At 71.5% G+C, this 56,871-nt stretch carries 48 protein-coding genes (1 of these 48 only partly in view); 19 read left to right on the forward strand and 29 right to left on the reverse strand.

The window, feature by feature from the left end; genetic code table 11:
• The first annotated feature begins 228 nt into the window (after positions 1–228).
• Both ACFVAJ_RS06915 and ACFVAJ_RS06920 read left to right on the forward strand, forming a co-directional pair.
• Complete coding sequence (locus ACFVAJ_RS06915; RefSeq protein ID WP_376942506.1) at positions 229–612, forward strand: hypothetical protein; 384 nt, start codon at positions 229–231, stop codon at positions 610–612.
• Positions 613–729: 117 nt separating this feature from the next.
• The gene (locus ACFVAJ_RS06920) at positions 730–2,880 is read left to right on the forward strand and encodes a S9 family peptidase (protein ID WP_376942508.1); all 2,151 of its coding nucleotides are present in this window, start codon (positions 730–732) and stop codon (positions 2,878–2,880) included.
• A gap of 27 nt (positions 2,881–2,907) precedes the next feature.
• Here the strand turns inward: ACFVAJ_RS06920 and ACFVAJ_RS06925 are convergent, their stop codons facing one another.
• Positions 2,908–3,516, reverse strand: coding sequence for a dihydrofolate reductase family protein (locus tag ACFVAJ_RS06925; RefSeq protein WP_376942510.1), 609 nt, complete (start codon positions 3,514–3,516; stop codon positions 2,908–2,910).
• Between the two features lie 123 nt (positions 3,517–3,639).
• Between ACFVAJ_RS06925 and ACFVAJ_RS06930 the strand changes: the two genes are divergently transcribed.
• From ACFVAJ_RS06930 to iolD, 5 genes are all read left to right on the forward strand, one after another.
• Complete coding sequence (locus ACFVAJ_RS06930) at positions 3,640–4,959, forward strand: FAD-binding oxidoreductase (RefSeq protein WP_376942512.1); 1,320 nt, start codon at positions 3,640–3,642, stop codon at positions 4,957–4,959.
• Between the two features lie 230 nt (positions 4,960–5,189).
• Positions 5,190–6,191 carry a 5-dehydro-2-deoxygluconokinase gene (iolC, locus tag ACFVAJ_RS06935; RefSeq protein WP_376942514.1) on the forward strand — a complete coding sequence of 334 codons (1,002 nt, stop codon included), beginning with the start codon at positions 5,190–5,192 and terminating at the stop codon, positions 6,189–6,191.
• A complete protein-coding gene (locus tag ACFVAJ_RS06940) occupies positions 6,178–7,077 on the forward strand; it encodes a deoxyribose-phosphate aldolase (RefSeq protein ID WP_376942516.1) in 900 nt (299 codons plus the stop codon). The genes iolC and ACFVAJ_RS06940 overlap by 14 nt, the downstream gene beginning before the upstream one ends.
• A 21-nt stretch (positions 7,078–7,098) precedes the next feature.
• Positions 7,099–8,055, forward strand: a complete 957-nt coding sequence (iolB, locus tag ACFVAJ_RS06945; protein WP_376942518.1) for a 5-deoxy-glucuronate isomerase — start codon at positions 7,099–7,101, stop codon at positions 8,053–8,055.
• A gap of 11 nt (positions 8,056–8,066) precedes the next feature.
• Positions 8,067–9,950: a 3D-(3,5/4)-trihydroxycyclohexane-1,2-dione acylhydrolase (decyclizing) gene (iolD, locus tag ACFVAJ_RS06950; RefSeq protein ID WP_376944585.1), complete on the forward strand. Its 1,884-nt coding sequence runs from the start codon at positions 8,067–8,069 to the stop codon at positions 9,948–9,950.
• 64 nt (positions 9,951–10,014) lie between these two features.
• On the opposite strand, the gene ACFVAJ_RS06955 is transcribed toward iolD, so the two are convergent.
• The 14 genes from ACFVAJ_RS06955 to ACFVAJ_RS07020 all read right to left on the reverse strand — a co-directional run bounded on the left by ACFVAJ_RS06955 (position 10,015) and on the right by ACFVAJ_RS07020 (position 29,059).
• Positions 10,015–10,779, reverse strand: coding sequence for a GntR family transcriptional regulator (locus ACFVAJ_RS06955; RefSeq protein WP_376942520.1), 765 nt, complete (start codon positions 10,777–10,779; stop codon positions 10,015–10,017).
• Between the two features lie 72 nt (positions 10,780–10,851).
• Complete coding sequence (locus ACFVAJ_RS06960) at positions 10,852–13,638, reverse strand: hypothetical protein (RefSeq protein ID WP_376942522.1); 2,787 nt, start codon at positions 13,636–13,638, stop codon at positions 10,852–10,854.
• Between the two features lie 56 nt (positions 13,639–13,694).
• The gene (locus ACFVAJ_RS06965) at positions 13,695–14,951 is read right to left on the reverse strand and encodes a CehA/McbA family metallohydrolase (protein ID WP_376942524.1); all 1,257 of its coding nucleotides are present in this window, start codon (positions 14,949–14,951) and stop codon (positions 13,695–13,697) included.
• A gap of 3 nt (positions 14,952–14,954) precedes the next feature.
• A complete protein-coding gene (locus ACFVAJ_RS06970; RefSeq protein WP_376942526.1) occupies positions 14,955–16,031 on the reverse strand; it encodes an ABC transporter ATP-binding protein in 1,077 nt (358 codons plus the stop codon).
• A complete protein-coding gene (locus ACFVAJ_RS06975) occupies positions 16,031–16,894 on the reverse strand; it encodes a carbohydrate ABC transporter permease (RefSeq protein ID WP_157423851.1) in 864 nt (287 codons plus the stop codon). Before ACFVAJ_RS06975 ends, ACFVAJ_RS06970 begins: the two co-directional genes overlap by 1 nt.
• Complete coding sequence (locus ACFVAJ_RS06980) at positions 16,891–17,826, reverse strand: carbohydrate ABC transporter permease (RefSeq protein ID WP_376942528.1); 936 nt, start codon at positions 17,824–17,826, stop codon at positions 16,891–16,893. Before ACFVAJ_RS06980 ends, ACFVAJ_RS06975 begins: the two co-directional genes overlap by 4 nt.
• Positions 17,826–19,229: an extracellular solute-binding protein gene (locus ACFVAJ_RS06985; RefSeq protein WP_376942530.1), complete on the reverse strand. Its 1,404-nt coding sequence runs from the start codon at positions 19,227–19,229 to the stop codon at positions 17,826–17,828. Before ACFVAJ_RS06985 ends, ACFVAJ_RS06980 begins: the two co-directional genes overlap by 1 nt.
• Positions 19,230–19,319: 90 nt before the next feature.
• A complete protein-coding gene (locus ACFVAJ_RS06990) occupies positions 19,320–20,540 on the reverse strand; it encodes a Gfo/Idh/MocA family protein (RefSeq protein WP_376942532.1) in 1,221 nt (406 codons plus the stop codon).
• Positions 20,537–21,451, reverse strand: coding sequence for a TIM barrel protein (locus ACFVAJ_RS06995; protein ID WP_376942534.1), 915 nt, complete (start codon positions 21,449–21,451; stop codon positions 20,537–20,539). Before ACFVAJ_RS06995 ends, ACFVAJ_RS06990 begins: the two co-directional genes overlap by 4 nt.
• Positions 21,452–21,607: 156 nt before the next feature.
• Positions 21,608–24,694: an NEW3 domain-containing protein gene (locus ACFVAJ_RS07000; protein WP_376942536.1), complete on the reverse strand. Its 3,087-nt coding sequence runs from the start codon at positions 24,692–24,694 to the stop codon at positions 21,608–21,610.
• A gap of 205 nt (positions 24,695–24,899) precedes the next feature.
• Entirely contained in the window at positions 24,900–25,718 is an 819-nt protein-coding gene (locus tag ACFVAJ_RS07005; RefSeq protein ID WP_376942538.1) for a carbohydrate ABC transporter permease, read from the reverse strand.
• On the reverse strand, positions 25,715–26,620 hold the full coding sequence (locus ACFVAJ_RS07010; RefSeq protein WP_376942540.1) for a carbohydrate ABC transporter permease: 906 nt from the start codon (positions 26,618–26,620) through the stop codon (positions 25,715–25,717). Before ACFVAJ_RS07010 ends, ACFVAJ_RS07005 begins: the two co-directional genes overlap by 4 nt.
• A complete protein-coding gene (locus ACFVAJ_RS07015; RefSeq protein WP_376942542.1) occupies positions 26,613–27,971 on the reverse strand; it encodes an ABC transporter substrate-binding protein in 1,359 nt (452 codons plus the stop codon). Before ACFVAJ_RS07015 ends, ACFVAJ_RS07010 begins: the two co-directional genes overlap by 8 nt.
• Complete coding sequence (locus tag ACFVAJ_RS07020; protein ID WP_376942544.1) at positions 27,968–29,059, reverse strand: carbohydrate kinase family protein; 1,092 nt, start codon at positions 29,057–29,059, stop codon at positions 27,968–27,970. The genes ACFVAJ_RS07015 and ACFVAJ_RS07020 overlap by 4 nt, the downstream gene beginning before the upstream one ends.
• A 139-nt stretch (positions 29,060–29,198) precedes the next feature.
• Between ACFVAJ_RS07020 and ACFVAJ_RS07025 the strand changes: the two genes are divergently transcribed.
• Positions 29,199–29,948 carry a DeoR/GlpR family DNA-binding transcription regulator gene (locus ACFVAJ_RS07025; protein WP_376942546.1) on the forward strand — a complete coding sequence of 250 codons (750 nt, stop codon included), beginning with the start codon at positions 29,199–29,201 and terminating at the stop codon, positions 29,946–29,948.
• Positions 29,945–31,279 (forward strand): 6-phospho-beta-glucosidase, encoded by a 1,335-nt coding sequence (locus ACFVAJ_RS07030; RefSeq protein WP_376942548.1) that lies wholly within the window; start codon positions 29,945–29,947, stop codon positions 31,277–31,279. Before ACFVAJ_RS07025 ends, ACFVAJ_RS07030 begins: the two co-directional genes overlap by 4 nt.
• 36 nt (positions 31,280–31,315) lie before the next feature.
• Here the strand turns inward: ACFVAJ_RS07030 and ACFVAJ_RS07035 are convergent, their stop codons facing one another.
• The 3 genes from ACFVAJ_RS07035 to ACFVAJ_RS07045 all read right to left on the reverse strand — a co-directional run bounded on the left by ACFVAJ_RS07035 (position 31,316) and on the right by ACFVAJ_RS07045 (position 33,511).
• Positions 31,316–31,927: a DUF1349 domain-containing protein gene (locus tag ACFVAJ_RS07035; RefSeq protein ID WP_376942550.1), complete on the reverse strand. Its 612-nt coding sequence runs from the start codon at positions 31,925–31,927 to the stop codon at positions 31,316–31,318.
• Between the two features lie 5 nt (positions 31,928–31,932).
• Positions 31,933–32,742 carry a CPBP family intramembrane glutamic endopeptidase gene (locus ACFVAJ_RS07040; protein WP_376942552.1) on the reverse strand — a complete coding sequence of 270 codons (810 nt, stop codon included), beginning with the start codon at positions 32,740–32,742 and terminating at the stop codon, positions 31,933–31,935.
• Positions 32,743–32,842: 100 nt separating this feature from the next.
• Complete coding sequence (locus ACFVAJ_RS07045; RefSeq protein ID WP_376942554.1) at positions 32,843–33,511, reverse strand: hypothetical protein; 669 nt, start codon at positions 33,509–33,511, stop codon at positions 32,843–32,845.
• Positions 33,512–33,637: 126 nt separating this feature from the next.
• On the opposite strand from ACFVAJ_RS07045, the gene ACFVAJ_RS07050 reads away from it, so the two are divergent.
• The 3 genes from ACFVAJ_RS07050 to ACFVAJ_RS07060 all read left to right on the forward strand — a co-directional run bounded on the left by ACFVAJ_RS07050 (position 33,638) and on the right by ACFVAJ_RS07060 (position 35,561).
• Positions 33,638–34,258 carry a GIY-YIG nuclease family protein gene (locus ACFVAJ_RS07050; RefSeq protein WP_376942556.1) on the forward strand — a complete coding sequence of 207 codons (621 nt, stop codon included), beginning with the start codon at positions 33,638–33,640 and terminating at the stop codon, positions 34,256–34,258.
• A gap of 124 nt (positions 34,259–34,382) precedes the next feature.
• Positions 34,383–34,970 carry a DedA family protein gene (locus tag ACFVAJ_RS07055; protein ID WP_376944587.1) on the forward strand — a complete coding sequence of 196 codons (588 nt, stop codon included), beginning with the start codon at positions 34,383–34,385 and terminating at the stop codon, positions 34,968–34,970.
• 90 nt (positions 34,971–35,060) lie between these two features.
• Positions 35,061–35,561: a MarR family winged helix-turn-helix transcriptional regulator gene (locus ACFVAJ_RS07060; RefSeq protein WP_376942558.1), complete on the forward strand. Its 501-nt coding sequence runs from the start codon at positions 35,061–35,063 to the stop codon at positions 35,559–35,561.
• A gap of 6 nt (positions 35,562–35,567) precedes the next feature.
• On the opposite strand, the gene ACFVAJ_RS07065 is transcribed toward ACFVAJ_RS07060, so the two are convergent.
• Positions 35,568–36,488, reverse strand: coding sequence for an NAD(P)-dependent oxidoreductase (locus tag ACFVAJ_RS07065; protein ID WP_376942560.1), 921 nt, complete (start codon positions 36,486–36,488; stop codon positions 35,568–35,570).
• A gap of 46 nt (positions 36,489–36,534) precedes the next feature.
• Positions 36,535–37,365, reverse strand: coding sequence for a DNA/RNA non-specific endonuclease (locus ACFVAJ_RS07070; RefSeq protein ID WP_376942562.1), 831 nt, complete (start codon positions 37,363–37,365; stop codon positions 36,535–36,537).
• A gap of 68 nt (positions 37,366–37,433) precedes the next feature.
• Between ACFVAJ_RS07070 and ACFVAJ_RS07075 the strand changes: the two genes are divergently transcribed.
• The 3 genes from ACFVAJ_RS07075 to ACFVAJ_RS07085 all read left to right on the forward strand — a co-directional run bounded on the left by ACFVAJ_RS07075 (position 37,434) and on the right by ACFVAJ_RS07085 (position 41,385).
• Complete coding sequence (locus ACFVAJ_RS07075; RefSeq protein ID WP_376942564.1) at positions 37,434–39,212, forward strand: cation:proton antiporter; 1,779 nt, start codon at positions 37,434–37,436, stop codon at positions 39,210–39,212.
• A 179-nt stretch (positions 39,213–39,391) separates the two neighbouring features.
• On the forward strand, positions 39,392–39,646 hold the full coding sequence (locus tag ACFVAJ_RS07080; protein WP_376942566.1) for a hypothetical protein: 255 nt from the start codon (positions 39,392–39,394) through the stop codon (positions 39,644–39,646).
• Positions 39,647–39,873: 227 nt separating this feature from the next.
• A complete protein-coding gene (locus ACFVAJ_RS07085; protein ID WP_376944588.1) occupies positions 39,874–41,385 on the forward strand; it encodes an amino acid permease in 1,512 nt (503 codons plus the stop codon).
• A gap of 8 nt (positions 41,386–41,393) precedes the next feature.
• Here the strand turns inward: ACFVAJ_RS07085 and ACFVAJ_RS07090 are convergent, their stop codons facing one another.
• From ACFVAJ_RS07090 to ACFVAJ_RS07115, 6 genes are all read right to left on the reverse strand, one after another.
• Positions 41,394–41,726: a DMT family transporter gene (locus ACFVAJ_RS07090; RefSeq protein WP_376942568.1), complete on the reverse strand. Its 333-nt coding sequence runs from the start codon at positions 41,724–41,726 to the stop codon at positions 41,394–41,396.
• Between the two features lie 41 nt (positions 41,727–41,767).
• Positions 41,768–42,343, reverse strand: coding sequence for a TetR/AcrR family transcriptional regulator (locus ACFVAJ_RS07095; protein WP_376942570.1), 576 nt, complete (start codon positions 42,341–42,343; stop codon positions 41,768–41,770).
• A gap of 14 nt (positions 42,344–42,357) precedes the next feature.
• Positions 42,358–44,697 (reverse strand): YhgE/Pip family protein, encoded by a 2,340-nt coding sequence (locus ACFVAJ_RS07100; protein WP_376942572.1) that lies wholly within the window; start codon positions 44,695–44,697, stop codon positions 42,358–42,360.
• Complete coding sequence (locus ACFVAJ_RS07105) at positions 44,697–45,437, reverse strand: ATP-binding cassette domain-containing protein (RefSeq protein WP_376942574.1); 741 nt, start codon at positions 45,435–45,437, stop codon at positions 44,697–44,699. The genes ACFVAJ_RS07100 and ACFVAJ_RS07105 overlap by 1 nt, the downstream gene beginning before the upstream one ends.
• A 132-nt stretch (positions 45,438–45,569) precedes the next feature.
• Positions 45,570–46,829, reverse strand: coding sequence for a M20 family metallopeptidase (locus ACFVAJ_RS07110; RefSeq protein WP_376942576.1), 1,260 nt, complete (start codon positions 46,827–46,829; stop codon positions 45,570–45,572).
• Positions 46,826–48,298: an MFS transporter gene (locus ACFVAJ_RS07115; RefSeq protein ID WP_376942578.1), complete on the reverse strand. Its 1,473-nt coding sequence runs from the start codon at positions 48,296–48,298 to the stop codon at positions 46,826–46,828. Before ACFVAJ_RS07115 ends, ACFVAJ_RS07110 begins: the two co-directional genes overlap by 4 nt.
• A 110-nt stretch (positions 48,299–48,408) precedes the next feature.
• On the opposite strand from ACFVAJ_RS07115, the gene ACFVAJ_RS07120 reads away from it, so the two are divergent.
• From ACFVAJ_RS07120 to ACFVAJ_RS07130, 3 genes are all read left to right on the forward strand, one after another.
• Positions 48,409–49,419 (forward strand): Lrp/AsnC family transcriptional regulator, encoded by a 1,011-nt coding sequence (locus ACFVAJ_RS07120; RefSeq protein ID WP_376942580.1) that lies wholly within the window; start codon positions 48,409–48,411, stop codon positions 49,417–49,419.
• Between the two features lie 232 nt (positions 49,420–49,651).
• Entirely contained in the window at positions 49,652–51,010 is a 1,359-nt protein-coding gene (locus tag ACFVAJ_RS07125; protein ID WP_376944590.1) for a pyridoxal phosphate-dependent decarboxylase family protein, read from the forward strand.
• 59 nt (positions 51,011–51,069) lie between these two features.
• Complete coding sequence (locus ACFVAJ_RS07130; protein WP_376942582.1) at positions 51,070–51,513, forward strand: hypothetical protein; 444 nt, start codon at positions 51,070–51,072, stop codon at positions 51,511–51,513.
• Positions 51,514–51,559: 46 nt separating this feature from the next.
• Here the strand turns inward: ACFVAJ_RS07130 and ACFVAJ_RS07135 are convergent, their stop codons facing one another.
• The gene (locus tag ACFVAJ_RS07135) at positions 51,560–53,974 is read right to left on the reverse strand and encodes an HAD-IC family P-type ATPase (protein WP_376942583.1); all 2,415 of its coding nucleotides are present in this window, start codon (positions 53,972–53,974) and stop codon (positions 51,560–51,562) included.
• 56 nt (positions 53,975–54,030) lie between these two features.
• Positions 54,031–54,981, reverse strand: coding sequence for an RNA polymerase sigma factor SigJ (gene sigJ / locus ACFVAJ_RS07140; protein ID WP_376942585.1), 951 nt, complete (start codon positions 54,979–54,981; stop codon positions 54,031–54,033).
• An 87-nt stretch (positions 54,982–55,068) separates the two neighbouring features.
• On the opposite strand from sigJ, the gene ACFVAJ_RS07145 reads away from it, so the two are divergent.
• Positions 55,069–56,007, forward strand: a complete 939-nt coding sequence (locus ACFVAJ_RS07145) for an NAD-dependent epimerase/dehydratase family protein (RefSeq protein ID WP_376942587.1) — start codon at positions 55,069–55,071, stop codon at positions 56,005–56,007.
• Between the two features lie 65 nt (positions 56,008–56,072).
• Here ACFVAJ_RS07145 and ACFVAJ_RS07150 read toward each other — a convergent pair whose 3' ends face one another.
• Positions 56,073–56,871, reverse strand: the 3' portion of a protein-coding gene (locus ACFVAJ_RS07150) for a phosphatidylserine/phosphatidylglycerophosphate/cardiolipin synthase family protein (RefSeq protein WP_376942589.1). The gene runs 308 nt beyond the window's last position; 799 of the gene's 1,107 nt are visible here — the last part of the coding sequence; the start codon falls outside the window, past its right edge; the stop codon is at positions 56,073–56,075.

The following is a 56,871-nucleotide window of genomic DNA, read 5'->3' on the forward strand; positions in this document are numbered from 1 at the left end:
CGAGTCGAGACGACCGGCCATCGACTCCATCTCACCGTACGACGCCTTGAAATCAGCCATCATCAACCCCATCCATCAGAATCCTCCGCCACCCGGACGGGCGACCTCCATGAGACTAGCCGCAGCCCGAAATCCGGAGAATGGGGAGCACTCCCCATCCGGCGCGCGGCGCCGGTATCGTCGGAGCAACCCCGGCGTTCGGGGCAGGAGCGCGGCGAGGAGGCCGGGATGCCCGAGGTCGTCACCATCGCACCGTGGAACCCCTGGCCGCTGGTGTTCCCGCTGCTCGTGCTGGTCGCCGGCGCCGTCGTGATCGTCCTCGGCCTCCGCCGCAAGCGGTCCCGCGTGATCGAGCTCGGCGTGTTCGTCGCCGTCGGCGGCGTCATCGCGGGCGGGCTCCTGGCCTGGGGGCTCTCGCACGCGTGGGACGCCGAGGCGCAGCGCAGCGCACTCGGCGGGTTCGGCTACACCGAGACCGAGATCTCGACGGGCGGCGAGCGGTCGGGCGACCGGCCCGTGCTCGAGTTCGTCGGCGTGCTCGACGGGCAGCGCGGCGAACTCGGTCAGCTCCGTCACGTCTCGGGCGACCAGTGGGAGCTCGTCGAGTTCTGAACGACGCGGGTCTCGAACAGCCCCGGCCGACGAACTCGCACTCGACGAGTCGAGCGAGGTCTGCACGTCGACGCCGAACCGTTCCCGAAACGCGGGCGAGCACGTAGCGTTGAGAAGGTGCTGACTCCTCCCGTGCCGAAGAAGCGACCGATCGAACGCGAGCACCACGGCGACGTCGTGGTCGACGACTACGAATGGCTGCGCGACAAGGACGACCCGGAGGTGCTCGCCCACCTCCACGAGGAGAACGCCTTCACCAAGGCCCGCACCGAGCACCTCGCGATCCTGCAGGAGCAGATCTTCGACGAGATCAAGCACCGCACGAAGGAGACCGACCTCTCGGTGCCCGCCCGCGAGGGCGACTGGTGGTACTACAGCCGCACCGTCGAGGGGCAGCAGTACGGCATCCACTGCCGGGTGCCCGCGAACGGCCCCGACGACTGGGAGCCGCCCGTCACCGACGACTCGGGCGCCCCGCTGCCCGGCGAGCAGATCCTCCTCGACGACAACATCGAGGCCGAGGGCCACGAGTTCTACGCGCTCGGCAGCTTCGACCTCACGGCCGACGGGCGCACGCTCCTCTACGCCGTCGACGTCGAGGGCGACGAGCGGTACACGATCCGGCTTCGATCGCTGGATGACTCGGGCCGCGAGTACTCCGATGTGATCGAGGGCACCGCGGCGGGCGCCGTCTTCGACCCGAGCGGCCGTTACCTCTTCTACGCGACGGTCGACGAGGCGTGGCGCCCCGACACCATCTGGCGGCACGAGGTCGGCACCGAGGCATCCGCCGACGTCGCGATCTTCAGCGAGCCCGACGAGCGCTTCTGGCTCGGCGTCGGGCTCACCCGCAGCCGCAAGTACCTCGTCATCGAGGCGGGCTCGAACATCACGAGCGAGACCCGGCTGCTGGACGCCTCGGATCCGACCGGTTCGTTCGAGGTGGTCTGGCCGCGCAAGGACGGCGTCGAGTACGACGTCGAGCACGTCGTCGCGGGCGGCAAGGACCGGCTGCTCATCACCCACAACGACGGGGCCGTGAACTTCGAGCTCGTCTCGGTCGCGGCCGACGACCCGCAGGGGCCGAGGCGCATGCTGCTGCCGCACAACCCCGCGGTGCGCATCGAGGGGGTCGACGGGTTCCGCGACTTCGTGGCGCTCGAGTACCGCCGAGACGGGCTGCCGCGGGTCGCCGTCGCGAAGGTGCCCGCGAACGGGCTGCCGGCCGGCGCCACCGTCGACGACACCCTGCACGAGCTCGCCTTCGACGAGGAGCTCTTCTCGGTCGGCCTCGGCGGCAACCCCGACTGGACGCAGCCCACGCTGCGTCTCGGCTACACGAGCTTCGTGACCCCCTCGACCGTGCTCGACCTCGTCGTCGCGACGGGCGAGCGCAAGCTGCGCAAGCGCCAGGCCGTGCTCGGCGACTACGACCCCACCCGCTACGCGCAGCGGCGCGAATGGGCGACCGCCGACGACGGCACACGCATCCCGATCTCGCTCGTCTACCGGCACGACCTCGTCGACCTCGGCGTGCCCGCGCCGACCCTGCTCTACGGGTACGGCGCCTACGAGCACTCCATCGACCCGGGCTTCGGCATCCCCCGGCTGTCGCTGCTCGACCGCGGCATGGTGTTCGCCGTCGCCCACGTGCGCGGCGGCGGCGAGATGGGGCGGCTCTGGTACGAGCACGGCAAGAAGCTCGAGAAGCGCAACACCTTCACCGACTTCGCGGCGGCCGCGCGCCACCTGATCGACGAGGACGTCACGGCGCCCGACCGGCTCGTCGCGCAGGGCGGCAGCGCCGGCGGACTGCTCATCGGCGCGGTGGCGAACCTCGCGCCGAAGTACTTCTCGGGCTTCCTCGCCGAGGTGCCGTTCGTCGACCCGCTGACCTCGATCCTCGACCCGTCGCTGCCGCTCACGGTCATCGAGTGGGACGAGTGGGGCAACCCGCTCGACGACGAGGAGGTCTACTCGTACATGAAGTCGTACTCGCCCCTCGAGAATGTGCACGACGGCGCGCACGGCGGTCGCCACTACCCGCCGATCCTCGCCGTGACGTCGCTCAACGACACGCGCGTGCTCTACGTCGAGCCCGCCAAGTGGGTGGCCCGGCTCCGCGAGGTCGGCGCCGACGCGCTGCTCAAGATCGAGATGGCGGCCGGCCACGGCGGTGTCTCGGGGCGGTACGCGGCCTGGCGCGAGCGGGCGTTCTCGTACGCGTGGGTCATCGACGCGGCGGGGGCGCACCCGAGCGGGGAGTAGCGCCGGCCGGGCCGCTCGAACGGCGACTCAGCGCGGCACGTCGTAGGTGATGTGCGTCACGAGGTCGGTCTGCAGCACGTCGATGGGCGTGAGCTGGAGGTCGAGTCCCTCGAACAGGCGCTCGCCCGAGCCGAGCGTGATCGGCGAGACGCTCACGATGATGCGGTCGATGAGGCCGGCGGCGAGGTACTGCCGCACGGTGCTCGCGCCGCCCGCGACCGAGATGCGGCCCGTCTCGCCGACGGCGGCGCGCGCCTGCGCCAGGGCGTCGTGGATGCCGGTCGTCACGAAGTGGAACGTCGTGCCGCCCTCCATCTCGATGGGCTCGCGGGCATGGTGCGTGAGCACGAAGACGGGCCCGTGGTACGGCGGCTCGTCACCCCACCAGCCCTTCCACGAGTCATCGGGCCATTCGCCCCTGACCGGCCCGAACATGTTGCGGCCCATGATGTAGGCGCGCGGCGCGAGGATCTGCTCGACGATCGGCTGCGCCTGGTCGGGCTGCTCGAACATCCACCGGTGCACCGCCATGCCGCCCTCGCCGAGCGGGTCGTCGAGCGTCTGGTTCGGGCCCGCGACGAAGCCGTCGAGCGAGAGGGAGAGGTTGGCCGTGACGAGGCCGTCGTCGAACGTCATGCGGTGCACCCTACGCTGCGGCGCCGACACTCGCCACGGTCCGCGGTGCCCCATACGCGCGCATCGATTCCGCGCTGAGCGAGCACTGTTCCGGATGTCACGGGCCGCTGCGAGACTGACGAAATGTCTCTTCTCACCGAACTGAGCGAGCAACTCCCAGGCCGGGCCTTCGGTCCCGGCGCATCCGAATACGACACCGGCCGCACCGTCTTCGCGGGCGCGGGCGAGCCCGAAGCCGTGGTGCGGCCGCACACCGTCGACGAGGTCGCGACCGCGGTGGCGCGGGCCGCAGCCGACGGCCTCTCCATCGCGGTCCGCAGCGGCGGTCACGGCCTCCTCCCCGTCGACGACGGGCTCGTCATCGACCTGGCCGAGTTCGACACGATCGAGGTCGACGACGCCGGCCTCGTCACCCTCGGCCCCGCCGCCCACTGGGGCGACGTCGCGGCCGCACTCGCGCCGCGCGGTCTCGGCATCAGCTCCGGCGACACCCGCCAGGTGGGGGTCGGCGGGCTGCTGCTCGGCGGCGGCATCGGCTGGCTCGTGCGCACCCACGGCCTCACCATCGACGCACTGCGCGAGGTCGAGCTCGTCATCGCGACGGGCGAGGTGCTCACCGTGAACGCCGAGTCGCACCCCGAGCTGTTCTGGGCGCTCCGCGGCGGCGGCGGAAACTTCGGCGTCGTCACCCGCTTCACCGTGCAGGCGAGCCCCGTCGACGGGCTCGCGGGCGGGTCGATCCACTTCGACCGCAGCGACGTGGCGACCGTGCTGCGCGCGTGGCGCGAGGTCATGCGCTCGGGCGGCGACGAGCTGAACTCGTCGATCATGCTCATGCCCCCGATGGGGCCCGAGATGCCCGGCGGCCCCCAGGTCGGCATCGCCCTCCACGGCACCGAGGGCGAACTGCGCGAGTTGCTCGCGCCCCTGCTCGCCCTCCCGTCGGTCACGAAGGTCGACCTCGCGCCGATCGCCTACGGCGACCTGCTCGAGGACGCCCCGCCCGGCCGGCCGCCGTTCCAGTTCGTCGGCGGCAACGGCTTCGCCCCCGAGGTCACCGACGAGCTGCTCGAGGCGGTCGCGGCCGCGTACGCGCGCGATGTGCCGACCATGGTGCTGCTGCGTGCACTCGGCGGCGCGTACTCGCGGGTCGAGGCCGATGCGACCGCGATCGCCCACCGCGATGCCGAAACCCTGGTCGTCGTCAACGGCGTGCTGCCGGCCGACGCCGAGCCCGAGCTCGTCGCGGCCGTGAAGGCCGGCAGCGACGTGGCGCTCGCGTTCACGACCGGCCCCTACGGCGGCTTCGAGGTGAACCGCAGCCCTGAGATCACGGCGTCGATGTACCCGCCGGCGACGCTCGAACGGCTGCGTCGCGTGAAGGCCGAGGTCGATCCCGGCAACTCGTTCCGGCGCAACCACAACATCACGCCCGCCGACTGAGCCCCGCGAAGGCACCGGCCGACGCGGCCGGCCCCGCTCGATCGCGCCTCGATCCCGTTGCATCGCTCGCACCGGTGCGACGGGATCGTCGCGTTCCCGGCTTCCGCGCAGCGCGTCGCCTCCCTGCGATGCCGACCACGAGACTTTGTTAGGACATTCTGTGTAGACTGATCGCACCGCGAGCGCCGGGGAAGCGCTCGCGGCCCCGAGAGAAAGTTGTACGGCGCAGTATGACCAGCACCACCGCAGCGACCCCGTTCGAGATCATCACGATGGGCCGGGTCGGCGTCGACCTCTACCCGCTGCAGGACGAGGTGCACCTCGAAGACGTCGACACGTTCTCGAGGTCGGTCGGCGGCAGCGCGACGAACGTCGCCATCGCCGCGGCCCGCCACGGGCGCTCGAGCGCCGTCATCACGCGCACGGGCGACGACGCGTTCGGCCGGTACATCCGTCGTGAGCTCGGAGGCTTCGGCATCGACACCGCCTTCGTCGGCACCGTCGCCACGCTGCAGACGCCGATCACGTTCTGCGAGATCTTCCCGCCCGACCACTTCCCGCTGACGTTCTACCGCAGCCCGAAGGCGCCCGACCTCGAGATCACCGCCGAGAGCCTGCCGCTCGACGCGATCCGAGACGCCGGGGTCTTCTGGACCACGGTGACGGGGCTGAGCGCCGAACCCAGTCTCACGGCGCACCACGCCGCCTGGGCCACGCGCGGACGCCGGCCGCTCACGATCCTCGATCTCGACTACCGCCCGATGTTCTGGTCGTCGCCCGACGACGCCCGTCACGAGGTCGGCCGCGCGCTCGACCACGTCACGGTCGCCGTGGGCAACCAGGAGGAATGCGAGATCGCCGTCGGCGAGCGCGACCCACACCGCGCCGCCGACGCCCTGCTCGCTCGCGGCGTCGAACTCGCGATCGTCAAGCGCGGACCCCACGGCGTGCTCGCGAAGACGCGCGACGAGACGGTCGAGGCACCGAGCTTCCCGGTCGACGTCGTCAACGGGCTCGGCGCGGGCGACGGCTTCGGTGGCGCCCTCTGCCACGGGCTGCTCGCGGGGTGGCCGCTCGAGCGCGCGATCGCGTTCGCCAACGTCGCCGGAGCGATCGTCGCCTCGCGCCGGGAGTGCTCGACGGCGATGCCCACCACCGCCGAGGTTGAGGCGCGCCGCGCCGCCGGGCCGGCGACCCGTCCGACGGAGGGAGCGTCCGTTGACGCAGAGTGACCGTTACCTCGACCCCGAGAAGTTCAAGCGCCTGCGCGAGTTGCGCGCCGCCGGACCGGCGGCGATCGCCGAAGCCCACGCGTCGCGCACCCGGCGCCCGCTTCTCGGCGATGACGGCCGGTTGTTCATCATCGCCGCCGACCATCCTGCGCGCGGCGCCCTCGGGATCGGCGACGAGCCGATGGCGATGGCCGACCGCTACGCACTGCTCGACCGACTCGCCCTCACGCTCTCGCGCCCGGGTGTCGACGGTGTGCTCGGCACGCCTGACGTCATCGACGACCTCGCGCTGCTCGGCCTGCTCGACGACAAGGTCGTCGTCGGCTCCATGAACCGTGGAGGCCTGCGCGGTGCGAGCTTCGAGCTCGACGACCGGTTCACGGCCTACGACGTCGACGGGATGGTGCGCGACCGGCTCGACTTCGCGAAGACGCTGCTGCGCATCGACCTCGACGATGCGGCGACGGCCACGACGATCGAAGCGACGGCCAGAGCGGTGACGGATGCCTCGGCCGCGAGCCTGCCCATCATGATCGAGCCGTTCATGAGCACGCGCAGAGACGGCCACGTCGTCAACGATCTCAGCACCGAGTCGGTGATCACCTCGGTGGCGATCGCATCGGGCCTCGGTTCGAGTTCGGCCTGTACCTGGATGAAGCTGCCGGTCGTCACCGAGATGGAGCGGGTCATGGCCTCGACGACGCTGCCGACGCTGCTGCTCGGCGGCGAGCGCACCGCCCACCCCGACGTCGCCTACGCGAGCTGGAACGACGCGCTCGCGCTGCCCGGCGTGCGCGGCCTCGTCGTCGGACGTACGCTGCTCTATCCGCCCGACCACGACGTGCAGCGCGCCGTCGACACCGCCGCCGCGCTCGTGCACGCCTGACCGCGAAACGGAAGACGAGAGATGAGCAACGACGCCCGTTGGTTCCACCCGCACGGCTCGCTCGCTCGCGACGGCTGGAGCGTCGTCGTCGACGACACGCTCCCCGGCTGGCGGCACACGGGTCTCCGGGTCGCCGAGCTCGGCGAGCGCGACGCCGCGGGCCTCGAACTTGCCGCGGGCAGCGTCGAGCGCCAACTCGTGCCGCTCTCGGGCGGCGGCGTGCACGTCGAGGTCGTCGACGCCGACGGCTCGGCGCACGCGTTCGATCTCGGGGGCCGCGACTCGGTGTTCGATGGCCCGACGGACACGCTCTACCTGCCGGTCGGAGCGAGCGCGCTCGTTACCGGCTCCGGGCGGATCGCCGTCGCCGAGGCGGCGGCGACCGCGAGGCATCCGCTGCGTCTCATCGGTCGCGACGAGGCGCCCGTCGAGCTCCGCGGCCGCGGGCAGGCGAGCCGGCAGGTGCACGACCTCGGCACGCCCGCGGTGATGGCCGCCCAGCGACTCATCGTGTGCGAGGTCATCACCCCCGCCGGCAACTGGTCGTCGTACCCGCCGCACAAGCACGACGAAGAGGTGCCGGGCGTCGAGTCGCAGCTCGAGGAGATCTACTACTTCGAAGCGGTGCCGACGCGCACGGATTCCTCTGCACCGACCCCGAGCGACGGCGCGGCGCCGTTCGCGCTGTTCTCCGCGTCATCCTCGTCGGTGACCGAGATCGCGATCGACGAGCGTGTGACGACCGGGGATGTCGCGCTGCTGCCCGGCGGCTACCACGGGCCGGCCGCCGCGGCGCCGGGCTACGACCTCTACTACCTCAACGTCATGGCCGGCCCCGGCGAGCGCGCGTGGCGCATCACCGATGAGCCCGCCCACGCCTGGGTGCGCGGCACGTGGGACGATGAGGCCGTCGACCCACGGCTGCCGTACCCGAGCGCTTCGCACCCGACCGCACCGATCGAAGGAACCCCGCAGTGACCACCAAGCGCATGACCGTCGGCCAGGCCCTCATCGAGTTCCTCGCCCACCAGTGGACCGTCGACGGCGACATCCGGGAGCGCACGATCCCCGGGGTGTTCGGCATCTTCGGGCACGGCAACGTCGCGGGTGTCGGGCAGGCGCTCATGGAGTCGAACGCCGCCGACCCCGACCTCATGCCGTACTACCAGGCGCGCAACGAGCAGGCGATGGTGCACCAATCGGTCGGTTACGCGCGCATGCGCCGCCGCCGGGCGACGTTCGCCAGCACGGCCTCGGTCGGGCCGGGCGCCGCGAACATGCTGACGGGCGCGGCCCTCGCCACGAGCAACCGGCTGCCCGCGCTGCTGCTGCCCAGCGACACCTTCGCGACACGGGTGGCCGACCCCGTGCTGCAGCAGCTCGAGCTGCCGCACGACACGAGCGTGCAGGTGACCGACGCGTTCCGCCCACTCTCGCGGTTCTTCGACCGGGTCGAGCGGCCAGAACAGCTGTTCTCGATCGCCCTCGCCGCGATGCGCGTGCTGACCGATCCCGTCGAGACCGGCGCCGTGACGATCGCCCTGCCCGAGGACGTGCAGGCCGAGGCGCTCGACGTGCCGCTCGCGTTCCTCGCCGACCGCGAATGGCATGTGCGCCGGCCCGTGCCCGAGCCGGGCCCATTCGAGCGGGCGGTCGCGGCGATCCGTGCCGCGAAGCGCCCATTCATCGTCGCGGGCGGCGGCGTCCTCTACTCGGGCGCCGAGGAGGTGCTCCGCCGTTTCGTCGAGGCGACCGGCATCCCCGTCGGTACGACCCAGGCCGGCGGCGGCTCGTTGCCGTGGGACCACCCGGCCTACCTCGGCGGCGTCGGCGCGACGGGCACGACCGCTGCGAACCGGCTCGCCGCAGAGGCCGACCTCGTCATCGGCGTCGGCACCCGCTACAGCGACTTCACGACCGCGAGCCGCACGGCGTTCCAGCACCCCGAGGTGCAGTTCGTGAACCTCAACGTCGCGAGCTTCGACGCGTACAAGCACGGCACGCAGCTGCCGCTGATCGCCGACGCCCGCGAGGGGCTCAAGGCACTGGCGCGTGCGCTCGAGGGCTACCGCGTCGGCGACGGCCAACGCGAGCGCATGGCCCGCGAGAAGGCCGAGTGGGATGCCGCGGTCGACGCGGTGTTCGTGCCGTCGCGCCGCGACCGCCCGAGCCAGGCCGAGATCATCGGCGCGGTGCAGGCGGCGAGCGACCCGCGCGACGTCGTCGTGCAGGCGGCGGGCTCGCTGCCTGGCGACCTGCACCGCATGTGGCGCGTGCGCGACCCGCTCGGGTACCACGTCGAGTACGCGTTCTCGTGCATGGGCTACGAGATCGCGGGCGGACTCGGGGTGCGGCGAGCGGCGCCCGATCGCGACGTCATCGTCATGGTCGGCGACGGCTCGTACCTCATGCTGCACACCGAGCTCGCGACCGCGGTCGCCGAGGGGCAGAAGCTCATCGTCGTACTCGTGCAGAACCAGGGCTTCGCCTCGATCGGCAACCTCTCTGAGTCGGTCGGCTCGCAGCGCTTCGGCACGCGCTACCGGCAGTACGACGAGGCGGCGCGCAACTTCCAGGGCGGTGCCGTGCTGCCCGTCGACCTGGCTGCGAACGCCCGCAGCTACGGCGTCGACGTGATCGAGGTCGCACCCGGCCCCGACGCGATCGCCGAGCTCGGGCGGGCTATGGCGACCGCGAAGGCAACGGAGACGACGACCCTCATCCACGTCGAGAGCGATCCGCTGCTCGGCGGGCTCGACGGCGGCGGCTGGTGGGACGTGCCCGTCTCGGAGGTCTCGACGACCCCGAGCATCCAGGCGGCCCGCGCAGACTACGACGCGGCACGGAAGGCGCAGCGGCCGCTGCTCGGCTAAGGCAGGTGCTGCTGCGTCATTCCGAGCGATGAGCGGCGAGCGGCGCGGCGCGAGCCGCTGCCGCTCACCGATCGACGAGCGTGACCTCGAACGAGTACCGGTCGGGCCGGTAGCAGTGCTGGCCGAACTCGACCGCGACGCCCGCGTTGTCGAACGCCGTGCGCGACATCGTGAGCACGGGCGCACCGCGCGAGAGGTCGAGCAGCTCGGCCTCGCCGGCGGTCGCGGCGCGGGCGCCGATCCGCTGCTTCGCGACGCGCATCGTGACTCCGCGCGCCCGCAACAGCTGGTAGAGCCCGTGCTTCTCGAGATCGTCGCGGTCGAGATCGATGAACGGCTCGGGCAGCACGTTGTCGAGGATCGCGAGCGGCACCCCGTCGGCGCTGCGGAGGCGGCGGATATGGAGCACCGGGCTGCCGAGCTCGACGCCGAGCGCCTCGGCGACCCGCTCGTCGGCGGCGCCCTGCTCGACCGCGAGCACCGTCGTCTCGGGCTTCTGGCCCGAGCGCTCGAGGTCCTCGTAGAGACTCGTCAGCTCGACGTTGCGAGTGACCTTGCCGTGCACGACCTGCGTGCCGATGCCGCGGCGGCGCACGAGCAGGCCCTGGTCGACGAGCTCCTGGATGGCGCGGCGGATCGTCGGTCGCGAGAGCCCGAGGCGCGCCGCGAGCGCGACCTCGTTCTCGAGGCGCGACCCGGCCGGCAGGGTCTCGTCGCGGATCGCCTGTTCGAGCCGGCTCGAGATCTGGTAGTACAGCGGCACGGGCCCCGAGCGGTCGAGATCGAGGAACAGCTCGACGGGAAGTCGCTGCTCGGGGAGCTGGGCCATCGTTTCTCCAGTTGTTCGGTTGTTCTGACAGTAGACGGTCGACGGATGTCGCGGCTCACCCGTGACCGAGGGTCACGCGGTTCGCCGACGGAACGTCTCGATGCGCGCCGCGCCGATCTCGAACGACGCGAGGTCGACGCCGTGCTCGAGCACGGCACCCGAGAGATCGGTGCGGTCCCAGACGCCCGCGGCGCGGGCGGCGAGCGGCTGCGCCTGGCTCCGGTAGTTCACGAATCGCGCCTCGAGCACGGCCTCGCCCGAGGCATCGGTCACCGTGCGGAGCGATTCGAGCACGACGTCGCCGCCGATCTCGAGCACCGGACCGTCGGGCAGGTCGTCGGCTGCGCCGGCGGCACCGCCCGCGCCGGCGACTCCGCCGACGACCGCCGGGCCGCCGCGCGTACCGCGCACCACCTCGGGCTCGGTGCGGAGGAGCTCGGCCCAGCGGGCGGCGCCCGACGCAGCCCAGCCGGCCGCCGACGGCAGTACCGCGAACGAGGTGCGCACGCGCATGCCGAGGTACTGGGCGCCCGGCACCTCGAACTGGCCGCCGGCCGGCTCGTCGCGCAGCGGGTGCACGTTGACGCTCATCATCCCGACCGCGCGCACGAGGGTGAGCGCGATCGCGTCGTCGCCCGAGCGATCGTCGGTGACGACCTCGTACTCCGAGTGCTTCGTCACGAGCAGACTCGTGCGGCCGGCGTACACGAAGCGCGCGACCGGGTAGGTCGGCAAGGGGAACTCGCCCCAGCCGCCCTCGCCCTCGCGGCCCCGCTCGGTGACGACGTACTGGCCGGCGGCCGACGACCCGGGCAGCCTCCGCTCGGCGGTGGGCACGAGCACGCGCAGTCGATGGTCGGCGGCGGGGTTCACGAACTCGACCTCGACCCGCAGCATCGGCTCGCCCTCGCGCAGTTCGAGCACGGTGTCGACGACGAGCGGCACGGATGCCTCGGAGCGGGCGTCGGGATCGCGGGCGTCGAGCCGCGCGGGCACGGCGTAGCGGCGTCGCACGCGCAGACGGCCGCGCAGCGGCCCCGCCTCGAGCACCGAGACCTCGACCTCGTCGGGGTCGGTCACGGGCGTCGCGGATGCCACGGGGCCGAAGTTGTAGGAGTCGCCGCGGTCGCCCTCGTCGACGAGCCGCAACGCGTCGCGCAGCACGGTGCCGTCGGCCGCCTGGATCGTGACCTCGCCCCGCTCGCCGACCGTCGCAGTGAGCCACCGGTTGGCGAGCGTGCGGTCGCCGACCGTCACGGGGTCGTCGGTCGCGGTCGCCGTGGTCGGGTCGAGCTCGGCGAGCGCGACGCCGCCGACGTCGACACCGACGAGCGCGACGCGGCGCGGGTCGGCGACGATCTCGACCCGCCAGCTGCGCTCGCCCGACAGGTCGGAGGCGATGCGCCGCTCGAGCTCCTCGGTGAAGGCGGCGAGGTCGAACTCGCCGACCGGCGCCTCGGCGACCTGGAAGCGCACCCCCTGATCGGTGAAGGCCCAGTCGTTGATGAGCTGGCCGAACAGCTCGCGACCATGGATGCGGGCGAGCAGCTTGCGCAGCTCGCCGGTCGCCATGGTCTCGTCGCCGAGCACCTCGGGCAGGGCGTCGAGCAGCTGCACGCCGCTGCCGAGCTCGAGCCGGGCGGGGTCGTGCAGGCGGATCTCGACGTGCGCGCGGCGCGCGAAGCCCGTCGGGTTCGCGACGACGTGCCGGTCGGGCGTCGCCGACGCGGCGATGCGCTCCATGGTGCGCAGCACGACTCCGCGGGCCACGTGGGCGGCGGTCGCGAGCCGACCTTCGACCTCGATCGCGGTGGCGTCGACGCCGCAACCGGTGACCGAGTCGTGGGCGGTCGACTCGACGAGCCTGTACCAGGCGGCGTCGAAGAAGGTGCGGTGGTCGTCGGAGCCGAAGGCGGCGTCGAGTCGCTCGGCGATGCTCAGCCGACGCTCGGCGTCGGCCATCGCCTGCTTGAGGTTGGTGCGGATCGAGAAGACGCCCGGCAGCAGGTTCCCCCGGGCGTGCGAGCGCAGCTCGCCCTCGACGACCGGCAGGCCGGCGAGTGCGCCGTCGTCGCCTGCGGCCCACTCGGGCGCGACCCGCCGCACGTAGCCCTCGGCTGTGTCGACGGTGATGGAGACCTCGCCGCCCGACGCGTTCGCCGCGTCGACGACCTGCATGAGGTCGGCCGGCGGCGCGCTGTGGTCGGTGCCGAGCATGCCGAGGATCGGCTCGGCGCCGTACCGGCCCGCGACACCGTCGCGGTACTCGGCGACGAGCTGCTCGAGCTGGCCCGGCAGGGCGAACAGGTCGAGGGCGTTGCCGTAGCCGTCCATCAGGTACTCGGCGCGCACGGTCGAACCGTCGGGCGCCGTCCAGGCGAAGGCGTGCGAGTCGACCCGGGCGGGCACGCCGCGCCACATCATCGCGTCGCGCAGGCCGAACCCACGCAGCAGCTGCGGCATCTGCGCCGAGTGGCCGAACATGTCGGGCAGGTAGCCGAGTCGCATCTCGTGGCCGAGACGGCGGCTCGACCGCAGGCCGAGCTCGAGGTTGCGCACGATCGTCTCGCCGTCGCACAGGAACTCGTCGAGGAGGATCAGGAACGGCCCCACCGCGAGCTGCCCGCGCTCGACGGCCGCCGCGACCCGCGCCCGCTGCTCGGGCCGCATCTCGAGGTAGTCGTCGACCGCGGCGGCCTGCCCGTCGAGCGTGAAGCGGTACCCCGGGTTCTGCTCGAGCGTGTCGAGCAGGTGGTCGACCATGTGCACGAGCCGCAGCCGGAAGACGTCGTGCGGCTCGTACCACTCGCGGTCCCAGTGCGTGTGCGGCACGATCACGAGTTCGTCGGGGGTGTCCATGGATCTCCAGAGCTGGTGGTTCGGTGTGGTGGAAGACGTGATGGGGAAGGGCGTGCTCAGGCGCAGAGCGCCACGATGCGCCGGTCGGCGAGCACGAGGTGGTGAGGGCCGTCGCCCGGGTCCGCCGCGAACGACTCGCGCGACGAGCGCACCGAGCGTCGCCGGCCGAAGCCGTCCACGAGCACGAGGCCCTCGGCGTCGACCGCCACGACCTCGTCGCCGAGCCGTACGAGTGCGGGCGCCCGCATCAGCTCTGGCATGAGCGCGGCACCGTCGAGGTGGGCGCTGCCCGTGATGGCGGTACGACCTGCGCGCACGCCCTCGAGGATGGCCTCGGCCGAGGCGTCCTCGGCGGCGACCCACGTGGTCGGGGTGCCCGGCCGTTGCGGCTCCTCGAGCATGTGCACGTCGCTTCCGCCGAGCAGGGTCGCGCCGGCAGGCCACGTGCGGAACCATGCGAACGGCGCCGTCGAGATCAGCTCCCGGAACCAGGTCGAGTGCCAGAGCTCGACCGCAGCCGGGCGGCGCTCCAGCCGGTGCAGCCACGAGCAGTCGCCCGAGATCGGGTGGTTGATGCTCAGCGTGCCGCCGCGCCGTTCGACCTCGTCGACCCAGTGCTGCGCCGGCTCTCGGAAGTCGATCCAGCCGAGGTCGCCGAACGCGTTCGCGTGGCCGCGATGCGTCGTGACCTCCTGCCCGGGCAGCAGCGTGATGCCGTGCTTCGCGCCCTCGCCGGGCAGGTGGGCGTGATGGCTCACCGTGTTGTGGTCGGTCACGGCCATGAAATCGAGGCCGGATGCCACGCCGAGCGCCGCGAGCCCGCCGATCGGGAGGCGCCCGTCGGAGTGGATTGTGTGGCCGTGGAAGTCACCCGCGAACCACGTCAGCCCGGGCTCGGCCGGGAGCCCGCGATCGCTGCCGCGCACCGCGCGGGCGATTGGGGCCGCGTCGGGGACGGGCGGCACCGGCCGCGAGGCCGGCATCGTGATCTCGACCTCGACCTCGACGCCCGCGAGCGGCACCCGGTGCAGGCCGAGCACGACGTTCCACTCCCCCGGCTCGAGGGGTCCGGGCAGGTACCCGGGCGTGGCATCCACCGCCGTGATGACGTACTCGGTGCGCGCGCCGCCCGACCAGCCGCGCCACCCGCCCGCGCCCGCGCAACCGAGGTCGATGCCCGACTCGCTCGGGTCGAAGCGGATGACGACCTCGAGCGAGTCGGTGCCCGACGGCACCTCGAACGGCACGTTCAGGTAGCGCTGCTCGTTCTGCAGCTCGACCGTCACGGGAACGGTGCGGCGGATCGTGCTCACGCGTCAGCCGATGCGCTCGGTCGACCCGGCGTCGAAGAGCAGGGTCTTCGAGCCCGTCGGCACGACGAATCCGCGGTCGCCCGGCGCCGGCTCGTGGTCTTCGGGCACGACGACCTGCAGCTTGTGGCCGTCGACGTTGACCGCGATGAGCACGCTCGCGCCGAGGTTCTCCACGACGCTCACCTCTGCGGCGATCGCGCCCGGCTCCTCGACCGTCGTCCAGCGCAGGTACTCGGGACGCACCCCCCAGACGACGGCCTGGCCCTCGCGCACGTGGTCCTCGGTGCCCGGCGGCAGAGCCGTCGCGACCTGCTCGCCGATCGCGATCGCACCGTTCGACACAGTCGCCGGGACGAGGTTCATCGGGTTCGACCCGATGAACCCGGCGACGAAGGTGTTGTTGGGGCGCTGGAAGACCTCGCGCGGCGACCCGATCTGCTGGAGCTTGCCGGCCTTCATGACGGCGATGCGGTCGGCGAGCGCGAGCGCCTCGGCCTGGTCGTGCGTGACGAACACGGTCGTGACGCCGAGGTCGCGCTGCAGTTCCTTGAGGAAGGTGCGCGCCTCGAGCCGCAGGCGGGCATCGAGGTTCGAGAGCGGTTCGTCGAGGAGCAGCACGTCGGGGCGGGTCGCGACCGCGCGGGCGAGTGCGACACGCTGCTGCTGGCCGCCCGAGAGCTGACCGGGCCGGCGCTCGATGAGCCCCTGCAGGCTGAGCCCGTCGCCGACCTTCTCGGCCGTCGCCCGGCGCTCGTCGCGCTTCACGCGCTTGATGCGCAGCGGGTAGGCGATGTTGTCGGCGACGTCCATGTGCGGGAACAGCGCGTAGTCCTGGAAGACCATCGCGACCCCGCGGGCACCGGGCTCGGCGTCCGTGACATCCCGGTCGCCGATGACGAGCTGCCCCGAAGAGATCGCCTCGAGGCCCGCGATCGAGCGCAGCAGGGTGGTCTTGCCGCAGCCGGAGGGGCCGAGCAGGGCGAAGAACTCGCCGTCGATGATCTCGACGTCGACCTCGTCGACGCCGCGCACCCCACCGGGGTACTCCTTGACGAGTCGGGTGGCGTTGATACCGGCCATCAGGACTTGATACCTCCATGGAAGCGGAACCCGTAGCGACGGTTCACGACGAAGTAGATGATGAGGACGGGAGCGGAGAACAGCAGGGCGAAGGCCGAGATGAGCCGGAGATCGGCCTGTCCGCTCTCGGTGTAGAAGGTGTACATGAGCACGGCCGCCGGCTGCAGGTCGGGGCTGCGCAGCAGGATGAACGGCACCAGGAAGTTGCCCCACACCTGCACGATCGTCCAGATCGCGATGAATGCGAGGCCCGGGCGGGCGATCGGCACGACGACGTCCCGGAGGATCCGGAACGGGCCCGCGCCGTACAGTCGCGCCGACTCCTCGTAGGACTTCGGGATGGAGTCCATGAAGTCCTTGAGGATGAAGATGACCGTCGGCAGGATTCCGCCGGCGAGCACGAGCAGCACTCCGGTGTAGGTGTTGATGAGCCCGAGCGACGTGATGATCTGGAACGTGGGCACCATCGCGGCGGTGCCGGTCACGATCGACGAGAGCAGCAGCAGCCCGTAGAGGATGCCGTCGCGCCCCGGGATGCGGATGCGGCTCATCGCGTAGGCGGCGAGCGCGCCGAGCACGACGACGATGATCATCGTGCCGATGCCGAGGAGCAGCGAGTTGCCGATCGAGCGCATGGCGTACGGGTTCTGGAAGAGGCGCGCGAAGTTGTCGAGCGTCCAGTCGGGCCACTGGAGCGAGAGCGACGGCGTCGCGTCGAAGGGCGCGAGCACGAGCCACACGAGCGGCAGCGCGAACAGCAGCCCGACGATCGTGAGCACGAGGCCGAACGCGACGCGGGCGAGGTAGTGCCGAACTGAGGTGTTCGCCGCGACCTTGCGCACGGTTGCGGTGGTGGCGGTCATGCCTTCTTCCTTCCTCTCGACACGCGGATGTAGGCGAGCGCGATGACGAGGTTGATGAGCAGCATGATGAGCGAGATCGCCGCGCCGAGGCCGAGCTGACCGCCGGGGATCGCCGTCTCGTAGATGTACACCGAGAGGATCTCGGTCTTGCCGTTCGGGCCGCCCGCCGTGACGAGGTAGGGCGTGAAGGTGTTGAACGTCCACAGCGTGATGAGCAGGGTGTTCGTGAGGATGTGGCCCTTGATGTTCGGGATGATCACGTCTCGCAGTTGCTGCCAGCCCGACGCGCCGACCATCTTCGCGCTCTCGATCTGCGAGGGCGGCACGGCGCTGAGCGCCGAGGAGAACAGCTGCATCGAGAAGGCGGTGCCCACCCAGATGTTGAAGAGGATGATCGCCTCCATCGGGTGCTCGATCAGCCACGCGTAGCCGTCGGTGCCGAGGAGGCCGTTGAGCGTTCCCGAGCGCCGGTCCATGAGCACGAGCCAGAGGAACGAGGCGACCGAGGCGGGGATCACCCAGGCAGCGAGCACGAGGCCCTCGATGAGCGCCTTCACCCAGCCGTGGATGTTGCGCACCGACCAGGCGAGCGCGAAGCCGATGAGCGTCTGGCCGATGATGCCCGAGGCGACCACGAAGACGAGGGTCAGCCAGAGCGAGTTCCAGAACGACGGGTCCGTGAGCGCCTCGACGTAGTTGTCGAGGCCGACGAACTCGGGCGACGCGGCCTGCAGGCCAGTCAGCCGGTAGTCGGTCATGCCGAGCCAGATCGTCCAGATCGCCGGGAACAGGAGGAACAGGCCGATGAGGATCAGGGCGGGGGCGACGAAGATTCCGGCGCGGGCCGTGCCGAGGCCCGCGACGTCGTCGGCCCGCCGCCGGCGGGGAGCGATTGCGCTCCCCGCCGGCGTCGTGGTGGTGCTAGCCGACATCAGTCACCCGAGACCGCGTCGTCGCCGACGATGTCCTTGAGCGAGTCGACGTACGTCGCGAGCGCGTCGTCGACGCTCGTGCCCGAGACGACGTCGAGGCTGGCCTGCTGCATGGCCGTCGACACCTGCGGGTACGCCGCGAGCGGCGGACGGTAGGCCGTGATCGGCAGGACCTCTTCGCTGACGTAGGTCAGCATCGGGTCCTCGGCGAGGATCTCGTCGTTGACGTCGGTGCGCGGGGTGATCGAGATCGTGCCCTCGTTGCGGGCCTCGTAGGCCTCCTTCGAGTTCATGAACGCGAGCAGCTCCCAGGCGAGCTCGGGGTGGTCGCTGTTCGGGTTGAGCACGCGGCCGGTGCCGCCCGACATCGACACGAAGTCCTGGCCGTTGATCCCGTCGCCGGGCTCGATCGCGGGGATCTTGGTGTACCCGACGACCTCGTCGCGGTTCGCCATCGGCGCGGTTCCGACGCCCTCCTCGGGGTTGATGACGCTGCGCCAGAAGTAGTCGCCCTCGAGCAGGATGCCGATCTGGTTCGCGGCGAACATCTGGAACGAGGTGTCGCGGCCGGCGGCCTCCTGCTGGAGCACGGCGTCGCCGAGCTTCTCGTCGACGTAGATCGTCTTGTACAGGTCGAGCACGTCGCGCATGCCGTCGGTGGCGCCGACCCACTTGTCGTCCTCGTAGACCTGCTCACCGGTGCCGACGAGCGCGGGCAGCATGCCCTGCATGGTTGTCGCCTCACCCATCGCGGTGCCCGCGTTGAGCTGGATCGGGGTCACGCCGTCGAGCTTCTTGAGCGCCTCGGCGGCCTCGAGCACGTCGTCCCAGCTCTCGGGCTGCCAGTCGGCCGGGAGCCCGGCCTGCTCGAACAGGTCCTTGTTGTAGTAGAGCACGCGACCGTCGGCGCCCTGGGGCACGCCGTAACGGTCGCCGTCGAACGAGACCGCGTTCTGGACGGCCTCGGGGATCTGCTCCCAGCCCTCCCAGCCGTCGACCGCGTCGCCGCCGACGTCGCTGAGGGGCTTGATGTAGCCGGCCTCGGCGAACTCGCCGACCCAGATGCCGTCCATGCCGATGATGTCGGCGCCCTCACCCGACTGCAGGTCGAGCGCGATCTTCGTCTTGTAGTTCTCGTCGTCGACGCCCTGCGGCTCGAACTCGACGGTGACGTCCTTGCCCTCCTCCTCCATCGCGGCTTCGAACTCCGGAATCACCCAGTCGGTGACCCAGTCGGCCTCGGCCGCGTTCTTGCCGCCGGTGATGGCGTTCGCCGTGATGGTGAGGGTGACGGGCCCGTTCTCGTCCTCGCCCGAGTCACCGGAGCATCCGGTGAACACGAGTGCGCCGGCGGCGGCGAGTGCGATCGCCGCGACGGTCTTGCGCCTGCTGTGATGGATCATCTTCGACCTCTCTCTGGTACGCCGCCGGCAGGGTGACCGGCGGTCGGGTGGTGCTGTCGGGTTCGATGCGTGCATCCCGAGCGCGTGCGCTCAGCGGGACGAGGCGGATGCCTCGCTGCCGGCGTCGATCGGGGTTCCGAGTGCCTCGGCGAGGGCGCGGAGCATCCGCTGACCCACGACGATGTCGGCGGCGCCCGCCTCGACGGAGGGGCCGGGCGCCGGCTGCCCGGCGACGAGCGCCGCGAAGGCGCGGAGCTCGTGCTCGAACGCCTCCTCCTGCATCCACCGGGTCTCGGAGCGACGCGCCCCGAGGCGGTCGGCGTTCTCGACGACGGTGAGCACGGTCGGCACGTTGAGCACGTACGGCACCGCGAAGACGAGCGAGATGCTGCCCTCCTCGTGGTGGAAGGTCACGGTCTCGCGGTACTCGGGATACTTCGGGATGAAGTGCCAGTCGACCGACCACGGCACGTCGGCGTGCTCGGCGAGGGTGCCGCCGAGGCTCAGCGAGCCGGGGAACCCACCCGTGTGGCGAGCCCGGTCGACCGTGCCGATGCCGCCGACGAGGTGCCGGAGCAGGCCGGTGTCGTGCACGATCGAGCCGAGCACCACGTTCGTGTAGAGCTTCGGCAGGTCGCCGGCCGCGTCGCCGATCGCGGTCTCGACCGAGGCGTCGGTGGCCGCCGTGAGCGTGGCGATGAGGTCGGCCGGCACGTCGTCCGGCGGGGCCTGCAGGTTCGCGAAGGCGAGCTGGGCCCCGTCGGCGGGGTGGAGCACCTCGACTGTGACCGCGCGCAGCTCGACGCGCTGGAGCAGGGCCCTCGCCTCGGCCGAGGCCGGGTCGTGCTCCTTCATGTAGCCGACACGCACCCAGTCGGCGAGGTCGACGCCGCGCTCGGCGGCGACGCCGCGCAGCGCCTCGATCTCGGCGAGTGAGAACGCGAGCGGCTTCTCGGCGAGCACGCGGATGCCGGCGCCGACGAGCTTCGCCACGTCGGGGGCGTGCGAACCGCTGGTCGCGAGGATCGCCCCGTCGACGGCGACCTCGCCCGCGGCGACGGCCGCGATGAGTGCGTCGATGGAGTCGAACGCAGCGACGCCGGTGCCCGAGGCGGCGGCCATGCCCTGTGCGCGCGAGCGCGAGAGGTCGACGACGGCGGTGAGCGCGATGCGGTCGGCGTTGCGGCGAATGAGCGGCAGGTGCACGCTCTGGCTGATCGCGCCGAGGCCGACGACCGCGAGGTTCACGCGGCCGTGGGTCGTCGCGGCCGCCTGCTCGCCCGTGCGGTCGGGTGCGTCGAAACCGGTCATGCGAACCACCGCCGGAGGCGCTCGCGGTTGGCGGCCTGATCGGTGCGGGCGCGGTCGACGTCGGCCGCGTCCTGCAGGATCACGTCCTGCTCGACGACCAGCCATCCGTCGTAGCCGGAGTCGACGATCTCGTCGACGATGCGGTCGACGTCGAGGTCGCCCTCGCCGAGGGCGACGAACATCCGCCGCTGCCAGACGTCGCGCATGGGGTCTTCGGAGCCCTCGGCTGCGGCGAGCACCGAGCGGTCGGCGTCCTTGAGGTGCACGTGGTTGATGCGGCCCGCCCAGCGCGCGAAGTCGGCGACCGGGTCGCCGCCGCCGATGAGCAGGTGGCCGGTGTCGAAGGTCAGGTCGATGTCGGTGTCGGCGAGCAGTCGGTCGATCTCACGCGGCGTCTCGACGTAGGTGCAGGCGTGGTGATGGAAGGTGGGTTCGAGGCCCGCGGCTCGAGTGGCGTCTGCCACGCGCTGCACGCGGGCGGCGAAGCGCGCCCAACGCTCGTCGTCGAGCTCGAGCTCGGGCGCCCCTCCGGGGCGGGCCTTGCGCTCGGCGGCTCCGGAGTCGGCGATCGTGGGCTTCGGTGCGAGCGTGCCGGCCGGTGCCGCGGCGGCCGCGGCGGCGAACAGCTCGAGCACGGGAGCGAGGCCGGCGAATGATGCGTCGAACTCGTCGTCGGCGGCGGAGAAGGGCAGGTCGACCCAACCGCCCGCGAGAGCGAGGCCGTGGCGCCCGAGGAGCTCGGGAAGGGCGTCGCGGTCGCCGAACAGGCCGACGGGGCCCAGATCGATGCCTTCGTACCCAGCCTCGGCGACCCAGGCGGCGAGCTGATCACCGTCGGGCAGCGGCACGAGACCGGGGATGGACAGTTCGAAGACGCCGTAGCTGACTGGGGCGTTCGCTGTTCGGATCAACCGAGCTTCCTCTCGACCTGGAGGACGCCACTGCGCGTCTTCCGAGAACTCAAGATACTAGGTTCTGACATATTTACAAGTCGAGTGACATTCGTCGCCGAACGTGCGAACACCCGGCCCCCGCGAGAAGGGCCGGGTGTTCGTTGCGGCGTCGGCTCAGCCCTTGCCCGGTCGAGTCGCCTCGATCGGGAAGCTCCAGGCGTTCACGCCGTCCCCGGTGCCCGACTCGATGCCGTCCTGCTCCGCGTACGACACGAGGATCCGGGCGTCATCGGCGAGCGCGGCGCGCGTTGCGGCGTCGAGCGGGAGGGACACCCTGCCCTTGCCGGCGTCGACGGCCTGCTCGAACGATCCCAGCAGGCGGCCGCTCATGTCCGGCGCCCACGGCGGGGCCGCGCCGTCCGTCGGCGAGCACGCATCGAAGCCGTACGCATCGCCGGCGCAGCTCGTCGCCCAGACCGGGATGAACGTCGTGTCGCCTTTCCAGAGGAACACGCGCACGGCGCCCGCTTCCTTCGCCGAGTACGAGATGCGCACGTGCTTCTGCTGGATCTTGACGTCCGTGACGTTCAGCGCGTCGCTCGGCTGCACCCCCGAGATCGTGCCACCGCGGGTGGCCGACTGGGCGACCGTCTGCGGCGACTGCACGCCCTGCAGGGCGGTGTCGGGGATGATCGGCGCCGCGGGCTCGGTCGACCGGTCGGCCGGAGGCGCGTACCCGTCGAGGTACGCGTGTCCCCAGCGGTACGGCTCCGACTGCTGGCTTCCGAAGGCCGACCACGCCGTACGGGTCTGCCCGATGAAGTCCTGCGTGTCGGAGTCGTACGGGGTGACGTTGAGTCCGAGATACGTCGGGTCGACCTCGTTCGACGCGGCGTCGCCCGACGGGACGGCGCTCGTCGGGCCGGCCGCGGCCGGCAGCGCTGCGAGCGGCACCTTCACCTCGAGGGCGTAGCCGCCGCCGGCATACGAGCCATCGTCCGCGCGGGCCACGTCGACCGCCACCTCGACGCCGACGGCGTTGAGCCCGCCCTCGACGGTCTCGGCGAGCGGACCCGTCGAGAAGCCCTGGTGATTGTCGGCGTCGCGCGACCAGCACGGGCCGTTCTCGCCGTTGCCGTTCGTTCCCTCGGCGTCATCGGTGAACGGGAACATGCCGAGCTTGAACGTCGACGAGGTATCGACCGAGTCGCCGCGCGGATCGAGCAGCAGCTCGACCGAGTCGACGAGCCAGTGGCCGAAGCAGCGGTCGGGCGTCGCCGCCGCGCTCGCGACGTCGTCGGTCACGCGGATCTGCGCGTACAGCGCGTCATCGAACCAGCCGAGCTTCGCCAGGCTCCCGTCGCCGCAGTCGACGCCCTCGGCGGCGCATGCTGCGCCCTCCCAGCGGGTGCCGACGTCGACCGCGTCACCGGTGTAGAGGGCGTCGGCCGCACCGTCGATCGCGGGGGCCGAGGCGAGTTCGGGGATCACGACCGTCGGCACGAGGTAGACCGTCTCGTTCTCGCTCGACGCTCCCGCGCCCGAAGTGGTCGTCGCGGTGAAGGTCACCGTGCGGCTGCCCGGGTCGGTCGGGTCGGTGTGCGTGACGACGAACTCGACGGTCGTCGTGTCGCCCGGGGCGAGGCCGTCGAACGGCTTCGACGCCGCATCGACCACGAAGCCGGCGGGCACGGTCAGCGCGACCTCGCCCGACTCGCTCGCGGCGGTGCGGTTGGTCACCTCGACCGGCACGGTCATGGTCTCGCCCGCGCCGATCTGCGCCACGGCATTCGAGCGGCCGCCCACGTAGGCGTCGTGATCGCGGGTCCACTGCTCGTACTCGGCCATGTTGCCCCAACGCTCGAAGCGGCCCTCGACGGGCGCGACGAGCGCGATGCGCGTGTCGTTGTACGCCGTGACCTCGCCGTCGAGGGAGGCCGCGAGCTTGGAGACGCCCACGGCGGCGTCCGCCGCCGGGGTAACGGTGAACGTCGCCTCCGCGGCATCCTCGTCGCCGACGCCGTCGAGCTCGACCGGCTCGGAGACCTGCCACCCGGCCGGCACCGCGAGGCTCACCGTGCCGCCGCCGAGCGAGCCCTCGCCGGAGCGCGCCGAGACGGTGACCTCGAACGGCTCGCCCGGAGCCTGGTAGTACTCGTCGACCGCGAGCGAGAACTCCGACCCCAGCGGCATGCCGCCCGGATCGGCGACGACGGCGCCGTAGAGCACCGCATCGTCGTTCGCGGAGGCCGGTGAGCCGTTCGGCTGCATCGGCACGATCGACTGCGAGACGCCGTAGCGCTGGCAGCTCGGGGTGACGAGGCCCTTCTCCATCACTCGCGCCTGCGTCGGGTGCGCGCGGCCGCCCTCCCGGCCCACCTGCGCCCACGTCTTGGCGCTGCCCGCCTGCTGGCCCTGCACGTTGCCCTCTGCCCAGGCGTACGGCGAGTCGTAGCCGGTCCAGGTGCCGACGACCGTGAACGGGTTCGTCGCGGCCGGAGCGAAGCCCGTGTTGCAGTTCGGTGCCGCGGTGCCGCCCGAGCCGGTCGTCAGGCCGCCGGCGAGGATCTTCTTCACCTGCCAAGGGTCGACCGCGCCCGTGCCCTCGAGCTGCTCGGGGAACATCGCGGGATCGGCGGCGGCCGCCGCGGCCTCCCAGATCATGCGGCCCTGCGCGTACTGGTGGTTTCCGTGCCCGGCCGCGAGCGACGGCGTCGAGCCGACGAGGATCTCGGGTTGCGTCTCGCGGATGATGCGCACCGTGCGCCGCAGCGTCTCCTCGGCGTCCCACACCTGTGCGGTCAGCGCCGCCGAGGTGTTGTAGTAGAAGTCGACGCGGTCGAGGTTGAAGATGTCGACCGTGCCCGAGCGGATGTGCGAGGTGCGGTCCTCGTTCTCGCGGCGGACACCGAGGTCGGGCCCGGCCTCGGGGCCGACGGAGTTCGAGCCGCCCTCACCGCGCGTGGCCATGATGATGCCGCAGCGCACGCCGTACAGGTCATTCCAGACGCCGCAGGGCGTGGTGAATCCCGCGTCATCGTCGGGGTGGGCCCAGATGCCCATGACGTCGATCTTGCCGCGATCGGTGTCGACGGCGACCGCGGGGTCGCCGACCTCCAGCTTGGTGGCGGCGTCGGCCGGCCCCGCCGACGCGGCGCCCGTCGTCGCGGCTCCGGTCGTTGCGGCAAGTGCGGTGCCGGGCGCCATGAGCACGGCTGCCGCGACCAGCGAGGTCAGCAGTATGACGTGAGGTCGTTTCATGAGGTCCTCCGTTGGACACTCGGACGACGGACTGCCGTCCGATCATTCCCCTCAAGCTAGAGCAGAGTCGATCGAACAATCAAGCAGTTTCACGCAGTTTCGCGCATTAATGCCTGCGCGCTTGTGCGCGCAGAGGGCGTGCTGAAGCGGGGCGCACGCCGCGCGACGCGCGCACCCCGTTTCACGCCCTTGGGGCGCGCGCGACTCACTCGCGCACGGCGCCCTCGATCATGCCCTTGATGAAGTGCCGCTGCAGGAAGACGTAGAGCAGCACGATCGGCAGCGCCACCATGACCGCACCGGCGGCGAGCAGCGCCGTGCCCTGCGTGTACTGCCCCTGGAAGAACGCGAGCCCGAGCGGCGCGGTGCGCACCGAGCCGTTGGGCGACATCACGAGCGGAATGAGGAACTCGTTCCACGTCCACATGAAGGTGAGGAGCACCAGCGTGAGGATCGCGGGGCGGCCGATCGGCACGAGCACCTGCCAGAGGATACGCATCGACCCGGCCCCGTCGAGGCGGGCGGCGTCGATGAGTGCACGGCTCGAGGTGCGGAAGTACGTGCGCATCCAGTACGTGCCGAAGGCGATCGACATCGCGATCTGCGGTGCGGCGACGCCCCAGACGGTGTTCGTGAGCCCGACCGTGCGCAGGTCGAAGTAGAGCGGCACGATGAACGCCTCGGTCGGCACCATGATGCCGAGCAGGAACACGTAGAACATGACCGTCGCGCCGCGGAACCTCATCGTGCCGAGCGCGTACCCGGCGAGGATCGAGGCGAGCACCGACACGACGACGACGATCAGCGCGACGACGAGCGAGGTCACCATGTACTGGCCGAAGCGGCCGATCTCCCACGCCTCGGGGAAGTTCTCGGGGTGGAACAAGCCGCCCTCGCGGGCCGCCGAGGCACTCTGCGGGCCGAATGCGAGCGACACGATGACCGCGATCGGGCCGAGCACGATGAGCGCGAACGCGACGAGCACGACGTAGTTCGCGCCCCGTTCGATCGGAGACACCTTCACTCGCGGTCTCCGATCATGTTCACGACGGCGTTGATGGCGAAGACGATGAGGGTGAGCACGACGCCGACGGCGGTCGCCACCCCGACCTCGCCGAGCTGGAACGCCCGGCGGTAGATCTCGAAGCTCGGCACCGTGGTCGAGGTGCCCGGGCCGCCGCTCGTCGTGACGTAGACGAGGTCGAAAGTCTTGAGCGCGGCGACGATGGTGAGCGTCAACGCGACGGTGATCTCGCCGCGCACCATCGGCAGCGTGATCGCGAAGAACTCGCGCACGGGGCCCGAGCCGTCGAGGCGCGCGGCCTCGTAGAGCTCTCGCGGCACTCGGCTCATGCCGGCCATGAGCAGCACGGTCACGAGCCCCGTGCACACCCACGTGCCGATGAGGCCGACCGCAGGAAGCGTGAACGTGTAGTCGCCGAGCCAGGGCCGCGCGAGCGCCCCGAGGCCGATCATGCGGAGGAACCCGTTGAGCGGCCCGTCGGGGGCGTAGATCTGGCGCCAGGTGACGGCGACGACGACCATCGCGATGACCTGCGGCAGGAAGATCACGCTGCGGAAGAACCCGAGCCCGCGGACCTGGGCACGGGTGAGCAGGCTCGCGAGCAGCAGGCCGATGCCGAGCGGCAGCACCGCGTAGAAGAAGACGAGCACGAGCGCATGCCAGAAGGCCTCGCGCAGCCGCGGGTCGTCGAGGATCTCGACGTAGTTGTCGAGGCCGACGAACGTCGAGGCTCCGAGCCCGTCCCACGCGAAGAGCGAGAACTGCGCGGCGCGGCCCAGCGGGAAGAGCAGGAACGCGCCGTAGAGCAGGATGGCGGGGGCGAGGTACGCCCAGGGAACCCACGCCGATCGGGCGGAACGCCGAGAGGCGCTCCGCCCGATCGTGGTCGTGCCGTCACTCATTGCTCGCGACGAACTCCGAGTAGTCGGCCTCGAGGGTCTCGGTGAACTGCTCGGGCGTCGCCTGACCGGCGAGCAGGTCCTGTAGCGCCTGCCCCATCGTGTCGCCGAAAGTCGGCGTCGCGTAGTCGAGGTAGGGCAGCAGGCTGCCGTTGCCGGTCACCTCGCCGAACACCGTGAACACGTCGGCCATCACGCCCTCGCTCGGAGCGAGCTCGGCCGTGCGGTTGACGGGCAGGTTGCCGGTCTCGGCGAGCACGTCCATCGCCTCGTCGCTCGTGATGAAGTCGATGTACGCGGCCGCGACATCGGTGTTGTCGGCCGCCGACGTGATCGTGAAGGGCAGGCCGGTTCCACCGGTGGTCGCGGGCGCTCCGTCCCCCGTGTTCGGGATGAAGAACCCGACGTCGTCGCCCATCGCGTCGGCGAGATCGGCCGCGAGCCACGACCCGCCGATGAGGAACACGCCGTCGCCGGCCGCGAGCGACTGCCAGGCCGCGTCGTAGTCGGTGCCATTGACGCCGTCGTTGAAGTAGCCGGCGTTCACCCAGTCCTGCAGGGTCGTCGCGGCCGCGACGTTCTCGGGCGTCGTCCAGCTCTGGCCGGCGTTGCCGAGGCCCAGGTCGGTGATGACGTCGGCGTCGACGTCGTCGCCCTGCACCGGGCCGAACACGTGCAGCGCGGGCCACTTCTCGATGTTGCCGAGCAGCATCGGGGTCTCCCCCGCGGCCTTGGCCGTCTTCAGCGCGGCGTCGAACTCGGTCCAGTCGGCAGGCACCTCGAGGCCGAGCTCCTCGAGCTTGGACTTGGAGTAGAAGACGCCGACGACCTCGCCGACCTGCGGGAGTCCGTAGAGGCTGCCGTCGCCGAACACCTTCGCGTCGTCGCTGTAGGTCGAGTACTGCAGCACCGACGGCGAGTAGCGGTCGAACCAGCCGTACGCCTCGGCGTAGTCGTCGAGCGGGCGCAACTGGTCGGCGGCGACGAACTGCCCCATCGTGTTGCGGCCGTTGTTCGCCTGCACGACGTCGGGCGCGTCCTCGTCGGTGAGGGCGAGCCGCAGGGTGGTCGCGAGGTCGTCGAAGGACTGCGAGTTCCGGTCGATCGTGACATTCGGATACTTCTCCATGAAGGCCTCGTTGAGCTGCTCCATCTGCTCGTTCTGGCCGCCGCGCACCTCCTGGTCCCACACGGTGAGCGTGACGTCGCCCACGCCCGAGATGTCGGTGCTGATGTCGCCCGTGTCGGCGGTGCTGCCGGTGTCGGCACCGGTGCCGGGGGCGCAGCTCGTGAGCGCGACGACGAGAGCGGCGCCGCTCAGCGCCACCGCGGTCAGTCGGGTCTTCCGTCTCATGATGTACCTCTCTTCTCGGGATTCGATCGCCGGGCCGCTGTGGAGCCGTAGTCGGCGAAGGGGAAGGCGAGCTCCGCTCTGCGGCGCCCGGATGCCTCGGGGACGGCGTCGTCCAGGAAGGCGAATCGCGACGCGAGTTCGCGATCGTCCCCGCTCCGCACGCGAGCCCACCAGTCGGCGACGTCGCCCCAGCCCGGTGCACCGACGGCACCGCCCGCGTGCTCGACGGCGAGCGCCGCGCAGAGCGCTGCGAACGACAGGCGCTCGACGAGCGGCTGATCGTGGAGGGTTCCGACCAGGAGGGCCGCGCCGAACACGTCCCCGGCACCGGTGGCGTCCCGACCGACCGCGGGTACTGCAGGAAGCACGACCTCCTCGCCGCGGATCGAGTCGATCGCCACGGCGCCGGCCTCCCCTCGCGTGACGACCACGAGCGGAACGAGGTCGGCGAGCGCCCGGGCCGCCGCGAGGGCCGAGTCGGTGCGCGTGTAGGCCATCGCCTCGACCTCGTTAGGGGTGAAGGCGTAGCAGTCCGAGAGCGGGCGGAGGTCGGAAGGATCCCACCGCTCGCTCGGGTCCCAGCCGAGGTCCGCGAAGATCTTGGTGCCGCCACGGGCGGCGGTGCGCCACCAGTCGTCGGCATCGCGGCCGCGCGATGCGCCGAGGTCGACGAACGTCGCCCGCGCGGCCGCACCTCCGACGAGTTCGGCGGCGGTGTACGGCGCCGGGGCCTCACGGGTGACCATGCTGCGGTCACTTCCGGACGCGATCGAGACGGTGACGGGGGTGGGCCATCCGGGCACGAGGCGGGAACGGACGAGGTCGATGCCCTCGCGGTCGGCGAGGAACTCCCAGCACCATCGGCCGTAGACGTCGTCGCCGAGCGCCGCGGCGAGCGAGGTCCTGAGGCCGAGGCGGGCGGTCGCGACGGCGAGGTTCGCGACGCCGCCGGGGCTGGAGGCGAGCCCCTCGGCATACACCTCGATACCCGGTCGTGGAGCCATACCCACGCCGGTGAACACCAGGTCGAAGAAGACGGGCCCGGTGAGGAGCACGTCGACGGTGCCGTCGGCTTCCCGTGCTGCCACGCATCCTCCTCGATTGCGATTCACGTGCGCGATCGTCAGATCGGCTTTGACTGAACATACTCTCGAATGGACGGTTGTGCGTCAATTCATGCTCGAAATCATCGATTCATGCTCGAAGTTGACTGCTAGCATCGGGCTCATGCTCACAGCAACGCGACAGGCGCACATCCTGAACTCCCTGCGCACCGACGGCGAAGTCACCGTCGAAGAGCTCGCCGAGCAGTTCGGCGTCTCGCTCTCGACGATCCGTCGCGACCTCAACGCGCTGAGCGCGGAGGGGCTGCTGCGGCGGGTCCGCGGCGGAGGCAGCATCGAGCCCGACCAGATCCCGTTCACCGACGTCGAGCGCCAGCACGCACCCGAGAAGTCGAGGGTCGCCGAGCGCGCCGCCGAGCTCGTGTCCGAGGGCGACGTCGTCATCATCGACATCGGGACGACGACAGCCCTGCTCGCCGCTCAGCTCCGCGGTCGACGCATCACGGTCATCACCGCGAGCCTCGCGGTCATCGACGAACTGCGCGACGACGACGTCGTCGAACTCATCGTGCTCGGTGGCGCGGTGCGCAAGAACTACAACTCGATGATCGGCACGCTCACTGAACAGGCGCTCGCCCAGATCCGCGCGACGACGTGCTTCCTCGGCACGAGCGGCATCCGCGCCGACGGAACCATCAGCGACACGACCGGCATGGAGGTTCCCGTGAAGCGGGCCATGATCGAGTCCTCCCAGCGCACGGTCGTGCTGGCCGACGCCTCGAAGTTCCCCGGCGTCGGGGTGCTGAGCGTGTGCGGCCCCGAGCAGATCTCGACGGTCATCACGAACGACGATGCGGATGCCGCGACCCTCGACTTGCTCCGCGAGCAGGGAGTCGAGGTGATGACGGCGTGAAGCTCACCATCATCGGCGGCGGCGGCTTCCGCGTGCCCCAGGTCTTCGAGGCGGTCGCCGCCGACGACGCGCCCGTGCGCATCGACGAGCTCGCACTGTACGACGTGAGCGCGACAAGACTCGAGACGATCGGGGCGATCCTGGCCCGGCTCGCACGGGAGCGCCGCCACGTGCCGACCATCACGACGACGACCGACCTCGAGGAGGCACTGCGCGGCGCCGACTTCATCTTCAGCGCCGTACGTATCGGTGGCACCCGCGGCCGCATCCTGGATGAGCGCACCGCGCTCGATCTGGGCGTCCTCGGGCAGGAGACGGTCGGCCCCGGCGGCCTCGCCTATGCCCTGCGCACCGTGCCGTTCATGACCCATCTCGCCGAGACGATCCGCAGGGTCGCCCCCGAAGCCTGGGTCATCAACTTCACGAATCCGGCGGGCATCGTCACCGAGGCGATGCAGCGCGTGCTCGGCGACCGGGTCGTCGGCATCTGCGACACCCCAATCGGGCTCATGCGCCGTGCGGCCGCGGCGACCGGCAGCTCGGCCGACCGCATCACATTCGACTACGTCGGCCTCAACCATCTCGGCTGGCTGCGTTCGATCAGCGCGGAAGGCGAAGATCTCCTCCCGGGCCTGCTCGAGTCCGACTCCAAGCTCGCCACCATCGAAGAGGCCCGGCTGATGGGCTTCGATTGGGTCCGGGCCATCGGGGCTCTGCCCAATGAGTACCTGTACTACTACTACTTCACGCGCGAGGCGACGGCCAGCATCCGAGGGGCCGCGTCGACGCGCGGCGAGTTCCTCGACCGGCAGCAGTCCGCGTTCTACGGCGCACCCGGTGACGACCCCCTCGCGACGTGGCTGCGTGCCCGCCACGAGCGCGAGGCGAGCTACATGGCGGAGAGCCGTGGTGCGGAAGAGGAGCGGCGCGAGTCCGACGTCGACGGCGGCGGCTACCACCAGGTCGCGCTCGACCTGATGGCGGCGCTCGCGAGCGGACGCTCGGCGACGATGATCCTGAACGTCCGCAACAACGCCCTCGTGCCCCAGCTGCCCGATGACGCGGTCGTCGAGGTGGGGTGCGTCGTCGATGCGGAGGGAGTGCACCCGTGGCCGGTCGCTCCCGTCGACGGCGAGATGCTCGGGCTGATGACGCAGGTGAAGTCGGCCGAACGACTCGTCATCGGTGCGGTGAACGAACGTTCGCGCGAGCTCGCGTGGCGCGGATTCGCGGCGCATCCCTTGGTCGACTCCGTCGGCGTCGCCCGCTCCCTTCTCGACACCTACACGGAGAGGATTCCCGAGATCGGGTCGCTGTTCGATTCCGCCTGAGCCGTCGTCCGGCCCGGTGGGGTGCTCCCCGGCACCTCAGCCGAGAGGCGGGTCCTCGTGCAGGTCGACGTCGCCGTCGGTGAGCGCCCATCGGGTGAATCGCACCGCGAGGTCGGCTCGCAACGGCGCGCAGATCATCGGCCCGGCCTGCGCCGCTCCGGCGGTGAACGGGGCCACACGAAGCGTGCGCCACCCGCTCGTCGCAGTGCGGGCCCGCACGGTGATCGCGTCGCCGGCCACGCCGCCCCGGCTCGCGCGGACGGTGACGATCTCGCCGGCCCATTCGGGCACCGGCGCCATCGACCAGTCGCTGACGCCGTTCGTGACGACCGCGCCGAGGTGCAGCACCCCGTCGGAGACCTCGAGTCCGGCCTTCACCCACCGCTCCTCGCCCGCGAAGAGGAGGATGCCGGCCTGGTCGTAGAGCCCGGTGAGGGTCGAGCTGTCGAAGCTCACCTCGACGGCGCTGCCGGCCGGCCAGTCGGCGAGCAGCCCGTGCCCGTCGTCGTGCACGAAGCCGTAGTGGGAGGTGCGCCAGTAGTCGCTGCCCTCGACGGCGGTGACGACGAGGGCGTCGCCGTCGGACCGCACCGATTCGGGCTCGCGTGTCCATCGGCCGTCGTTCCACTCCATCGCGCGCGCAGACATGCGGATCACGTTAGCGCGGATGCCCCGGCGAGCCCGGCCACCGCCACCGTGAGGAGCACCCAGTCGTTGAGGATGTGCGCCCCGGCCGCGACCCACAGGTTCTTCGTGCGGATGAACGCCAGCGTGAAGGCGATGCGCGCCGAGCCGATGACGAGGAAGGCCTGGGCGACGTTCCAGTCGTAGGTCGGCAGGTGGGCCGCCCCGAACCACAGCGCGGAGGCGACCCACGCCAGCAGCACCGCCGCCTTGCGCGAGAGACGGGCCTTCGCGAAGAGCAGGTGCAGCACCGCGAGGAAGGGCAGCAGGGTGAACACCTCCTCGCCGACGAGCTGGATGCCGCTGCCGACGTAGAGGGCGACGACATCGAGGCTCCCGGCCTCGCCGGCGGCCGCGATGGTCGTGTTCGGGTGCACCGGGAAGAGCATCGAGACGATCGCGCCGACCGTGAACGTGATGACGATGTTCAGCAGGGCGAAGTAGGCCATCGCGAGCAGATCGCGCCGGCCCACTCGCCGGAACAGCGCCGTCCAGTGGCGGCCGCCGACGAGTGCGAGCGCGGCGAGCGGAATCGCCACGAAGAGCGTGCGCGGCACGATCGCGACGAGGTTGCCGGGCTGGGGGAAGAAGGTCAGCACGAGGTATCCGGCGATGCACGCGGCCCAGACGACCACCCAGCGCCAGACCGCGAGCTCGATCGGCACGCCGTCGTAGAAGGGGAAATCGGCGCCGTCGGGCCGCTCGATCACGCGCCCGAAGCGGTCGCGGTCGGTGAGCGGGCGGATGCGCCCCGGCTCGCTGAACCCCACGCTCGTCATACGGCCCCCCGGTCGTCGATGAAGCCATCATGGCAGCCCCGAGCGCGTCGGGAGGCGAGCGGTTTCGCGGTGCAGGATGCCTCGCCACCCGCCATGCGGCTCAGCCCACGAACCCCCGGAACGGGTCGTTCTCCTCAGCGCGCCGCTCACGCTCCCGCTCGGCCGCGCGCAGCTCGTCGTCGAGGTCGAGCAGCAGGCCGGCCAGCCGTGTCTCGCGCTCGGCCTCGTACTCCTCGTCGACCTCGATCTCGGGCCAGCCGCCGCCCCACTCGCGGGCGAGGCGGGCGTCGATCGCCCCTGCGACGTCGTCCCACGCCTCCGAGCGGGCCCGCTCGGCCAGGGCGGCGAGGTACTCGGGGTCGCTGCGCCGGGTCCACAGCTCCTTCGCCACCGCGGCGTAGACCTGCTCGCGCCGACGGAGGTTCGCGGCATCCGCCCGCCGGTAGTCGTGCTCGTTCGATGCGCGACCCTCGCGGCGTGCGGCGGCCGCGCGGTCTTCGGCGGTGCGCTCGGCGACCTCGTCGGCCTCCTGCACGAGCTCGTAGAGCACCTCGCGCGCGGCGGCGGCGGCGCGCTCGTTGTCGAACGGTTCGTCGCCGCGCAGTGCGTGCATGACGAACCGGTTGCGGAGGGCCATGCGGCCGGCGGCCTCGGCGACGAGCAGGCCTTCGGCGAGCATCTCGTCGAAGGTCGGCGGGGTGACTTCGGGCAGGGCGCTGCGGTCGAACGGCTTGAACCGCTTCGCCCGCTTCCTGCGCCAGAACGGCATGGCCACACCCCGTGAACGTCGATGTCCGACGCCGATCGACGTCGGAGAACGAGCCTATCGCGGGCGGCCGACGCGACGCCCGGGCCGACCGTCGCAGGTGTCGCCGGTCGGGCGTAGCCTGCCGGAATGGCGGGCACGACGGATGGCGGACGAAGCAGCGGGGCGGACGCCGGGGTGGGCGACGGGCGCTGCGGGCTCGTCGACGACGACGGCCGCGCCTGCCCGAATCCGGCGCAGCCTGGCGCGCCCATGCGGCTCTGCGCCGGGCACCTGCTCGTCGCCCACGACTGGGTCGAACGCGAGGTCGGCGCGACCGACCTGCTGCCCGGCCCCTGCCAGGCGTGCGGTTCGCGGGTCGGCGTGCGCTACCCGAGCGGCTGGATCTGCGCCGCGTGCGAGTGGCGCTACGGCGAGCTGCCCGACCGCACGCTCGACGACGATCCCGTCGAGGTCGTCTACTACCTGCGCTACCGCGACCAGGTGAAGATCGGCACCTCGGCGAACCCACGGCGCCGCGTCGCGAGCCTGCCGCACGAGGAGGTGCTCGCGTTCGAACAGGGTGGGCGTCTGCTCGAACGCGCCCGGCACGAGCAGTTCGCCGCCTTCCGCGGCGCGGGCACCGAGTGGTTCGAAGTGCACGAGGCGCTGCTCGAGCACATCGCGGAGCTCTCGGCCGGGGTCGACGACCCGTGGGCGCAGTACGCGCGCTGGGTGAGTCGCCGACTGGCTCGCCCGTCATCGGAGTGAACGGCGGCGCCCCGCCCCCGGCACGGCGTCCGCACGGAGTTCCCAGCCGCGCTCTCGTAGCGTCGAATGCGTGCAAGCCGAGACCGAGAACCTGAATGCCGTCGCGCAGTGGGCGGTCTCGCTCATGGAATGGCTCGGCGCCCCCGGGGCCGGTCTCGCGATCGCGGCCGAGAACCTGTTCCCGCCGCTGCCGAGCGAGCTCATCCTGCCGATGGCCGGGTTCACGGCGAGCCGCGGCAGTTTCGGCCTGGTCGAGGTGCTGCTCTGGACGACGCTCGGCTCGGTGGTCGGCGCGCTCGCGCTCTACGGGCTCGGCGCCTGGCTCGGGCGCGACCGACTGCTGCGCATCGTCGACCGCATGCCGCTCGTGAAGGTGTCGGACGTCGACCGGGCCGAGGCCTGGTTCGAGCGGCACGGCAGCAAGGCCGTGTTCTTCGGACGCATGATCCCGCTCTTCCGCAGTCTCATCTCCATCCCCGCGGGCATCGAGCGGATGCCGCTGCTGCGCTTCACCCTCCTCACGACCGCGGGCAGCGCGATCTGGAACACGATCTTCGTCCTCGCCGGGTTCCTGCTCGGCGAGAACTGGCACGTGGTCGAGCAGTACGCCGACGCGTTCCAGCTGCTCGTGATCGTCGTGGCGGTGGCGGCCGTCGGCACGTTCCTCGTCGTTCGCCTGCGGCAGGCGGCTCGCCGCCGCCTGGCGTCCTGACCGGGGGTCGGTCGAATCCTCGACGCCCGGCCTGCTGCGTGGCATAATCGTTAGGGCACTAACGATAGCCGACACGCCGACTGGAGCCCCATGACCGCGCACGCAGCTCCCGCAGCACCCGCGGGCCCCGAGGCATCCGCCCCGCCCGTCGACGACGGCGCCGTCGACCTGCTCGCCCTCGAGAACCAGGTCTGCTTCGCACTGGCGGTCGCCGCTCGCGGCGTGATCGGCATCTACCGGCCGATCCTCGAGCCCCTCGGGCTCACCCACCCGCAGTACCTCGTCATGCTCGCGCTCTGGCAGCGCAGCCCGCGCACCGTGCGCGACCTCGGCGAGGCGCTGCAGCTCGAGCCGGCGACCCTCTCGCCGCTGCTCAAGCGCCTCGAGGCGCAGGGCTACCTCACGCGCGAGCGCAACGCGCGCGACGAGCGCGCCCTCGACGTCGCCCTCACCGAGACGGGCCGGGCGCTCCGCGAACAGGCGCTGTCGATCCCGCCGCAGGTCGTCGATCGCCTCGGCATGGACCTCGCCGAGCTCGGCGCCCTGCGCGACCGGCTCACCGAGGTGATCGCGGCCGTGCAGCACGGCTGAGCGCGCTCACCCCGAGGTCGCGTCGAACCCGGGAACGCCCCCGTCGGCCGTGGCGAACTTCGCGATGAGGCTGCAGTCCTTTCCGCCGTAGCCCTCGTCGATGAGCCGGTCGAACTGCTCGAGCGCGATACGAGCCGCCGGCATCGGAAGCTCGGCGGCGGTGCCCGCGTCGACGGCGAACGCGAGGTCTTTCTGGGCGAGCGTCGTCGCGAACGTCGCGTCGAAGTTGCGGTCGGCCGGGCTCGTCGCGACGACCCCCGGCGCGGGGTACCAGGTGCGCAGCGGCCACGACTCCCCCGACGAGACGGAGGCCACCTCGAAGAACTTCTTCGGGTCGAGCCCGAGCGACCCGGCGAGCGCGGCCCCCTCTGAGACGCCGAGCAGCGACACGAACAGCATGAGGTTGTTGGCGAGCTTCGCGGCGATGCCGAGCGTGGGTCCGCCGAGGTCGAACACGTGCCCCGCCATCGGCTCGACGAGCGCCTGGGCGCGCGCCACCTCGTCGGCGCCGCCGCCGAGCATGAACGTGAGCGTGCCCGCCTCGGCGCCGGCGATGCCCCCGGAGACCGGCGAGTCGACGAAGCCGAAGCCGCGTGCGGCCGAGGCCTCGTGGCAGAACGCCGAGGTCGTGACATCCACCGTCGAGGTGTCGAGCAGCAGCGCGCTCGTCGGGGCCGTCGCCCAGACGCCGCCGTCGCCGCCGTAGACCTCGCGCACGTGCTCGCTGCGCGGCAGGCTCGTGAAGACGGCGTCGGCGCCGTCGACCGCCTCGGCGATCGATCCGGCCACGCGGATGCCGCGCGCCGCCGCCGCAGCGCGCGCCTCGGGCACGGGGTCGACCCCGTGCACCTCATGGCCCGCGGCCACGAGCCGCGCCGCCATCGGGGCGCCCATGTGCCCCAGTCCGATCCACGCGATGCTCGCCATCGTCATCGCCCTCCCGACCTCGTCGACGTGAAGTGCTGTCCGCCCCTCACGATACGCCGGACGCGCGGGTCGGCAGCAGCACCCCGGTGGTCGCGTCGAGCCGCCGCCAGCCGGCCGCCGCGACCGTCGGCGGCAGGATGTCGGCGGCCACGAGCTCGGGCATGTCGAGCCCCGCGAGCTCGGCGACGGCCGAGACCGGCACCTGGAAGGTGCGGAACGGACCGAGCGGCGGCACGGCACCGGGTTCGGGCGGGCGCACCTCGCTCGTGTCGACGAGCGGAGACTGGTCGAGCACGAACGCAGTCGCGGCGAGCGCGGCGCCCGCGTTCCACGCCACCACCTTCCAGAACTGCAGCGGCACCCGGATGCCGCGGTACCCGGGGTCGTCGGCGCCGAGCACGGGGGCGGTGAAGACGCTGAGCCGCTGCGCCGTCGCCTCGGCGTACGCGAGCACGTGGTCTTCGAGGCCGAGCCAGAGCTCCTTCGACTGGTTGAACCCGGCGGCCTGCGGGGCGGCATTCGTGTAGTGGAAGGTGTCGGCGTTCGCCCGTGCGGCGACGGCCGGCTCGCCCCAGACCGGATCGCGACGGCGCACGAGATGGCCCCGGTCGAGGTCGTTGGCCGCGTAGACCGCAGGGCCGGCCTGCCAGTCGGCCGGCACCCGGTCGTCGAGCCGCCACTCGTCGCCGCCGCGGGCGAGATCGAGCAGGGCGGCGCCGTCGACGTTGACGCCGGTGACCCGGGCGAATCGCCGCACCGGGTCGAGCACGACCGAGAAGTGCACATACGCGAGATCGACGCATTCGGATGCCTCGGGGCCCGGCGTCGGCCGCGGCATCGGTGCCGTCACTCCCAGGAACTGCGCGTCGAAACCCATGGGCCCAGCCCACCACACACCGCCGACGCCGATGCCGCCGCCGACGCGGAGGGGGCCAGAATAGGCGAATGGACCTGCTGCTGGCCGGCGTGCTCGCACTGCTCGCCATCGCCGCCGCGACCGCGATCGGGCCGAAGCTCGGCGTCGCGGCGCCGCTGCTGCTCGTCCTCGTGGGCCTCGGGGTGAGCTTCCTGCCCTCGGTGCCTCCGATCGAGGTCGACCCCGAGTGGATCATCGCGGGCGTGCTGCCACCGCTGCTCTACTCCGCCGCGGTCTCGATGCCGGCCATGGAGTTCCGCCGGGACTTCAGCACGATCGGGGGCCTCTCGGTCGTGCTGGTCGTGCTCAGCTCGGTGCTGCTCGGGTTCCTGTTCACCTGGCTCATCCCGGGCGTCGACCTCGCGATCGGCATCGCCCTCGGCGCCATCGTGAGCCCGACCGACGCGGTCGCCACGTCGATCGTGAAGCGCCTGGGCGTCTCGCCCCGCGTCGTCGCGATGCTCGAGGGCGAGAGCCTGCTCAACGACGCGACCGCCCTGGTGCTCCTCCGATCCGCGATCGCCGCGGTCGCGGCATCCGTCTCGATCTGGGGGATCGCCGGCACCTTCGTCTACTCGGTCGTCGTCGCCGCGCTGATCGGCTTCGCCGTGGGCTGGGTCAACCTCCGGGTGCGTGCCCGCGTCTCGAACCCGACGGTGAACACCGTGATCTCCTTCACGATGCCGTTCCTCGCGTCGATCCCGGCCGAGCACCTCGGCGCCTCCGGACTCGTCGCCGCGGTCGTCGCCGGCCTCGTCACGGGGCGCGGAGCGGCGAAGTACCTGAGTCCGCAGCATCGCCTCTCCGACGTGCAGAACTGGCGCACGGTCGAACTCGTGCTCGAGGGCACGGTGTTCCTCGTGATGGGGCTCGAGGTGACGGCACTCATCGACGACGTCGAGTCGGCGCACGCGGGCGCCTGGAACGCGGCCGGCATCGCGGCGATCGCGCTCGTCGCCGCGATCCTGATCCGAGCCGCGTACGTCGCCCCGCTGATCGGGGCGCTCGGGCGGCGGGCGCAGCGCGGCGCCCGGGTGAAGGAGCGGCTGCAGTCCCTCCCCACCGACACGGCCATGCTCGCGCTGCGCGAGGGCCGCGAGCCCGACCACGCCAGGACGGCGCGCTTCCGTTCGATGCTGCGGCGACGGGTCGCCGACATCGACTACTTCGTCGACGAGTCGCTCGACTGGCGCGACGGCACGATCATCGTGTGGGCGGGCATGCGCGGCGTCGTGACCCTGGTCGCGGCGCAGACCCTGCCGGCCGACACCCCGAACCGCTCGCTGCTCGTGTTCATCGCCTTCCTCGTCGCGGTCGCGTCGCTGCTCGTGCAGGGCGGCACGCTGCCGTGGCTCGTGCGCGCGATCGTGCCCGCCCGCGACCCGGGCGCCGGCGCCGCCGAGCGGCGCGAGCTCCGCGAGCTGCTGCGCACCGCGGCGATGGACGAGCTGGCCGGCTCCGACGACCCCGAGCTGCGCACGATCGCGGAGCGCATGCGCGCGGCCTGGCAGGTCTCCAACGACGAGGGCGCCGGCGAGACGGATGCCACGGACGAGCAGGATGCCGCGGCTGCCGGTGTCGGCGAGGCACCCGGCGCCGGCGAGACACCCCAGCCCGTGGCATCCCCTCGCCGTGTCGACCCCGAGCAGGTGCGCCGGCTGCGGCTGCGCATGATCGAGGCCGAGCGCGCCGCCCTGCTCGACGCCCGCGACGAGGGCCGCTTCAGCGCCGCCGCGCTGAGCGCCGCCCTCGAGGACCTCGACGCCGAGCAGATCAGCGTCGAGCTCAAGGGGATCGACGGCACCTGAACCGCGCGGCGATCACCGCACTTCTCAGGACGAGCGCGGCATCGCGCCCTGCACGAGCGCCATCGCCCGCCTCGTCCTGAAAAGTGCGGAGCGAGCGGGACCGACCCGCGTCATGATCGGCGCCTGCGCGCATCTCTCAGGTAGAGCCATCAGTTCTGCCGTCAGGAAGGGGAAGCGCCATGGCCCACCACTTGGAGTTCGTGTACGGACCGCTCGGCGAGGAGACCCGCCTGGCCTGCGCCTGCCCACGCGAGGGAAGCCACCTGCGGCCGAACTCCGAGACCCGCGTCGCCGACGAGTTCGACGAGGCGCTCATCTCGGCCGCGCTCCCCCTGCGGCGGGCCGAGCGGCTGCGCCCGCGCCGCTCGGCGCAGCATCGCGCCCGGTTCACCTTCGTGCCGGCCGCCGGGTCCCGGGTGCGGCGCGCGGCCTGACGCGCGGCCGCGGAGCACCCCGCGGCATCCGCGCGAAACCCTCGCGCACGAAACCCTCGCGCGCGTATCGTGTGACCAAGCCGGAGGTCGCGCACGTGACGTTCCCGTCACCGTGACCACCCTGGTGGAGGGGGAGCACGATGACGACGCAGCACACGCCCGACCACATCCCGGAGCACGACCCGGCCGACGACTTCGAGAACTATCGGGAGCGCGTCGGCGACGAGATGCTCGCCGTGCAGGACTTCTCGAACGAGGAGCACGGCTACCACAAGACGCTGAAGCCGCGGCAGATCCAGATGATCGCCATCGGCGGCGCGATCGGCACCGGCCTGTTCATGGGTGCGGGCGGGCGCCTGAACAGTTCAGGACCGTCGCTGCTCATCGTCTACGCGGTCTGCGGCTTCTTCGCGTTCCTCATCCTGCGGGCGCTCGGCGAGCTCGTGCTGCACCGGCCGAGCTCGGGCTCGTTCGTCTCGTACGCACGCGAGTTCTACGGCGAGAAGATGGCGTACACCGCGGGTTGGCTGTACTTCCTGAACTGGGCGTTCACCTCCATCGTGGATGTCACGGCGGCGGCCCTGTACGTGAAGTTCTGGGCCCAGTACTGGCCGCCTCTGCAGGAGATCCCGCAGTGGGTGATCGCGCTCGTCGCGCTCATCGTGGTGCTGTCGCTGAACCTCGTCTCGGTGAAGATGTTCGGCGAGATGGAGTTCTGGTTCGCGCTCATCAAGGTCGCGGCGCTCGTCGCCTTCCTCATCATCGGCGTCGTGTTCATCGTCTTCGGAGGGCAGACCGACGTCGGCCCGACCGGGTTCTCGGTCATCGCCGACAACGGCGGCTGGTTCCCCATGGGGGCGGTCGCGCCCATCCTCGCGATCTCGGGCGTCGTGTTCGCGTACGCGGCGATCGAGCTCGTCGGCACCGCGGCCGGCGAGACGGCCGAACCGCGCAAGGTCATGCCGAAGGCGGTCAACACGGTCGTGTTCCGCATCGCGGTGTTCTACCTCGGCTCGATCCTGCTGCTGTCGCTGCTGCTGCCGTACACGGTGTACGAAGCGGGTGAGTCGCCGTTCGTGACGTTCTTCTCGCACCTCGGCTCCGAGGAGGCGGCCGCGGTCTCGGCCTCGGTGATGAACTTCGTGGTGCTGACGGCCGCGCTCTCGTCGCTGAACGCCGGCCTCTACTCGACCGGCCGCATCCTGCGCTCGATGGCGGTCAACGGCTCGGCCCCCCGATTCACCGAGCGGATGAGCGGCAGCGGCGTGCCGTACGGCGGCATCCTGCTCACCGCGGTCATCACGCTGCTCGGCGTCGGGCTCAACGCGATCGTGCCGTCGCAGGCGTTCGAGATCGTGCTCGAGGTCGCCGCGATCGGCATCATCGGCGGCTGGGCGACGATCATCCTCTGCCAGATGCAGCTCGCGAGGTGGGCGAAGCAGGGGCGGATCGAGCGCCCGGCGTTCCGCCTGTGGGGGGCGCCCTACACGGGATACCTCACACTCGCCTTCCTCGCGTTCGTCATCGTCACCATGGCGTTCTCGGAGACGGGACGCTGGGTGCTGCTCTGCAGCCTGGGGCTGATCCCGCTGCTCATCATCGGGTGGTTCGCCTTCCGCGGCCGCATCGCCGCCGCGGCGAAGGAGCGCGAGGGCCACACGGGGGCGTTCCCGGTGGTCGCCGAGCGACCGGCGGTCGACAACCCGCCGCGCTTCGGTCGCCGGAAGGACGAGGAGTAGGGCTCGCCTCAGCCGTGCGCGGCCGGTGCCGCGAAGAGGTTCAGCACGAGCACCCCGGCGACGATCAGGCCGATGCCGAAGAGCTTGGGCACGGTGAGGCTCTCGCCGAGGAACAGCACCCCGATCGCGACGATGGCCGCCGTGCCGACGCCCGACCAGATGGCGTAGACCATGCCGATCTCGAGCTCGCGCACCGCCTGGGCGAGCATCGCGAACGAGACGCCGTAGAGGCCGAGCACGCCGATCGTCCACCACAGCTTCGTGAAGCCCTCGGTCTTGCCGATGAAACTGGTCGCCGCGACTTCGAAGGCGATCGCGAACGCGAGGTAGAGCCAGGCCATGGAGGAGATTCTGGCAGGTCGCGAGGGGCGGGCCGCGCCCGCTACTCGAGCGCCTTGGCGGGCGCCGACGTGTTCAGCGTCGCGAGGATGCCGGCGGCGACCTCGTCGCGCGAACGCTCGGGTTCGAAGACGAGCCACTCGAGCCCGGCCAGGAGCACTGCCCCGAACACGCTCGAGGCCATGATGCCCGCGCGTCCCGCCGGGACATCCGTCTCGTCGATCGCCTCCTCGAACACGGCGAGCGCCTTGTGCCGCAGCGCGAACAGCGTCTCCTGCCAGGCCCGGTCGGTGCGGAAGATCTCGGACGCCATGAGCTTGGCGAGCGGCGCGTTCGCGGCGATCCGGTCGAGCAGCTGACGCACGAGCGCCTCGATCGCCGGCCAGCCGCGCAGCTCGCCCTTGGCCGCGCGGAGGGAGTCGGCGAGCGAGCCGACCCCCTCCTGCAGCATGGCCTCGAACAGCTGGTCCTTCGAGCTGAAGTTGTAGTACAGGCTGCCCTTCGCGACCCCGGCGAGCTCGGCGACCTCGTCCATCGTCGTGCCGGTGATGCCCTTCGTCGCCGCCAGCTCGAGCGCGGCGTCGAGGATGGCGCGCTTGGTGGTGTTCGCGCGGGCCATGGTCGCTCCTCCGGTCAGATCGCGAGCTCGGGGTGCAGGCGGCTGACGCTCCACATCCGCTGCTTGCCGGCGCTCCACGCGCTGATCGCGAGCGAGCCGACGAGGATGCCCGCCATCACGAGCACCGAGAGCCACAGTCTAGAGTCCACGCCGCCGGTGATGAGCTCGCGCAGGCCGGTCACGACGTAGGTGGCGGGCATGAACGGGTGCAGCACCTGGAAGAACTCGGGCGTCGTCTCGACGGGGTAGGTGCCGCCCGAGGAGCTCAGCTGCAGCATGAGCAGCACGAGGCTGACGACGCGGCCGGCGGCCGTGCCGAGCACGATGATGAACATCTGCTGGAGGGCGAGGAACGCGAGCGTCACGAGGTAGATGAAGGCGCTCGTCGCGAGCCAGTACTCGGGCTCGAGGCCGATGCCGTAGACCAGCACGAGCACCATGATCACGACCTGGCCGAGGCCGATCGCCATCGCGGGGAGGAATCCGGTCATCACGGCGCGGAGGCCGCTCGCCGAGGCGGCGAGCGCGCGCGTCGGCAGTGCACGCAGGATGAGCCACATGATCAGGCCGCCGACGAAGGTGGCGAGCGCGATGAAGAAGGGAGCGAACCCTTCGCCGAAGCTCGACGCCTCGTTCTGGGAGCTCTCGTCGAGCTGCACGGGCGCGGCCATCACGTCGGCCCGCGACTCGATGTCGGCGTCGGTCATGACGGGTGCCTGGTCGGCGCCCTCACCGAGCTTGTCGGCGAGGGTGCGGCTTCCGTCGGCGAGCTTCCCGGCGCCGGAGGCGAGGGTCGAGCCGCCGTCGGCGAGCTGCTGCGCGCCGTCGGCGAGATCGTCCGTGCCGGCGCTCAGCTGCGCGGCGCCGTCGGCGAGGGTGTGCGCACCCGAGGCGGCATCGCCCGACTTGCCGGCGAGCGTCGACGCGCCGTTCGCGAGGGTCGCGGCACCGGATGCCGCGTCGCCCGACTTGCCCGCGAGGGTCGATGCTCCGCTCGCGAGCTGGTGCGCACCGGATGCCGCTGCACCCGACTTCCGGGCGAGGGTCGATGCCCCGTCGCGCACCTGCGCTGCGCCGGTGGCGAGCTCGGCCGCCTTCGGGGCGCCGGCGTTCAGGCCGGCCGAGAGCTGGTCGACCTTGCCGGCGAACGCCGTCGAACTCGCGGCGTAGCCCTGCACCTGCGGCACGGCCGCCTGCGCGCCGGCGTCGAGGGTCGCGGCGCCGTCGGTCGCCTGCTGGAGCGCGTCGAGGTAGACGGAGGCGGGCACGTCGGGGTTCGCCTGCATCGCGGCGAGGAGCTGGGCGAGCGAGTCGGAGAGCTGTGCGCTGCCGCCGGCGAGCTTCGCGGTCTGCGCCGAGATCTCGCCCGCGCCGTCGGCGAGCTGGTGCGAGCCGGTCGCGAGCTGGCCCGCGCCGGCGGCCGCCTGGGTGAGCTGCGTCGAGAGCGCGCCCGCGCCGTCGGCGACCTTGGTCGCGCCCGTCGAAAGCGTGCCCGCTCCCGCCGCCAGCTGGTCGAGGCCGCCAGCGAGGGTCGAGGTGCCGCTCGAGAGCGAGCCGGCACCGTCGGCGAGCTGACCGAGGCCGCCCGCGAGCGTACCGGTGCCGCTCGAGAGCGAACCGGCACCGTCGGCGAGCTGGTCGAGACCGTCGGCGAGGGTGCCCGAGCCGTCGGCGAGCCGGATCGCGCCGGCATCGAGCGCCCCGGCGCCGTTCGTGAGGTCGCCGAGGCCGACGACGAGACGGCCTGCCCCGGCGTTCGCGGTCGCGACGCCGTCGGCGAGGGTCTCCGCACCATCCGCTGCCGAGCGGATGCCGTCACCGGCGTCGTTGAGACCGACGAGCATGGCGTCGGCGGTCTGCCGGCCGACCTGCTCGGCGACCGTGTCGCGCAGCTGGACCATGGCCTGCTTGCCCATGGTCGAGGCGAGGAAGCTGTTGGAGTCGTTGTAGTCGACCTCGACCATCGCAGGCTGCGGGTCGTCGGTGCCGACCGAGACGGCGTTCTTCGAGAAGTCGCTCGGGATCGTGACGGCGAAGTAGTAGTCGCCGTCGGTGACGCCGGCAGTTGCGTCCGCGGCGTCCGTCACCTGCCAGTCGAGGTCGTTGCGACCCGTGAGCTCGTCGACGAGGTCGTCACCGGCGGTGATGTCCTTGCCGCCCGAACTGGCCCCCGTGTCCTCGTTGACGATGGCGACGGGAAGGTTCTTCATCTCTTCGTTGGGCGCCCAGAACGCCCAGAGGTAGAGCGCGCCGTAGATGAGCGGGATGAACAGCAGCACGACGAGCGCGATCTTGGGCAGCACGCCCTTGCGGAAGCGGCGCAGCTCGGTGCCGGAGGAGAGGAAGGCGAACATCAGGCGTGCTCCAGGATGAGGTCGGTGAGGTCGGAGGCGTCGTCGCGCGGCGCGATGGATGCCTCGCCCGGCGCCGCGGCGAGGTCGACGACGTGGGGGGTGAGGCCGAGCTCTGCCCAGAGCTCGAGCTCGGGTGCGGCCGCCGAGGCGATGACGGCGGTGCCCGCCCGGGTGATCGCGTCGAGGCGGTGCCAGAGGATCAGACGCGCCTCGGGGGCCTGGAGCTGCTCGATCTGGTCGAAGAAGAGCACGTCGGGTTCGCTCATCATCGCCAGGGCGATGCGGAGCAGCACGGTCTGCACCTCGTCGAGGTCCCAGATGAGGGTGTCGACACCGGGCAGCGGCACCTCCCCGAAGACGGGGGCGAGCACGCGGCGGAGCTCGGCCTCGTCGGTGCGGCGGATGAACGCCCACCACGGCGAGAGCCATGCGGCGCGCTCGCGGATCGCAGCGCCGACGGTGACCGACTCCTCGAGGGCGTCGATGCCCTGGAATCCGGCGATGGCCGTCGCGACCTGGACCGGTCGCGCCCGGCGCGGCAGTTCGTGGCCGAGGGTCTCGAGGTGGCCGCTCGAGGGCTTCATGCGCCCGGCGAGCGTGAGCAGGAGGCTCGTGCGACCGCTGCCGGCGGGGCCGGTGAGCACGGTCAGGCCGGAGTCGGCGAGGAACGAGACGGGGCCGTAGACGGGGCCGCGCTTGGAGTGGAGGGCGAGTTCATGCGCCCGCACGATGATCGGCACGATGCATCCTTCGTTTTTGTACTGACTAGTCAGTGTAAGCACATCGACGACGCAACGCAAGCACCGCCCGCACCGACGGATCGTCGATGCGGGCGGTGACGCCACTCTCGCGCAGTCTGCGAGGGCGCAGGCTCAGCCGAGCCCGGAGGCCTCGGATTCGAGGTACGGACGGCGAGCCCGCTGCTCCCGCAGCAACCGCTCGCGCACGACGTCGTCGGCGACCGCGGCGGCGGCGGCGAGCGCGAGCGCGAGCGCTCCGTCGACCGCCGCCCGGTCGCCGGCCGGAGACAGCGCGGCGGCCGCGAAGCTCTGGTGGTGCGGCACCGCCTCGACTCCCTCGAGCACGATCATCGGGTGGATCGACGGCAGGTACTGCGAGACGTTCCCCATGTCGGTCGAACCTCCAGCGGACCCGTCGGGGGCGGGCGCCAGCTCGTATCCGAGTTCCTCCGTCATCGCGGCGTCGAACAGCCGGGCCAAGTCGGCATCGTTGCGAAGCGGGGCGTACGGCAGCTCGGGCTGGGTGATCTCGAGCTCGCAGCCGGTGGCGATCGCCGCTCCCTCGAGCACCGCGCGCACCCGCCGGCGCGCGTCGTTCCATTCCTCGTCGGTGTTCCCACGGATCTCGACCTCGATCACTCCCCGCTCGGGGATGACGTTCGTGGCGCCGCCTGCCTCGACGACGAACGACCCGACGACGACGCTCTTGCGGAGCTGCTGCCGGAGGAGTCCGAACCCGACCTGGGCGAGCGTCACCGCATCCCCGGCGTTGACGCCCTCGTGCGGCATCGCCGCGGCGTGCGCGGCGCGCCCCCTGAACTCGCCGATGATCCGCTCGTACGCCTGGCTGGCGAAGCCGGCGGTCGCGATCTGCGCGAACGGCCCGCCGTGCACCATGAGCGAGAAGGTGGCGTCATCCCAGGCGCCGCGCTGGAGCATGAGGATCTTGCCGCCGCCGAGCTCCTCGGCAGGGGTGCCGAGGAACTTCACGCGGAATCCGAGCTCATCGGCGACGACCGAGAGGCCGAGCGCCGCCCCCACCCCGGCGGCCGCGATGACGTTGTGGCCGCAGGCATGGCCGACGCCGGGAAGCGCGTCGTACTCGCCGACGACCGCCACCGTCACCTCGCCCTCGCCGTAGACCGCCTCCACGGCGGTCTCGAGGCCGTACGCCCCGGTGGAGACCGAGAATCCGGCGCCGTCGAGCAGCTCGGCGACGCGCGCAGCGGCGCGGTGCTCCTCGAAGGCGAGTTCAGGGTCCTCGCCGATCGCGTGGCTGAGCCCGACGATGCGCTCGCGCTCGCCCTCGATCGCGCCGCGGATGCGTTCGGTGATGTCGCCGGCGCCCGTGCGCGGGGCCTCGGCGGCGGGTCGTTCGTTCGTCAGGGTCATGATGCGGCTCCGATCTGGATGGAATCGTCGATGGCGGCGGACACGGTGCCGCCGCGCGGGGGCGTGAGGAAGAGGGCGAGGATCGCCGCGACGACCAGCAGCGCCGCGAAGACGCCCCACACCACCTGGAACGCCCCGAACGGCGTCGCGGCGGTCGCGTCGGCGGCGCCGCCGGCGAGCGCGAAGGCGGTCATGACGGATGCCACGAAGGCGCCCGCGAGCGACCCGCCGAGCGTGCGGCCGGAGTTGTAGAGGCCCGACACCGAGGCGGAGGCGCTCTCGGGGGCGCGCTCGATGACGACCCCGGGCAGCACCGCGAGCACGACGCCCGTGCCGAGCGAGGTCACGGCGAACACGGCGATCACGAGCACCAGCTGCGAGGGCGCGGTCATGAGGACGAGCTGGCCCGCGGCGATGACGAGGCAGGCGATCGCGACGGCCAGGCGCACCCCGGTGATTCGCGTCACGAGCGGCGCGACGAACGAACCGACCGTCGCGAACAGCGTGGTGACGGCCAGCACGATGCCGGTCATGGAGGTCGAGACGCCGACCCCGTAGCCTGCGGTAGCCGGGTCGGCGCCGAGGTAGAGCACGGTCGGCGTCTGCGAGCCGAAGAGGGTCATGGCGATGAAGACGCCGAGCAGCAGCGGCACGCCGAGCCGGGCCCGGCGAATCATCTTCACGTCGAAGAGCGGCGTCGTCGCGCGCGACTCCGCGATGACGAAGCCGACGAGCGCGACGGCGCCGAGCGCGAGCGAGCCGAGCGTGATCGGCGAGAGCCATCCCGCGTTCGACCCCTCGGAGAGGCCGTACATGAGTCCGACGAGGGCCAGCCCGAGCGTCGCGGCTCCGGCCCAGTCGACGACGCGCCCGGAGTCGCCGGCCACGCGCGGCACGGCGAGGCCGACGAGGATCGCGAGCACGATGAGCGGCGCCGCACCGATGAGCTGGGTCACGACGAGGTTGCCGACCGCGTCCATCACGAGCCCCGCACCGAGCGAGCCGAGCGCGACGCCGAAGGTGAGGGTGCCAACGAGGACGCCGATGATCTTCGTCGCCGACTTCGGTCGGAGGTGCTTCAGCAGGGACATCTCGATCGGCAGCATGGCCGCGACCGGCCCCTGCACGATCGAGCCGATGATGATGACGGCGAAGCTCGGCGCGATGGCGATGAGCGTCGACCCGATCGCGCTGAGTGCGACGGCGATCACGAGGAGCCTGCGCCCGCCGAAGCGGTCGGCGAGCATCGTCATGAGCGGCACCGAGACGGCGGACGACAGCAGTCCCACGGTGAGGATCCAGCTGAGCGCGCCGCCAGGGACCTGGTACTGCGTGCCGATGACGCCGAGCAACGGCGTGATCCAGCCCTGGATCAGCCCACCGAAGAGCTCGAGGGCGATGAAGGTCGGCACCAGGGCGGCGCCCGCAGCGGTGCGGGTCCGGCCGGGTGCGGGGTCGGGAAGTTCCATGAGGGTCCTGTTCGACGAGTGGGGAGGCACATCGATGTGCGGCGTCCACTCTCATCGATTCGCGCTGAATGCGTAGGATTCGAAAGAAATTCGTTGGAGGGGGCAGCCTGATGCAGGAAATCTCGCTTGATGACCTCGATCTTCAGCTGATTCACGCGCTGCAGCTCGAACCGCGTGTGGCGTGGACCGCGCTGGCAGGCGTGCTCGACAGCGATCCGGTGACGCTGTCCCGCCGATGGGAGCGCATCAGCTCCCTCGGTCTCGCGTGGACCTCGACCATTCCCGGCGCCGTGAGCCGCTCGGCCGAGAGCGCGGGCGCCCTCGTCGAGTTCGTCTGCGAGCCCGGGCGCGTGCTCGCCACCGCCGACGTCGCCGCCGCGGACCCGGCGATCTACTCGATCGACCTCACCGCCGGCCAGCGCGACGTGCTCGCGACGCTCGTCACGGCCGACGACGGCGAACTCGCGGAGTACGCACTCGAACGGCTCGGCGCGATCCCGGGCGTCCGCAGCGTCCGCACCCATATCGTCCACGAAGTGCTCCGTCTGGGCTCGGACTGGTCGGTCCAGTCGCTCACCCCCGCCCAGCAGGCGCGGATCCCGATGCCGAGGCCGCCGCGACGCGGGGCGGCGAAGCGCGTCGCCCCCGAACTCGCCCGCGCGCTCCGGCGCCGACTCGGATTCGACGCGCGCGCCTCGTACACCGACCTGGGTCGGGATCTGGGCTACAGCCCCCAGCGCGTGGCCGACGCCGTCGCACGGCTGCGCGACGACGGCGACCTCGTCTTCCGCACCGACGTCGCCGCACCGTACTCGAACTGGCCGCTGGCCGCCTGGTTCTTCATCCAGGCCCCGGCGTCGACGCTGGACGCCGCCCGGGAGTCGCTCGCGACGATGGCCTCGCTCCAGTACGCGGCGATCACCTCGGGGCCCGCGAACCTGATCGTCGCGGCAGGTGCCCGCGCGAAGCCCGAAGTGCTCAAGATCGAGGCGGAGCTCGAGCAGCGCCTGCCGCGCTCGCGCATCGCCGACCGCTCGATGGTGCTGCGGGTGCACAAGCACCTGGGTCGACTGCTCGATGCGCGCGGGCTCGCCGGAGACCGCGTGGTCCCGCTCCCCTGATGCGCGGGGAACAGCATTCTTGCATCACGCGTGTCTGAATGCAGATATCCTGCGTCCTTGGGCGAACTTGTGCCGATAGTTTGCGTTCCGAGCGTTCGATGTTCACACTTGTGTCGCCACCAACCTGACGCACCCGCCGGAGACTCCAGTGACCATCGACCACGAACTCGCATCCGAGAACGACGCCGCCCTCGGGCGTCGCCGGCCCGAGGCATCCCAGGGCCCGACCCGCATGCACGCCGTCACCGGCGAGACCGAGGCCATCGTCGACCTCGTGCTCGACTACTCGCGCCGCCGCCTGCTCTCGACCGACACCCCGCTCGACAAGCCCGAGACCGAGGCCGAGCTCACCCGCCTCGCGGGCCGCACGATCGACGAGCGCGGCATCGGGGCGACCCGCGCGCTCTCGATCTTCGAGCACGTGCTCGCGCCCGCGTGCATCACGATCGACCACCCGCAGTACCTCTCGTTCATCCCCGCGGCCCCGACGAAGGCCGCCATGGCGTTCGACCTCGTCGTCTCGGCGTCGAGCCTCTACGGCGGCAGCTGGATGGAGGGCTCGGGCGCGGTGCACGCCGAGAACGAGGTGCTCACCTGGCTCGCGAACGAGTTCGGCCTGCCGACCGGTGCCGGCGGCGTCTTCGTGCAGGGCGGCACCATCGGCAACCTCTCCGCGCTCGTCGCCGCGCGCGAGGTCGCCCGCGAGAAGCGCACCGCCGCAGGCGAGCCCATGCCCGCTCGCTGGAAGCTCGTCTGCTCGACCGAGGCGCACTCCTCGAACAAGTCGGCCGCGAAGGTCATGGACGTCGACGTGGTGCTCGTGCCCGCGGGCGACGACGGGATGCTCCGCGGCGACGCCGTGCGCGCCGCGCTCGAGGAGCACGGCGACGACGTCTTCGCGGTCATCGCGACCACCGGCTCGACGAACTTCGGCATCGTCGACGACGTCGCCTCCATCGCAGCGTTGAAGGACGTGTTCGACTTCTGGCTGCACATCGACGGCGCCTACGGCCTGACCGGCATGCTCTCGCCGCTCGCCCGCGAGCGCTACGCGGGCGTCGAGCGCGCCGACTCGGTCATCGTCGACCCGCACAAGTGGCTCTTCGCCCCCTTCGACGCGTGCGCGCTCATCTACCGCGACCCCGAGATCGGGCGCCGCGCGCACACCCAGCACGCCGAGTACCTCGACACCCTCACCGGCAAACCCGAGTGGAGCCCGTCGGACTACGCCGTGCAGCTCACCCGCCGCCCCCGCGGGCTGCCGTTCTGGTTCTCGCTCGCGACGTACGGCGCGGCCGCCTACCGCGACGCGATCACGAACTCGCTCGAACTCGCCCAACGCATCGCCGACGAGATCCGCACCCGTCCCGAGCTGAAGCTCGTGCGCGACCCGCAGCTCTCGATCGTCGTCTTCGAACGCGAGGGGTGGACGATGGACGACTACGAGCGCTGGTCGGCGAAGCTCCTCGACGAGCAGCGCGCGTTCGTGACGCCGAGCTCCCACGCCGGCCGGCCGAACACGCGATTCGCGATCGTCAACCCGATGACCACGTTCGAGCAGCTGGTGGGGATCCTCGACAGCATGCAGTGATCACGGCTCGCGCTCGTAGGCTGTACCCGAGCGCCGTCGCCGGCGCGGGGGGAGGCGAGATGAGCGAGCCGGTTCGACGACCGCGCATGCCGAAGCGGATGATCGCCATCGTGGTGCTCGCCTACATCTCGGGCATCCTCGACATCCTGGCCGGCCTCGTGCTGATCCTGCTGCGCTACGACGACGAGATCCGCCGCTCGGGCGACGCCTTCGCCATCACGCTGTGGGGCACGCTGATGATCCTCATCGGGCTCCTGACGATCGCGATGGGCTCGGGCCTCACGCGCGGCCGCAACTCGGCGCGGATCTTCGTGACGGCGCTCGTGTCGCTCTCGGTGGTCGTCTCCGCGATCGACCTGGCGCTCCACCCCACCGACGCCTCGTCGCTGTGGACGTTCGCGATCGGCGGGGCGGTGGCCGCCCTCGTCATCCTCGCGATGTGGGCCGGGCGCGGTGCGGCGTTCTTCCGTCACGCGCGGCGCGCGTCACCGCCGCCCGCCTGACGACGGGCCGCCTCGCACCGGGCCGCCTCGCACCCGGGACGCCGCGTCACGCCGCCGTGCGGCGATGCACGAAGCGGACGACCTCGATGCCGGCGATCGCGAGCGCCGACGCCCCGATCACGAGCAGCGCGGTGGTCAGCGACAGGTCGACGAACTCCAGGAAGTCGGCCACGATCGGGATCGCGTAGATCAGCACGAGGCCGACCATCATCGCGCCGATGATGACGATCTTCAGGCCGTCGATCGGTCGCGAGAGCACGATGAGCACCCACAGCCCCACGATGCCGAGGATGAGGGTCGACCCCGAGCGCAGCTCGGCCTGCGATATACCCGCATCGAGGGCCATCCGGCTGTACAGCGCGAGCACGAGCGCGATGACGATGCCCGCCGGGATCGCGAAGCTCAGCGAGCGGCGCAGGAACCCCGGCCGGTAGCGCTGCCGGTTCGGCATCAGTGCGAGGAAGAAGGCGGGGATGCCGATCGTGAGCCCGTCGGTGACCGAGAGCTGGCGCGGCAGGAACGGGAACTCGAGGAGCATCACGCCGAAGATCACCGCGAGCCCCGTCGCGTACGCCGTCTTCGTGAGGAACAGCATGGAGATGCGCTCGATGTTCGCGATGACCTGCCGCCCCTCGGCGACGACGCCCGGCAGCCGCGAGAACCGCCCGTCGAGCAGGATGATCCGGGCCACCGCCTTCGTCGCGGCCGACCCCGAGTCCATCGCGATGCCGATGTCGGCCTGCTTGATGGCGAGCGCGTCGTTCACGCCGTCGCCGGTCATGGCGACCGTGTGGCCGCGCTGCTGCAGCGCGGTGACGATCTCCTTCTTCTGCGACGGCGTGACCCGGCCGAACACGAGGTGCGTCTCGAGCACCTCGCCGAGCTCGTCGGGGTCGGTCGGGAGCTCGCGGGCGTCGAACCCCTCGGCGGCCTCGACGCCGACCTCGCGCGCGATCGCGGCGACGGTCTGCGGGTTGTCGCCCGAGATGATGCGCACCGCGACCCCCTGCTCGGCGAAGAACTCGAGGGTCTCCGCCGCATCGGATCGCACGCTCTCGCGGAACGTCAGGAGGGTCACCGGCGTGAGCGCGCCGGGCAGGCGCTCGGCCTCCGCCCGTTCGGGCGTGAGCTCCTCGGGGCTGTGCGCGAGCACGAGGGTGCGGCGACCGCTCGCGGCGAGCTCGGCGGCGCGTCGGCGGAGCTCGGCGTGCGACGCGGCATCCGCGTCGGAAGCCTCGGGCGACCGCAGGGCGTCAGGCGCCGCGAAGACCATCTCGGGCCCGCCCAGCACCCAGGTGCCGGCGCCGGGGAACCCGACCGCGCTCCACTTGCGCGCCGAGGAGAACGCGATCCGCGCCTCGGGATCGAGCACGCGCTGCACGGGGTAGGGCTCGACGAGGCAGCGCGCCGTCGCGTTCGCCTCGGGTTCGGCACCGTACCAGGCGAGCACGTCCTCCCACGCCGCGGGCGGGGCGACGGAGAGCGGGTGCGCGGCGTCGAACACGATGTCGCCCTCGGTCAGGGTGCCGGTCTTGTCGAGGCAGATGAGGTCGACCCGGGCGAGCCCCTCGACGGCCGCGAGCTCCTGCACGAGCACCTTGCGGTTCGCGAGCTTCACGGCGCCGACGGCGAAGGCGATGCTCGTCATGAGCACGAGGCCGAGCGGGATCATCGCGACGATCGCCGCGATGGCCGCGACCGCCGCGTCCTGCCAGGCCCCGCTCTCGATCGCCTCGGCCCACCCGCCGCGCGACACCATCTGCGCGTTCAGCACGAGCAGGCTCACCGGGCCGATGATCCAGGCGACCCAGCCGAGCACCCGGTTGATCGAGCTGCGCAGCTCGGATGCGACGAGCGAGAACTGCTTGGCCTCGCTCGAGAGCGTGTTGGCGAACGAGTCGGCACCGACCTTGTCGACGACCGCGGTGCCGCCGCCGCCGATCACGATCGACCCCGACAGCACGGCATCGCCGACGCCCTTGTCGACCGGGTCCGACTCGCCCGTGAGCATCGATTCGTCGAGCTGCAGGCGCTCGGATGCCTCGACCTGCGCGTCGGCGGCGACCTGGTCGCCGGCGCGCAGCACGAGCAGGTCGCCGAGCACCACCTCGGCGAGGGCGACCTCCTGCTCCGCGCCGTCGCGCAGGACCCGTGCATGCGGCGCGTGCAGCAGCGCGAGCCGGTCGAGCGCGCGCTTCGCGCGGAACTCCTGCACCGAGCCGATGATCGTGTTCGCGAGCGCGCTGAACCCGAACAGCGCGTCCTGCCAGCGGCCGATCAGCAGCAGCACGAGGAAGCAGGCGAGGATGATCCCGTTGAAGAGCGTGAACACGTTCGCGCGCACGATGCTCCACACGCTGCGGCTCGTGGGGCTCTCGAACGCGTTCGTCTCGCCCCGGGCCGCCCGCGCGGCGACCTCGGCCGCGGTGAGTCCGGTGTTCGTCGCCGTCGTGGGATCCACGTGGCCATCCCATCACACGCGACCGCTCGCCTCCCGGCGGCGCGCTCCCGAGCGGCTCAGGCGGTCGGGGGCTCCCCCGCCGGCTCCGCCGCGCCGGCGGCCCCGTCGCGCAGGAGTGCGAAGAGGTCGCCGACCGGCCCGAGGTGCCCGAGCTTGTCGGGGTTCAGCTGGTTCGTGAGCGAGCGCACGACGCCGCCGTCGACGTGCAGCGTGAGCACCGAGAGCACGGCGCCGTCGCGACCGCGGAAGAGCAGCGTCCGCTCCCCGTTCGCGACCGCCTCCTCGACCTCGACGCCGAGCGCATCGCCGCGACGCATGAGCCCGACGAGGAACCTCGCGACGGCGACGTCGCCCGACATCGGGTGCTGGATCGCGGGCGCCTTGCCGCCGCCGTCGGCGGTCATCACGACATCGGTGGCGAGCAGCCTGACGACGCCGTCGACGTCGCCCTCGCGCAGCGCCTCGAGGAACTCGCTCGCGAGCCGGGCCGCCTCCGAGGCATCCACCTCGAATCTCGCACCGTCGGCGGCGAGCCGCCGGCGCGCCCGATGCATGATCTGGCGGCACGCCGCCGGGTCGCGTTCGACGATCCCGCCGATCTCGCCGTAGTCGAATCCGAGCGCCTCGTGCAGCACGAACACGGCGCGCTCGACCGGACCGAGCCGCTCGAGCATCGTGAGCACGCCGACCGAGAGGGTCTCGTCGAACTCGATGCGATGAGCGGGATCGGCATCGTCGGCGAGCAGCGGCTCGGGCAGCCAGGGCCCCACGTAGACCTCGCGCGTGCGACGGGCCGAGCGCAGCACGTCGATCGACAGCCTCGTCGCCACGGTCGACGCGAAGGCGTCGGGGCGGTCGATGACCTCGCCGCCCCGAACCCGTTCGTGCATGCGCAGGAGGCCCGCCTGCACCACGTCCTCCGCCTCGCTCACGCTGCCGAGCATGCGGTACGCGATCGAGAACATGAGGGGCCGCAGGCGCGGCGTCTCGACGACGAGATCGACCATCGCCCCAGACTGGCACACCGCGCTTCCGCGCGGCGGTCACATCTCAGCGGGGTCGTTCGTCGGAGGGGGTGAGAGAGAGGACACATCATGAAGATCTTCATCGCAGGTGGTTCTGGCGCCGTCGGTTCGCGACTCGTCCCCATGCTCGTCGCGGCCGGGCACGAGGTCACGGGCACCGCCCGCGGCGACGCGGGCCTCGACCGCATCCGCGCGGCCGGCGGCCGAGCCGTGGCCATGGACGGCACCGATGACGCGTCGATCCGCCGTGCAGTGCTCGACGCGCGGCCCGAGGTGCTCGTGCACCAGCTCACCTCGCTGTCGGGCAGGTTCGACTTCAAGCGCTTCGACGAGACCTTCGCCGTCACCAATGCGATGCGCACCCGGGGCACCGACGCGCTCATCGCCGCCGCCCAGGAGGCCGGTACGGGCCGCATCGTCGTGCAGAGCTACACGGGCTGGGCCAACGAGCACGCCGGCACGCGGGTGAAGACCGAGGCCGACGAGCTCGACCCGAACCCGGTGCCGGCGGCGCGCAACACCCTCGCCGCGATCGCCCACGCCGAGCGGGCGACCGTCGCGGCGGGCGGACTCGCCCTGCGATTCGGCAACTTCTACGGCCCCGGGCAGTCGCTGGGCGAGGGCGGCGAGATGCTCGAGTCGGTCCGCAAGCGGCAGGTGCCGATCGTCGGCGACGGAGCGGGCGTCTGGTCGTTCTGCCACATCGACGACGCGGCGGCGGCGACCATCGCGGCCGTCGACAGGGGGTCGGCCGGCGTGTACAACATCGTCGACGACGAGCCCGCCGAGGTCGCCGAGTGGTTGCCCGTGCTCTCCCGTGCCGTGGGCGCGAAGCCGCCGATGCGCGTCCCGGCCTGGGTCGCACGCACGCTCATCGGCGAGTTCGGCGTCTCGTGGATGACGACCGCGCGGGGCTCGTCGAACGCGAAGGCGAAGGCCGAGCTGGGCTGGCAGCCTCGATACGCGAGCTGGCGCGACGGGTTCCGGGACGGTCTCGGGGCTTCCTGAGCACGCGTGCGCCCGGGTACGCCCGGGCGCGCCCGGGGCATCCTCGACTCGATGCGCTCGGCCGATCAGGGCACGGTGATCGGCGTCGCGAGCTCGTCGATGATGCGCTCGATCTCGGTGAGCGCGTACGCGGCGAACTGGCGCTGGGCGGCCTCCGCCGCGGCGTCCTGCTCCTCGAGGTCGCCGATGACGATGATGTTCTCGTCGTTGATCGTGTTCGCGGGCTCGGTGTAGTTGAAGCTGCCGACGATGAGCAGGCGCTCGTCGATGACCATGAGCTTGTGGTGGAGCTTGCGTACGCCGGTGCCGCGCTTGTTGGCGTACAGCTCGACGTCGCCGTGGCCGAGGTCGCTCGTCGCCGCCCATTTCGCCGCACCCTGGTCGCGATCGAGCACGCCGCGGATCCGCTGCACGAGCGGGCGCAGGCGGATCATGGTGTCGTCGATCCCCGACGACTGCGCGAAGGTGAACATCGCGAAGTCGATCGACTCGCGGGCCTTCAACATCTGCTTCATGATCTCCATCTCGGGCCCGTGGCGCGGTGCGAAGAGCGGCTTCACGCGCACGTCGGGCAGGCCGAACTCCTTCGGCTTCGGCTCGACGCGCTCGTGGAGCTCGCCGAAGGTGCCCGACCGCATCCGCTCGAACTCGCGCAGGTACTCGGTCGCGGCGCGCTGCCCGTGCAGCACGACGACGTGGTTGAGGTTCTGGCCGCTCCCCCGGCCCGACGTCGCGTTCGTGCCGGTGTCGGTGTGGGTGAAGTTCGTCGATCCCGTGAGGACGGCGGCCTTGGTCTTGCCCGAGTCCCGCACGATGAACTTCTGGTGGAAGATCTTGGGGTTCAGGTCGCTGATGACGTCGACC

It is taken from the genome of Agromyces sp. NPDC057679 (genome assembly GCF_042799635.1).
Taxonomy (GTDB): domain Bacteria; phylum Actinomycetota; class Actinomycetes; order Actinomycetales; family Microbacteriaceae; genus Agromyces.

Excerpts from the sequence above, each read along its gene's own strand:
- ACFVAJ_RS06915 (WP_376942506.1), top strand. The coding sequence starts at position 229 with ATGCCCGAGGTCGTCACCATCGCACCGTGGAACCCCTGGCCGCTGGTG.
- ACFVAJ_RS06925 (WP_376942510.1), bottom strand. The coding sequence starts at position 3,516 with ATGACGTTCGACGACGGCCTCGTCACGGCCAACCTCTCCCTCTCGCTC.
- ACFVAJ_RS06930 (WP_376942512.1), top strand. The coding sequence starts at position 3,640 with ATGTCTCTTCTCACCGAACTGAGCGAGCAACTCCCAGGCCGGGCCTTC.
- iolC (WP_376942514.1), top strand. The coding sequence starts at position 5,190 with ATGACCAGCACCACCGCAGCGACCCCGTTCGAGATCATCACGATGGGC.
- iolB (WP_376942518.1), top strand. The coding sequence starts at position 7,099 with ATGAGCAACGACGCCCGTTGGTTCCACCCGCACGGCTCGCTCGCTCGC.
- iolD (WP_376944585.1), top strand. The coding sequence starts at position 8,067 with ATGACCGTCGGCCAGGCCCTCATCGAGTTCCTCGCCCACCAGTGGACC.
- ACFVAJ_RS06955 (WP_376942520.1), bottom strand. The coding sequence starts at position 10,779 with ATGGCCCAGCTCCCCGAGCAGCGACTTCCCGTCGAGCTGTTCCTCGAT.
- ACFVAJ_RS06960 (WP_376942522.1), bottom strand. The coding sequence starts at position 13,638 with ATGGACACCCCCGACGAACTCGTGATCGTGCCGCACACGCACTGGGAC.
- ACFVAJ_RS06970 (WP_376942526.1), bottom strand. The coding sequence starts at position 16,031 with ATGGCCGGTATCAACGCCACCCGACTCGTCAAGGAGTACCCCGGTGGG.
- ACFVAJ_RS06975 (WP_157423851.1), bottom strand. The coding sequence starts at position 16,894 with ATGACCGCCACCACCGCAACCGTGCGCAAGGTCGCGGCGAACACCTCA.
- ACFVAJ_RS06980 (WP_376942528.1), bottom strand. The coding sequence starts at position 17,826 with ATGTCGGCTAGCACCACCACGACGCCGGCGGGGAGCGCAATCGCTCCC.
- ACFVAJ_RS06985 (WP_376942530.1), bottom strand. The coding sequence starts at position 19,229 with ATGATCCATCACAGCAGGCGCAAGACCGTCGCGGCGATCGCACTCGCC.
- ACFVAJ_RS06990 (WP_376942532.1), bottom strand. The coding sequence starts at position 20,540 with ATGACCGGTTTCGACGCACCCGACCGCACGGGCGAGCAGGCGGCCGCG.
- ACFVAJ_RS07000 (WP_376942536.1), bottom strand. The coding sequence starts at position 24,694 with ATGAAACGACCTCACGTCATACTGCTGACCTCGCTGGTCGCGGCAGCC.
- ACFVAJ_RS07010 (WP_376942540.1), bottom strand. The coding sequence starts at position 26,620 with ATGAGTGACGGCACGACCACGATCGGGCGGAGCGCCTCTCGGCGTTCC.
- ACFVAJ_RS07015 (WP_376942542.1), bottom strand. The coding sequence starts at position 27,971 with ATGAGACGGAAGACCCGACTGACCGCGGTGGCGCTGAGCGGCGCCGCT.
- ACFVAJ_RS07025 (WP_376942546.1), top strand. The coding sequence starts at position 29,199 with ATGCTCACAGCAACGCGACAGGCGCACATCCTGAACTCCCTGCGCACC.
- ACFVAJ_RS07035 (WP_376942550.1), bottom strand. The coding sequence starts at position 31,927 with ATGTCTGCGCGCGCGATGGAGTGGAACGACGGCCGATGGACACGCGAG.
- ACFVAJ_RS07040 (WP_376942552.1), bottom strand. The coding sequence starts at position 32,742 with ATGACGAGCGTGGGGTTCAGCGAGCCGGGGCGCATCCGCCCGCTCACC.
- ACFVAJ_RS07045 (WP_376942554.1), bottom strand. The coding sequence starts at position 33,511 with ATGCCGTTCTGGCGCAGGAAGCGGGCGAAGCGGTTCAAGCCGTTCGAC.
- ACFVAJ_RS07050 (WP_376942556.1), top strand. The coding sequence starts at position 33,638 with ATGGCGGGCACGACGGATGGCGGACGAAGCAGCGGGGCGGACGCCGGG.
- ACFVAJ_RS07055 (WP_376944587.1), top strand. The coding sequence starts at position 34,383 with ATGGAATGGCTCGGCGCCCCCGGGGCCGGTCTCGCGATCGCGGCCGAG.
- ACFVAJ_RS07060 (WP_376942558.1), top strand. The coding sequence starts at position 35,061 with ATGACCGCGCACGCAGCTCCCGCAGCACCCGCGGGCCCCGAGGCATCC.
- ACFVAJ_RS07065 (WP_376942560.1), bottom strand. The coding sequence starts at position 36,488 with ATGGCGAGCATCGCGTGGATCGGACTGGGGCACATGGGCGCCCCGATG.
- ACFVAJ_RS07070 (WP_376942562.1), bottom strand. The coding sequence starts at position 37,365 with ATGGGTTTCGACGCGCAGTTCCTGGGAGTGACGGCACCGATGCCGCGG.
- ACFVAJ_RS07075 (WP_376942564.1), top strand. The coding sequence starts at position 37,434 with ATGGACCTGCTGCTGGCCGGCGTGCTCGCACTGCTCGCCATCGCCGCC.
- ACFVAJ_RS07080 (WP_376942566.1), top strand. The coding sequence starts at position 39,392 with ATGGCCCACCACTTGGAGTTCGTGTACGGACCGCTCGGCGAGGAGACC.
- ACFVAJ_RS07085 (WP_376944588.1), top strand. The coding sequence starts at position 39,874 with ATGCTCGCCGTGCAGGACTTCTCGAACGAGGAGCACGGCTACCACAAG.
- ACFVAJ_RS07090 (WP_376942568.1), bottom strand. The coding sequence starts at position 41,726 with ATGGCCTGGCTCTACCTCGCGTTCGCGATCGCCTTCGAAGTCGCGGCG.
- ACFVAJ_RS07095 (WP_376942570.1), bottom strand. The coding sequence starts at position 42,343 with ATGGCCCGCGCGAACACCACCAAGCGCGCCATCCTCGACGCCGCGCTC.
- ACFVAJ_RS07100 (WP_376942572.1), bottom strand. The coding sequence starts at position 44,697 with ATGTTCGCCTTCCTCTCCTCCGGCACCGAGCTGCGCCGCTTCCGCAAG.
- ACFVAJ_RS07110 (WP_376942576.1), bottom strand. The coding sequence starts at position 46,829 with ATGACCCTGACGAACGAACGACCCGCCGCCGAGGCCCCGCGCACGGGC.
- ACFVAJ_RS07115 (WP_376942578.1), bottom strand. The coding sequence starts at position 48,298 with ATGGAACTTCCCGACCCCGCACCCGGCCGGACCCGCACCGCTGCGGGC.
- ACFVAJ_RS07120 (WP_376942580.1), top strand. The coding sequence starts at position 48,409 with ATGCAGGAAATCTCGCTTGATGACCTCGATCTTCAGCTGATTCACGCG.
- ACFVAJ_RS07125 (WP_376944590.1), top strand. The coding sequence starts at position 49,652 with ATGCACGCCGTCACCGGCGAGACCGAGGCCATCGTCGACCTCGTGCTC.
- ACFVAJ_RS07130 (WP_376942582.1), top strand. The coding sequence starts at position 51,070 with ATGAGCGAGCCGGTTCGACGACCGCGCATGCCGAAGCGGATGATCGCC.
- sigJ (WP_376942585.1), bottom strand. The coding sequence starts at position 54,981 with ATGGTCGATCTCGTCGTCGAGACGCCGCGCCTGCGGCCCCTCATGTTC.
- ACFVAJ_RS07145 (WP_376942587.1), top strand. The coding sequence starts at position 55,069 with ATGAAGATCTTCATCGCAGGTGGTTCTGGCGCCGTCGGTTCGCGACTC.